This is a genomic window from Streptomyces sp. NPDC059828 (genome assembly GCF_042731955.1).
GTDB lineage: Bacteria > Actinomycetota > Actinomycetes > Streptomycetales > Streptomycetaceae > Streptomyces.
In genome coordinates, this window is the sequence record NZ_JBHWIW010000051.1 from 1 (window position 1) to 51,014 (window position 51,014).

Below are 51,014 nucleotides of genomic sequence, written 5' to 3' on the forward strand. Positions count from 1 at the left end.
CCCATCGGGCGCGAGCCGGAGACCCGCGGCTACCGCCGCTACGCCTGGACCGGCGCCGACGCCGACTGCCGGGCCTGGTTCCGGGAGCAGGCCGAGGCGCGCGGGCTGGTGCACGAGACCGACCGCAACGGCAACCAGTGGGCCTGGCAAGGCGATCCCATGGCCGGTGACGCCGTCGTGACCGGGTCCCATCTGGACTCGGTCCCCGACGGCGGCGCCTTCGACGGTCCGCTCGGGGTCGTCTCCGCCTTCGCCGCCCTCGACGAACTGCGCCGCAGAGGAACTGAGTTCACCAAGCCGTTCGCCATCACCAACTTCGGCGACGAGGAGGGCGCCCGGTTCGGCCTCGCCTGCGTCGGTTCCCGCCTCGCTGCCGGGCAGCTCACCAAGGAACAGGCGCACAAGCTGCGCGACGGCGACGGCGTGTCGCTGCCGCAGGCCATGGAAGCGGCGGGATACGACCCGGATGCCATCGGCCCCGACCCCGAGCGCCTCTCCCGTATCGGCGCGTTCGTCGAGCTGCACGTCGAACAGGGCCGCGCGCTCGACCTGTCCGGGGACCCCGTCGGCATCGCCAGCGCCATCTGGCCGCACGGCCGCTGGCGCTTCGACTTCCGGGGCGAGGCCAACCACGCGGGCACCACCCGGCTCGCCGACCGCCGCGACCCGATGCTCAGCTACGCCGAGACCGTGCTCGCCGCCCGCCGCGAGGCCGAACTCGCGGGCGCCGTCGCCACCTTCGGCAAGGTGGCCGTCGAACCCAACGGCGTCAACGCCATCCCCTCCCTCGTCCGCGGCTGGCTCGACTCACGCGCCGCCGACCAGGCCACCCTCGACAAGGTCGTCGCCGCCGTGGAACAGGCCGCGAAGGACCGCGCCCAGCGCGACGGCGTCGACCTCGCCGTCGTACGCGAGTCGTTCACCCCGGTCGTCGAGTTCGGCCATGCCCTGCGCGACGAGATCGGTGCGCTGCTCGGCGGCCGGGCCCCGCTGCTGGGCACGGGCGCGGGACACGACGCCGGAATCCTTTCCGGCTCCATCCCGACCGCCATGCTGTTCGTACGCAACCCGACGGGCGTCTCACACTCCCCGGCCGAACACGCGGCCGAGGACGACTGCGTCGCCGGGGTCCTCGCACTCGCCGACGTACTGGAGGGACTCGCGTGCAGGTGACGCAGACGTACTGGCTGGAGCACGCCTGGCTCGACACCAACGTCGAACCGGGCGTGGTCATCGAGGCCGTCGGCGGCCGGATCAAGGCCGTCACGACCGGGGTCGCGACCCCGCCCCCCGGGGCCGTCGTGCTGCGCGGCCTCACCCTCCCCGGCCTCGCGAACGCCCACTCCCACGCATTCCACCGGGCCCTGCGCGGACTGGTGCAGGTCGGCTCGGGCACCTTCTGGACCTGGCGCGAGTTCATGTACCAGGTCGCCTCGCGGCTGACCCCCGACTCGTACCACGCGCTGGCGCGCGCCGTGTACGCGGAGATGGCGCTCGCCGGGGTCACGGCCGTCGGCGAGTTCCACTACGTGCACCACGCTCCCGGTGGCGCCCCCTATGCCGACCCCAACGCGATGGGCGAGGCGCTGGTCGCGGCGGCGGCCGACGCGGGCATCCGGATCACGCTGCTCGACACCGCTTATCTGTCCTCCGGCTTCGGCAAGGCCCCGGACCAGCACCAGCTCCGCTTCTCCGACGGCACGGCCGACGCCTGGGCCGCACGGGTTTCGCAGCTGAAGGACGGCGAGCTGGTGCGCATCGGCGCGGCGATCCACTCCGTACGGGCCGTCCCCGCCGACCAGCTGTCGACGGTCGCCGCCTGGGCCGCCGACCGCGGCGCACCCCTGCACGTCCACCTCTCCGAACAGACGGCCGAGAACGACGCCTGCCTCGCCGCCCACGGCTGCACCCCGACCCGGCTGCTCGCCGACCACGGAGTGCTCGGTCCGCGCACGACCGGCGTCCACAACACCCACCTGACGGACGACGACATCAGCCTGCTCGGCTCGACCGGCACCGGCACCTGTATGTGCCCGACGACCGAACGGGACCTGGCCGACGGCATCGGCCCCGCCGTGGCCCTGGGCCGGGCCGGCAGCCCCCTGTCGCTCGGCAGCGACAGCCACGCCGTCATCGACCTGCTCGAAGAGGCCCGCGCGATGGAGCTCAACGAGCGCCTGCGCTCGCGCACCCGCGGCCACTGGACGGCAGCCGCCCTGCTGCGCGCCGCCACCGCCGACGGCCACGCGGCCCTCGGCTGGGAGGACGCGGGCAGCCTCGAAGCGGGCGCACTCGCCGACTTCACCACCATCGCCCTCGACTCCGTGCGCACGGCGGGTCCGGTGCCGAGGCTCGGCGCCGAGACCGCGGTCTTCGCGGCGACGGCGGCGGACGTCCGGCACACCGTCGTGGCGGGACGCCAGGTGGTACGGGACGGGGTGCACACCCTGGTACCGGATGTGGCGTCGGCGCTGGCGGAGACGATCGGGGCACTGCGGGGCTGAGCCGCCCGCCGTTTTGAACGCGGCAGGGTTTCCACGGGAGAAGCGTGCCCAGGCCGCTCGCGAACCTGTTGCTCAGCCGCCGAATCGGGCCACCCGCACGTGCCCTGGCGCTCGATGGGCGGCTGGTCTGCCCGTCGAGGATGCCGGCGTATGCCGTACGGACGCCGATCAGGGCACAGGCACACGGCGACCCCCTGAGCCGGCCCGGGAGTTGCTGATGGCACAGAAGGCACTGCAGCAGACGGCCCGTCGGACGACGACCGGTGCGCTCCGCTCAGCCGATGGTGACGACCTGCGCCCAGGGTGGCGGAGTGTCGGGGACGTAGTCGGGGTCGTCCTCGTCCTCGTCCTGGGCGGGACGCGGGAAGAGGCCGACGACCGTGCGGCAGGGCGGCGGCGCCGATGGCCATGGCGTCTGGCCGTCCGTCAGGGCGACGATCACGTCAGGACGCGGCCGGGCGCGGAGCGCGCGGGCGAAGCCGGAGCGCAGATCCGTACCGCCGCCGCCGATCAGCTCGATCTTCTCGGCGCGGCAGATCGGTACGGCGACCCCGGCCGCCGCGTCGCAGGAGATCACCGAGACCAGGTCGCGCCGCCCGCCCACCGCGCGCGAGATCGCCGCCACCTCCAGCAGCGCGCTGCCCAGCTCGGCGTCGCTCACCGAGCCGGAGGTGTCGATCACCACACAGACCCGGGGCGGCGTTCGGCGCAGGCTCGGCAGCACCACCCCGGGCACGGAGGCCGAGCGCCGGGACGGGCGGCGGTAGCTGTGGTTCCCGCCCGCTCCTGCCGCGCTCGCCGCCGACCGGATCGCAGCCCCCAGCAACTGCCGCCAGGGCTGCGGCGGATGAAACGCCTCGTCCGCCCATCGCCGCCAACCGTCCGGAGCGTCGCCCGGACGGCCCTTGATCCCCTCAGCGACCCGGAAGCGGACCGCGTCCCGCTGCTGCTTCGTGAGCCCGTGGGCCCCGTCGGGCCCCAGCTCCCAGGGTCGTTCCTGCCCGTCGGCACCACTGCCGCAGTCCAGCCAGGCCAGCTCCGCGACGAGCCCGCACATCGACGACCTCCGCAGGTACTCCTCCATCAGCAGCCCGTCATCCAGCCCCAGCAGCGATGGCAGCACCGCCCCGACGGGCCGGGGCAGGCCGTCGCCGTAGATGTCGTCGTTGATCTCGAAGTCCGCGGCGATGTTCCGACGCAGCCTCTCCCGGCCTTCGGCCCGGCGGACCCCCGTCCCGCTTCGCTCACCCGGCCCGTGTGCCCCGTGCTCCCGCGCGTAGCGTTCGCCGCGCCCGTGATGGTCCCGGAGCAGGTGGGAGACCTCGTGCACCCAGACGCCCGCCAGTTCCTCCACCGGCATGCGCGCCACGAAGGCGGGCGAGACGTAGCACCGCCAGTGCGCGTCCACCGCCATCGTCGGCACCGAACGGTCCTCGACCACGTGCAGCGCGAACAGCGCGGCGGCCAGGTAGGGACGGACCTTCACCGCGTGCAGCCGGGCGGCCAGCAGCTTCTCCATGTCCAGCCGGAGTACGGGCTCTTCGGCGGCCCGGCCTCCTTCCGCCCCGCCCGGGAAGCCGTCCGGCGCCGACGGCACGGCGGCCCGTACCGGACGCGGCGCCGGGGGCCGGGCCATCGGTCGCGGCAGCGGGCGCTTCGCCCTGGCTCCCGTCATCGGCCCGCACCCGCCGCGGCCACGGCAGTCGCTCCTGCCCTGGCCCGCCCCACCGACCGGTCCGCACGCCTGGCCAGACCGATCACCCCGGCCAGCCGCTCCACCGCCTCCGGCACCTCCCAGGCGTCGCGCCGCAGCGCGGCGAGCGTGGTGGCCGGGCCCACCAGCAGGTCCGGAGCCCCGGTCTCCAGCGCCCGGACCAGCACCGCCCAAGCCGCCTCCCAGCGCTCCCGTTCCGGCCTCGCCCCGACCGCGGCCACCACCCCCTCCAGCGCCGCCTGACGCAGGTCGCCCCGTACGGGCAGCTCGACGGAGCCCGGATCGGCCAGCAGCGACTCCGGGTCCGGCAGGTCCATCCGGTCCAGATGCGCGAGGAGTTCAAGCCCGGGCCCGTCCCCGACCGCGCCCCGCACCAGCAACGCCAGCACCTCCCGCGACACCGAGGCCGCCGTGCCGAACGCCAGCAGGGTCAGCGCGGCCTCCCAGCTGCGGGGCGAGGGCCAGGCGCCTCCGCGCCGCGTCTCGCTGTTCGGCAGCCGGTGGATCAGCGTGGGCCGGGCCTGGAGGAAGCCGCAGACCGCGCGCCGGGCGAAGGCCACCGCCTCCGGCAGCCGTTCTTGCACGAGCCGGGGCAGCTCCGCCCGGGGCCAGACCCCGCCGAGCCCGCGTACGACCACTTCCCGGTCGTGCACCCAGTACAGATGCACGAACCGGTTGGCCAGCGGCGGGCTGAGCTCCCACCCGTCCGCCGCTGAAGCGCGCGGATTCGCCGCTGCCACGATCCTCACCCCTGACGGGAGTTGCAGCGCACCGACCCTCCGCTCCAGGACGACCCGGAGCAGTGCGGCCTGGACAGCCGGGGTGGCGGTGGAGAGCTCGTCCAGGAACAGCAGCCCACGCCCGGCCCGTACCAGCTCCACAGCCCACTGCGGCGGCGCCATCGGCACCCCCTGCGTCTCAGGGGCGTCGCCCACGATGGGCAGCCCGGAGAAGTCGGACGGTTCATGGACGCTGGCGATCACGGTCGTCAGCGGCAGGCCGAGGGAGTCGGCGAGCTGGGTCAGGGCAGCGGTCTTGCCGATGCCCGGCTCGCCCCAGAGCAGCACGGGCAGGTCGGCCGACACGGCCAGGGTGAGGGCTTCGAGCTGTTCGTCGGGGCGGGGCTCCGTGGTGGTCGTCCGCAGGAGGGCGAGGAGGTCGTCGGCGAGGGAGAGACGGGCGGGAGCGGAGGTACGGGAAGTCATGGGCATCACCTCGAATGGGGTAGGGGAAGGCGCGAACGCACCGTGGGGAAAGGCACTTCGGTGAACTGGGCGGGGCGGCGGAAGTTCAGCCGGTCAGGGCGTAGCGGGGACGGGTCAGGCTGCCGCGCTTGCGCCGCATGGCGCGAGGCATACGGAGATCAGGGCGAGGGCGCCCCTGTGACGCCCTGTCCACACCGGCAGCCGGGTGCACGGCGACCAGCCCGGAGCGGAAGAGCCCGTGGTCGATGCGCCGGGTCACGGCCGACTCCAGTGCCTCCCGGAGCGGCCCGTCGCGCAGCACGGCACCGGGCCCGAGCAGCCCTTCGACCACCGCCAGCGCACCGGCCACATCGCCGTGCCCCAGGCGTTCCCGTACCGCGGGCAGTGCCTCAGGGCTGCGGTGCACCGCGTCGATCGCCCGCAGGCAGGGCAGCGGCGGCCCGCCGAGTGCCACCAGCAGCTCCTCGCGGCGCAGTTGGTCCGCGTCGTGATCGACGGCCGTCAGCACCCCGTCCCGCGGCGCGATGCGGTGCACCTCGCCCCGGCACTCCACCCGGTGCGGATCACGGGACCCGGGTTGGGCGCCGAGCGCCGGCGTCATCGTTCCGAACGGCGCCAGGGCCGGGGCGACCAGCGGATGCAACCGCCCGATCGTGATCAGCCCGGCGTCCAGGAGCTCCAGATCCGGCAGCACCCGGGCCGCAGCCTCCGGCAGCACCGGCAGCGCGGCGACCTCCCGCGGGGGCGGCGCCTCACGCAGCATCGGGGCGTGGCTGTCGTCGGGAGCCACGAGCTCGAGCACGGCGCTGCTTCGCGCCGCGAGCCGAACGGTGAACGCCCCACGAGGACTCTGCCCCTCGGCGCGCAACAGCAGCTCGGCTTCGGCGGCCCAACGCGCCACCGCCCAAGGGGAATCGTCCCCGGCGGCACACCGCGACCCCAGCTCACCGCTCCGTCCGGCATCCCAGAGATGCCGGTGCAGATCGAGCCGGAAACGCCGGTCGGGATGCGGGTGCGGGTGATGCCCGGGGTCGTCGTTCCCGGATCCGTCCCACAACGCCAGGGACATCCGCTGCCCGGCATCCGCCCAGGCCGGGGGTGTCCGCACCACCAACTGCAGCGGTGCATCGCCGGAACCGGAACCCGGGTACCGGGCCAGGCAGACGGTGAGTCCGGGACGGAGCAGCCCGTCAGGGGCACTACGGGGCATGTGCCAGCGCAGCAGATCCGGCGCCAGCAGGCGCAGATCCGCGCGAAGGCGGGTGACAAGACCGGTGCCGTGGCGACGGCCCACGGCGCGCAGATCGAGATCGACATCGATCCGGGCAGCGGCGCAGGCCCCCGCCCAGTCGCCGACCGCACGCCGTGCGGTCGCAGTCTCGATCATGGACGGTGGCACGGCGTACTCACGCACGCGCTGCCACATCAGCAGTCGGGACGGAAACTCGTTCGCGAAGTGATGTGCCATCAGCACTCACCCTGAGCGAACGATTCCCCCAATCCGAATGAGGAGAAGTTCATCATCGCGGGCATCGTAACCACACCGATGGTGATCTGTCAGTCCCCTTTGACTCGCGTGGACGCGGACGATCAGGTGCGAAGGGCCTCGTCGAGGTACTGCTGCACCGGCTCGAAGAGCCCGTACGGCACGTACCGCGGGATCTCGCCGAGCGCGACCCACGCGAGCTCGGCCAGCTCCTCGGCGTCCGCCACGTGGGCGGTGCCGCCCAGCACCTCGCAGGCCGTGTAGGACATCAGCCGTCCGGTGTTCGGGTGCACCCGCTCGCCGAGCTGTTCCACGGAGGCCACCTCCAGGCCGGTCTCCTCCCGGGTCTCCCGCACCGCAGCGGCTTCGCGTGCCTCACCGGGCTCGACCTCTCCGGCCGGGAACTGCCAGGAGAGCCGCCCCTCGCCGACCCGTCGGCGCACCAGCAGCACACGCCCCTCGTGCACGATGACGGCAGCGGCGATGCCCGGCCGTTCGGCCAGGTCCTGATGCGTCATGTCTGCTCCTTCGGGAGCAACGAGTGCCTTGAGGCAGGTCCGTTGGATGTCGTCATGAATCGTCCATCGGCGAGGTGCCGCTGCGGCAGGAGCGGCAGCGGCCTGGTCCCCGCGCGCGGAAGGCGCGGTCGCAGAGGTCGCAGTTCTGGAGCGGGTCGGGGCGTGGCGGTGGCGCCGTGCCGGTCGGCAGCAGGGGCGGCAGCAGCGCGGTGAGGCGGTGGGCGAGGAAGCCGGCCGGGTGGTGCAGGGTTCCGGGTGGCAGGCCGCTGGTGAGGGCCTGCCGTACGGCGTCGGGGGCCGTTCCGCGTTCCAGCCAGGCGGCGACGGCGGGGGCGAGCCGTCGTACGTCCCGTTGGCGAGGGTCAGTCGTGGTTCCTGTACGCGCAGGCCGCTGAGCAGGTCGGCGGCGATGCGGCGGAGGTCGGGGGCGTACGCCCTGGGGGTGGGGAGCGGGGGTCGTACCGGGGCCGACCGTGGTGCGGGTGCGGGTGCGGGTGCGGGTGCGGGTGCGGGTGCGGGCGGTTCGGCGGGCGGCTTCGGAGCCGGTTCCGGGCTCGCGACGTCCGCCGCCTCGGCCGCGGTCACCGCCTCACGCGCTCGCTGGGCGGCGATGGCCGCCGGATTGTTGTACGCATGAGTGACCGTCGTCCAGGTGCCGTCCGCCAACGGCTGTCGTACGCGCGCCAGGTACCCGTGCTTCTCCAGCTCCCGGAGCGCCTCGGCGAACCGGTCGCGTCCTTCAGGGAACCTGTCCGCCAGGCTGCGGATGTCCACCCGCGATCCGTCCCGCAGCGACAGGATGTGGACGGCGAGGCCGATCGCCATGCACGACAACTCGCGGTGCTGGGCGAGATGGTTGCCGACGACCGTGAAATCGGATGTGTGTGCGGCAATCACCTTGGTGACGCCGCGGCCCGGTCGGTGAACCTGCTCCTGAGCGTACTTGGGCGCGTTAAGCTGCGTATCAGCCATCGGGAAGGTGCTTCTTCCTGGGTGGTGAGGCCCTCGTTCGGGATGCCAGTCCCGGCCGGGGGCCGTCGCATATGCCGTGGTATATGCACGAGTTGGTCGGTGCCGACCTTGCCCTGAATGTCGCGCGGAAATCCAGCCAACCGGGTCAGGATCACCCGCGTGAGTGACCCAGGGGCTCGAGCTCACCACGGTGGGGTGGGGTGGGTTCTTTCTCCCGGTTCTTTGCTCTCTTGGCGCCTGCGCGACCGGATCCTGCGCCACCGGATCCTGGGTCGCCGGTGCGCAGGTCACCGATGCCTGGGTTTCCGGACTTCGGCGAGGGAGGTGCCGGCGATTTCCGCTTGCGGAGCCCGCTCACCTGGGCGAGCGTCGACTGACACCCGGACGAAGGCGGAGGGCATGACCAGGCCGACCACCCAGCATGTCGACCAAGATCTCATCGAGGCGGCAGCCCATGTCGCCCGCACGCGCTGCCGGGGCGACAACCACACCGTGGCCGCCGCGGGCCGCGCCCGGGACGGACGGATCGTCACAGCGGTGAACGCCTACCACTTCACGGGCGGCCCCTGCGCCGAACTGGTGCTCGTCGGTGCGGCAGCCGCCCAGGGTGTCCATGAGCTGGACACGGTCGTCGCCGTGGGCGACCGCGAGCGCGGGGTAATCCTCCGTGCGGACGGTGCCGTCAGGTCCTTCTCGACTATTTTCCCGCGCTCAAGGTCATCGTCGGCGAAGGCGACCGCATCCGGACCGTCCGTATCACCGAGTTGCTGCCGGAAAGCTATGTCTGGGCCGAACACCGGCGCGGGGACGGGTGATCACTGGCCCACCCGGCCGTCGATCCGCTCGCGCAGAAGGTCGGCGTGGCCGCAGTGCCGCGCGTACTCCGAGATCTGAGCCACCAGGATGTCGCGGAGCTGCACGTCCCCACCGGGTCGGGCGCCGAGGTCGGCGAAGCCGGCGATGAACCGGTCCGTCACCTCCATCTCGGCCCGCCACCGGCGCCAGGCGTCCTCCACGACCGCCGGGTCGGCGACCGCACCGTTCCAGTCGCCGTCGCGGTCCTCCGGGGTGCGGTAGATCCTGGGCAGGTCCTGACCGGCCTGCCGGCGAAAGTGCCGTTCGTCCTCGGCCATGTGCCGCACCAACCCGAGCAGGGACATGGTGGAGGGCGGTACGGAGCGCAAGGCCATCTGATCGGCGTCCAGCCCCGCACACTTCATCTCCACGGTGAGGCGGAAGTGGCGCAGCCCGTCGAGCAGCGTGCTCCGTTCGTCGACCGTCTCGGTGCTCGACTCGCGCGGATCGTCGTCCGGGTCGATCCACATGTCGGGGTGGACGGTGGACGGGGTCCAGCGGGATACCGCTGCCTCTGCGTCGTCGATGCGTTCACCTGAGTCCATCCGGGCATCCTCGTGCGCGTCAGCACAGGCCACCACCGAATATCGCGCTGGCGCCTATCGGCGTACGAGATCGATCTCGGCCCACACCGTCTTGCACGGCATCGGCCCGGGCCGGACGCCCCACCGGTCGGCGAGGGCACCGACGAGAAGCAGCCCCCGACCCGATTCCTCGTCGGGGGCGACCGGTTGGGGCGCGGGCAGACGATCACCGCGTGTGTCGGTCGCTTCGATACGGAGGGTGCTCGGCGTCACCTCCAGGTGCAGCCGGAAGTCCCGCCCCGAGATCCGTCCGTGTAGCGCGGCGTTCGCGGCCAGCTCGGCGATGACATGGACGGCGGCATCCGAGGCCAGGCCCCACGAACGCAGCTGCTCAACGGCGAGCAGCCGGGCGAGACCGCGCCCCGGCGGGTTGAGGACAGTCGGATGTTGAATTGCAAGGCAGTGGCGAGAGGTTGCCGAGTTCGCTGGTTCATGCGACTCAGCGTGGTGCCGCGAATCTACCCTGAACAGTGATGCAGTCGATACGTACCGTGACTGTCCCGGTGCTGTCCTGCTTTGTCTCGGCTGTATCGAGTGACGGGCGGGTATGCCGGGCGTTGGACACGATCAGCGCGTGGCGCGGTCGAAGGGTGGTGGGTGCGAGGTGAGCAGCGTGACGGACGTGGACGGTGGGGCGGACGAGCCCGGTTGGGACGTCGATCCGGAGGACGAGATCGCGCCGGTGGTCGAGATGGTGGGCAGCCAGCTCAAGATCTGGCGAGAGAGCGTGGGGCTGAGGGTCTCAGAGCTCGCACCGCGCATCGGATACGGCGAGGACCAGATTCGCAAGGTTGAACGTGGTGCCCGGATTCCGCGTCCGGAGTATCTGGACAGCATGGATCGGGAGCTGGGTGCGGGCGGGAAGATCACTGCGATGCAGGAGAAGCTGGCGGAGGCGCGGTACCCGAAGCCGGTCCGCGAGCTGGCAAAGCTGGAGGCGAAGGCAGTCGAGGTCGCGGCATACGGCAGTCACAACCTCCACGGTTTGCTTCAGACGAAGGAGTATGCGACGGCGCTGTTCGAGATGCGTCGGCCCGCTCATGTGCCCGACGAGGTCCAGCGGTTGGTCGAGGCGCGCATAGCGAGGCATTCGATCTTCGAGCGCGTGCCGGTGCCGTCCCTGAACTTCGTTCAGGAAGAGGTGACCCTGCGTCGCCCCATCGGGGGCACAGGGGTGCTGCGCCATCAGCTCGAACATCTGCTGGAGCTTGGCCGGTTGCGGCACGTCGAGATTCAGGTGATGCCGACAGACCGGGACGACCACGCGGGAATGGCCGGCGAGATGCAGGTGCTGAAGTTCAATGACGGAACGGCCGTGGGCCGGGCGGAAGGCGTGTTCAACGGCCGCCCGGTCTCCGAGCCCAAACAGCTCCGGATCATCGAGCTACGGTGTGGCATCATCCGGGCTCAGGCTCTCACCCCACGGGAGTCACTGGCCTTCATCGAGCAAGTGCTGGGAGAGATATGACCCTCAAGCCCTCCACTGGGGACGGCCTGCGACTGCGGTGGTTCAAGAGCAGCTACAGCGACAGCAGCAACAGCAACGAGTGCGTCGAGGTCGCCTGGCTCAACGGTGGCGAGGGAGACTGCGTCGAGGCGGCCTCCAACTCTTCCCGCCCCAGCGTCCACATCCGTGACTCCAAGAACCCGCGCGGCCCTCGGCTCAACTTCGGCTCCGCCGCATGGTCCGGCTTCGTCGCGTACGCCTCCGAGGCCCCCGGCGCCCTTCGTCACTAGAGCGCAGCGGCCCTTCGCCGGGACCTCTAACGTCCGGGTCGGCTGAGTGTGGCGGTCGGTGTGGCGGATATAGGTCGACCACACGTGAGCGGCAGCAGTGGGCAGCGTCCAGGCGAAGGCCGCCGCTCACCGACCGGCTGGCGCGGACTCCTTGAGCAGGCGGCGGGCGCGCAGCAGGCGGACCATGCCATAGACGCGTACGGCGGTGAACGCCAGCACCACGACACCGAGGCCGGCGAAAGTCAGGTCACTGTCCCGCGCGGACACGTAGAAGAGCATGCCGGCGAAGGCAGTGCCGAGGACGGTCAGCACGGGTTCGCGGACCCAATAGGGGAGAACGCGCAGAATCAGTCCGATCACGTGGGCACTTCATCAGCTCCGGGCTCGTGCGCGCTGTGATGGACCCCACGCTTCCGGTACCGGAGAGCACCGACGTGCCGGCGGCGGCCCTCTTGCGCGGGACACAGAGGCAGTGGGCCGAGCGTGATCACGTGCCGCCCCGAGCCCGGTACCGGCGCACCAGCGCGGGGACCCAGGGCGCGACGCCCACGGCGAGCAGCATCACCAGCAGCGGCAGCCGCCACCACCACGTCAGGCTCGGTGCAGGCGGCGCGGGGGCGTCGGACACCCAGGGGCGTGCGGTCTTCGACCAGGCGAGGAAGGCATCGCCGACGGGGACCAGGCCGAAGGCATAGCGCTTGGTCCACGGGGTGTCGACCGGTGCGCCCAGCAGCTCGCTGAAGCTGGTCAGGCCCTCGGCGAGCGGGGCGTCGCCGTGGACCTGGGCGGCGCCCGCCGTGACCACCGAGGCGGAGAGGCTCACGCCCAGAGGGAGGGGTCCTGAGTCCACGTCGGCGGGGCCGTCCAGACCGTCGGGGTACTCGCGGACCGCTGGGCCGAGGGCGAGCGGCCTGGTCACGTACCGGTCGCGGAAGCGGGCGTACTGCTGGTCCGCGAAGGACGGGTCGATGTCGACCAGGAAGCGCTGGATCATGCTCTGCGAGGTGGCCCGGGCCACCTCGGCCGGGGCGCCGGTCGCGAGGTCCACGCGGTGGGGCAGCAGACCGGTGCGCGGGTCGAGACGGTCGCGTACCGCCCGCAGCCAGCGGTCGGCGGTTCCCGCGAACCGGGGCGGCAGCAGCTTGTCGTGCAGCCGCAGTGAGGCCATCGCCACCGTCGAGTCCACCGGCCACGCCTGGCCGGGGTAGGCGGCGAGATACGGCGACGACTCCGAGGCGTCGAAGGCCGCGCCGAGCGCCGCCGAGTCGGCCGTGAACCGGCGTACCTCGGCCGGGTCGCGGCGTGCGGCCGGTTGCAGGCTCAGGACGCCGCCGCGCAGCCAGTTCGTCCAGCCCCGGTAGAAGACGCCGTACGACGGGACGAGATCCTCGCTGAACGGAGCGCGGCCCGGCGGCGAGTCCAGCCGTGCCAGCGCCCAGCGGGCCTCCCGCAGCGCTTCGGCCCGAGTCGTGTCGCCTTCCGGCTTCCGTATCCCGAGCTCGACCCAGGTCAGCCCGTAGAGCGCGTGCAGGAAGAAGTACCCCTCGGGAAAGAGCTGCTGGGCCTCGTCACCGGCCCCGTCGTCCAGGGCCGTCCGCAGGAACGCCAGCTGCCGCTGGACCCCGGGGGGCTCGCCGGTCGTGCCGCCCGTCGCGGGGGCGATCAGGCGGACCGTACCGAGCAGGGCGCAGAGGCTGACGGCACAGGCGATGACGCGGCGCGTCCACAGCAGTGCCGTCCGGTGCCGATGCCGTCGCGGTGATCGTTCCCCCGTCATGCGCCCCGAGCCTACATACGCCCTCGCGACAGGGGCCCGGACCCCTGTGGAAGCATGGGATGCATGACCAGCACCGTCATCACCAGCATCGGCGCCCTCGTCACCAACGACCCCGCCGCCGGCAACGGCCCCCTCGGGCTGATCGAGAACGCCGCCCTGGTCATCGAGGGTGACACCGTCGCCTGGACCGGCGCCGCCGCCGCCGCGCCCGCCGCCGACGAGGGGTACGACGCGGGCGGGCGGGCCGTGATCCCCGGGTTCGTGGACTCGCACTCGCACCTGGTCTTCGCGGGGGACCGGACCCAGGAGTTCAATGCCCGGATGTCCGGTCGGGCCTATTCCGCGGGCGGGATCCGCACCACGGTCGCCGCCACCCGTGCCGCCAGCGACGAGGAGCTGGAGGGCAACCTCACCCGGTATCTGGGAGAGGCGCTGCGGCAGGGGACCACGACCTTCGAGACCAAGAGCGGTTACGGGCTGACCACCCACGACGAGGAGCGGGCGCTCCGTATCGCCGCCCGGCACACCGACGAGGTCACCTACCTCGGCGCCCATGTCGTGTCCCCGGACTACGCCGACGACCCCGCCGGTTACGTCGCCCTTGTCACGGGCGAGATGCTGGACGCCTGCGCGCCGCACGCCCGCTGGGTGGACGTGTTCTGCGAGAAGGGCGCCTTCGACGGGGACCAGGCCCGTGCGGTGCTGACGGCGGGCATGGCCAAGGGGCTCGTCCCGCGTGTCCACGCCAACCAGCTCACCTACGGCCCGGGGGTCCAGCTCGCCGTCGAGCTCGGCGCGGCGTCCGCCGACCACTGCACGCACCTCACGGACGAGGACGTGGACGCGCTCGCGAACGGCGACACCGTGGCGACCCTGCTCCCGGGCGCCGAGTTCTCCACCCGTGCCGAGTGGCCGAATGCCCGCAGGCTGATCGACGCGGGGGTGACGGTCGCGCTGTCCACGGACTGCAACCCCGGCTCTTCCTTCACCTCCTCCGTGCCGTTCTGCATCGCCCTCGCCGTGCGCGACATGGGCATGACCCCGGATGAGGCCCTCTGGTCCGCCACGGCGGGCGGCGCCGCCGCCCTGCGCCGCACGGACATCGGGCGCCTCGCCCCGGGCTCCCGTGCGGACCTCGCCCTCCTCGACGCGCCGTCGCATGTGCACCTGGCGTACCGCCCGGGTGTGCCGCTGGTCGGCGAGGTGTGGCGGCGGGGTGCTCGCGTGGTCTGACCGCGCACGCCGGGTGGCTGCCCGGCAGTCAGGTGGTGCGGCCGGTGACAAGCCCGCTGAAGAGGGCAGTTGGTCGCCCGGCGCAGGTGGTCCAGCCGGCGGCGTTGGTGATCCGCGCGCACCGGCGCGTTGCGTGCCCTGTGAAAGACTCGCCACGTGATTATCGAACGTGCGTACGCACATGTGGCCGAGCAGGAAGACACGGCCTGGCCCTGGTCCGTGCCCTGCGTGCGGGCGCTGCTGGCGGACGGGCTGCGCTTCACCGCGCCGGTGACGTTCCTCGTCGGTGAGAACGGCTCGGGTAAGTCGACCCTCGTCGAGGCCCTCGCCGAGGGCTTCGGGCTGGACCCCTGGGGCGGCTCGCACGACTGGCGCTACGCCAGCCATCGCGCCAAGTCGGCGCTGGGCGAGCGGATGCGCTTCGACCCCGCGCCCCGTGGTCGGCGCATGCTGGGGAGTTGGTCGGCGCGGAAGGGGTTCTTCCTGCGGGCCGAGACGGCTCTGGACGCGCTGGACCGGGAGGGGTTCGCGCCGGATTCCGTCAGCCATGGTGAGGGCTTTCTCGCCGCGTTCCGGGGGAAGTTCCTCCAGCCGGGGCTGTATGTGATGGATGAGCCGGAGGCGGCGCTCTCCTTCACCTCCTGTCTGGAGCTCATCGGCTGTGTCGACCAGCTCGTGAAGACCGGGGGCCAGGTCATCTGCGCCACTCACTCCCCGCTGCTGACGGCGATGCCGGGTGCCGACATCATCGAGGTCGGTGAGCACGGCATGCGCCGGGTGGCCTGGGGCCGGCTGTCCCTGGTCGACCACTGGCGCCGCTATCTCGCCGACCCGCAGTCCTATCTGCGGCACATCCTCGACTGAGGAACGGGTGTCCCGCGGCGGCACCGCCCGGCAGACTCGACACGAGCGGCAGCGGCCGCACCGTCTGATTCGACCGCGGTGACAACAGGGGCACGGCTCCCAGGGGCGGCGACTTCGCGTACGGCCGCCACAAGGGGCGGTGCGCGGACGGCGAGTACGCGGCGGGGATCGCGTACACCGGACGGTTCGGCTCCGCGCGGACTCCGGACGCGCTGCACTGCCGGACGCTGACCGGCAACACCCGTCGCTGAACGACTCATTCGTAGCGCTGGTCACGGATTGACCGTCTCACCCTGTCCCGGGAGGTTTTCGGCCGGTACCGTCCTGTCCGGGGAAGCTCAGGGGGAGACCGGGGGGTCGAGTTGAGCGGTTCGAGCGGTCTGCACACGCGTGTCATCAAGCCGGGGGAGCTGGGCGGGACCGAATGCGAGTCCTGGCGTGAGCTGCGCGCCAAGTCCGGGGCTCCCGCCAATCCGTTCATGGAGCCCGAGTTCACCCTCGCCGTCGCGGCTGTGCGGCCGCGCGCGCGGGTCGCGGTGATCGAGGAGGGCGGGAGTCCGGCCGGCTTCTTCCCGTACGAGAAGGGGCCCTTCGGGCAGGGCCGTGCCATCGGGCTCGGGGTCTCCGACTGCCAGGGCCTGGTGCTGCGGCCCGGGGTGCGGCTGTCGGCGCGGGAGCTGCTGCGCGACTGCTCGCTGGCCACCTGGGAGTTCGACAACCTGGAGGCCGGGCAGACGGTGTTCCTCCCGGACAGCGGCGAGGAGTTCGGCTCACCCGTGATCGACATCGGCGGGGGTTTCGCCGCGTACGAGGAGCATCTGCGGCGGCACGCGCCCAAGTTCCACCGGACCACGACGGCCAAGCAGCGCAAGCTGGCCCGGCAGACGGGCGCCGGCGCGGTGCGGTTCGTCTTCGACGAGCGCGATCCGGCCGCGCTGCGCACCCTCATGGCGTGGAAGTCCGCGCAGTACCGCAGGACGGGCCGACGCGACCGCTTCGCCCAGGACTGGATCAGCGCGCTCGTGCGGCGGCTGCACGGGACCCGCACGCCGGGCTGTTCCGGGGTGCTGTCCGTGCTGTACGCGGCGGACCGGCCGGTCGCCGCGCACTTCGGGCTGCGTTCGCGCACGGTGTTGTCCTGCTGGTTTCCCGCGTACGACACCGACTTCGCCAAGTACTCGCCGGGGCTGATCCTTCATCTCCGGATGGCGGAGGCCGCGGCGTCCGAGGGCATCGGAATGCTCGACCTGGGGCGGGGCGCCGCCGAGTACAAGGACTCGCTCAAGACCGGCGAACTCCGCGTCCACGGCGGCTCGTCGACCCGGCCGGGGGCCCGGGCCGTGCTGCACCGGCTGAGCCGCGAGCCCGTCCGGCGCGCCCACAGCTATGTACGCGACAGGCCACGGCTGGCCCAGCACGCCAAGCAGGCACTGAAACAGCTCGGCCGGCTCCGGGGCCGGTGAGGGGGAAACGCATGTTCCAGGTCGCCGAACTCGATCTCGACGGTGCCCGCTTCGACCTGCGACCCGCGCCGGGAGCGCCCCCCGTCGTCGCCGGCGAGGTGTTCGTGCTCGTACGCCTGCGGGGGCGGCCCGTCGCCAGCCTCACCGGGACCGTGCCCGAAGGCGCCGACCCGGCCACCGTACTCGCCGGGCTGGCCCGGCAGCGGCTGGACGGAACCGCCGGCAGCACACCGCCCCCTCGGGCTCCCGGCCGTGAACCACCGCCCACCAGTGTGGTCGTCGCCACCCGCGAGCGGCCCGGCCGTCTCACGGCCGCCCTCGACTCGCTGCTCGCCCAGGACCACCCGGACTACGGGATCGTCGTCGTCGACAACGCACCCCTCACCGACGCCACCCGGGATCTCGTCACCCACAAGTACGCCGGCCGGGTTCACTACGTGCGCGAGCCCGTGCCCGGTCTCGCCGCCGCGCACAACAGGGGCGTCGCCGCAGCCGGCGGAGCCGTACTCGCCTTCACGGACGATGACGTGATCGCCGACCCGCACTGGCTCAGCGCGCTCAGCGCGCCGTTCGCCGGCGATCCCCGTATCGGCTGTGTGACCGGTCTGATCCTCCCGGCGCGGCTCACCACACCCGCGCAGATACTGCTCGAAAGCCACGGCGGCTTCGCCAAGGGCTTCACCGCCCGCACCTGGGACCCGGCCCGCCCGCCCGCCGGCACCGCCGAGCCGCTGTTCCCGTTCACGGCCGGGCGCTTCGGGTCCGGCGCCAGCATGGCCTTCCGCGCCGACGCGCTGCGCGCCGTCGGCGGGTTCGACCCGGCCACCGGAACCGGGACGCCCGCACGGGGCGGGGACGATCTCTACGCCTTCGTACGGATCCTGGCCGCCGGGCACCGGCTGCACTACACCCCGGACGCCGTCGTCTGGCACCACCACCGGGAGACCCCGCAGGACCTGCGCCATCAGGCGTACGGCTACGGCGCCGGGCTCACCGCCTACCTGACCGCCCTCGTGGCCCGCCGCCCCGCTCTGCTGCCCGCGCTGCTCGCGCGGCTGCCGCGCGGCCTCGCCCACGCCCGCGCGATGACCGCCCGGCGGGGAGACGGGCAGGGCGGGGTGCCGGGAGAGCACGACGCCCAGCAGCACGCGTGGCCCCGGGAGCTGTCCCGGCTGGAGCGCCGGGGCATGCTGTACGGACCCCTCGGATATCTGCGGGCCCGCCGGCGGGTACGGGGGCTGCCGCTGCCCTGGAGGACCGGGGAGGCGACGCGATGAACGGTGGAAGTGCGCCGGTGTCCGCCCGTGTTCCCGTGCTGCTCTACCACGCCGTGATGGAGGACCCGCCCGGCTGGATCGCCGAATTCAGTGTCACGCCAAGGGACTTCGCCGCCCAGCTCGATGCCGTCCGGGCCAGCGGGCGGACCCCGGTGACCATCAGCGCCCTTACCGACCACCTCCGCGGCCGGGGTGCGCCACTGCCGCCCCGGCCCGTGCTGCTGACCTTCGACGACGGCTTCGCCGATCTGCCGGGCCCCACGGCCGAGGCACTCGCCTCCCGCCACCTGCCCGCCACCGCCTACCTCACCACCGGCGCCATCACCCCGGGGCTGCGCAGCCTGCTGCCGCCCGCCCCGATGATGACGCTGGCCCAGGCGCCGCTGCTGGAGCAGTACGGCATGGAGGTCGGCGGGCACACCGCCACCCATCCGCAGCTCGACACCCTCGGGCCCCGGCGCCTGCGGCACGAACTGCGGTACTCCAAGGCGGTCCTGGAGGACACCCTGGGCCACGAGGTGCGGCACCTGGCCTATCCACACGGCTACAACAGCCGCGCCGTACGCCGAGCCGCCCGCGCCGCCGGATACGAGTCAGCCGTCGCCGTACGCCACGCGCTCAGCTCGGAGCGGGACGAGGCCTACCGCATCGCCCGGCTGATCGTGCGGCGCGGGCACACCGTGGCGGACGTCGAGGCGTGGATGGAGGGCACGGGAGCGCGGGTCGCGCCGTACCCGGACTCGCTGCCGACGATGGGGTGGCGGCTCTGGCGGCGGGCGCGGGCGGCGGTGAGAGGCCCGGAGTTCGCCGGATGAGCCATCGGCCCGGTGCCTGCGTGTCCGTTGCGCATGCGTGCGAGAGCGGTGCAAATGCGCACCAGATTCCTATAATTCACTCAAGGGGGCAGCGGCGTGACGAGCCGCGACCACATCCGTGGGGGGAGTCGCACCGTGCAGCAACGTGTGCCCACAGCGGTCACCGGTAGCCGCGCGCTGCCACCGCCCCCGGCCGCACGGCGGCGCGGCCTCGCCCGGCTGGTCGGCCGCCCGCAGACCCTGTTCAGCTGGCTGCCGCTGCTGGTGGCCGCGGGCCTCTGGCTGTACTCCGTGCCCCGCACCGACCTTCGCGACATCGGCGACTACGGTCTGCTCGACCGCTTCCCGCCCGCCTACTACGGCGCCCTGGCCGTGCTCACGGCAGGCTTCCTGGTCACACTGCGGCGCGCCGGGACCGCTCCCTGGTGGCCCGCCGGGTACAGCCTGGCGATGCTCGTCGCGCTGAAGGCGCCGCCCGCGCTGCTCTACGACTCCGTGCGCTATGCCTGGGCGTCCAAGCACGACGCCGTGATCACCCGCATCCTGACCGAGGGCGCGGTCCATCCCACCGCCGAGCTGTCGGGCGGGATGTCCGCGTACGACCAGTGGCCGGGGTTCTTCTCGCTCAACGCGGCGCTGGTGCGGGCCTTCGGCGTGGACGCCGCCGCCTCGTACATCAACTGGGCCCCCGTCGCGCTGGGCGTGCTCACCCTGCCGGTGCTCGTGCTGGTCTACCGCACCTTCAGCGACGACTGGCGGCTGGTGTGGACGGCGGTGTGGATCTTCCAGCTCGCCAACTGGGTGGGGCAGGACTACCTCTCTCCGCAGGGTTTCGCGTATCTGCTCTATCTCACCGTGCTCGCCGTCGTCGTACGGCACTTCGTGAAGCCGGGCTCGGCCGGGCGGCTGCGCGACCGGAGCAGGCTCGACCCGGCAGCCGCCGCCGTGCCGCCGCCCACCGGGGCCCGGCAGCGGGCGGTCGCCGTCGCGATCGTCGCTCCGCTGATCGCCGCGATCAACGCGTCCCACCAGCTCACCCCGGTGATGCTGTGCGCCACGCTGGCCGTGCTCTGCCTCACCCGCCGCTACCGCAACGGGGGACTGCTCGCCGTCGCCGTCCTGATCATGGTGGTCTGGGACCTCACCATGGGGCGGGTGCTGTTCCTGGACACGCTCGGCACCCTGCGCGACTCGGCCGGCGATCTGCTGTCCAACTCCCGCGCGGGATACGCGGGGGAGCCGACCGGTCCAGGGCCCGAGCTGGTCGGTGCCGCCAACATCGCCATGGTGGGCGTCCTGGCGGTGCTCGCCGGTGCGGCGGTGCTGATGCGCCGCAGGCTGACCCGCAGTGCGCTGCCGCTGCTGCTGGCCGCGGCGGCGCCGGTGCCGATGTTCGCCGTCAACGACTACGGCGGCGAAATGCTCTTCCGTGTCTACCTTTTCGGGCTGCCCGGCACGGCCTTCTTCGCCGCAGCCGCGCTCGTGCCGGCTGCGGCCGGTCGCAGCCAGGGCCACACCGCCGCCCGGCGTACCGCGCTGGCCGCCCTGCCGCTTGCGCTCACCGCCCTGCTGGCCGGCTTCCTGCCGTCGTACTACGGCAAGGAAGGCATGCACTACGCGCCGCCGGCCGAACTCGCCCTGACCAGAAGGGCCTACGACCGCGCGCCGGAGGGGGCGCTGATCCTCGCCACGACAGGTTCCTTCCCCGGCGCGTACTACCGCTACGACCACTACGAACGCTGGTTCTTCACCGAGCAGGACATCCCGGAGAACCTGCGGATGCTCAAGGATCCGGCGGGTTATCTGGCCCGGGGGATCCCCGAGGGACGGCCCGCCTATGTGATCCTCACGCCGACCCAGGAGAAGGCCGTCACGGGTGAGGGCTACCTGCCGCCCGGTGGCTTCGCCGAGTTGAAGGCCGCGCTCAGGGAATCCCCGCTCTTCCACGTGGTCGAGGAGGGCGAGCACGGCTTGGTTCTCGTGTACGGCACCCGCTGACAGGAAGAGCCGGGAAGCGCCCGCGAGAGCCCGGAGAAGCCAGGGAGAGCCAGGAGCATCCGATGACCGCGACAGGGAGATCACCATGCAGGCTGTGCACGCCTTGAAGCCGAACCACCTCGGGCTCAGAACGGCCCTGGCCGCCTCCGGCTGGATCGCCCTCGCCGCGACCGCGCTGCCCGGCGGTTCGCCGCTGCGCTGGATCCCGGTCCTGGCCTTCACCGTCATCGGACCGGGGCTCGCCCTGCTGTACCCGCAGCCGGACGGCGGGGGACTGCGGCCGGGGGCACGGCTCGAGGCACTGGCGCTCGCGGCCCCGGTCAGCCTCTCGCTGGGCGCGCTCACGGCCACCTCGCTGCTGCTCGTACGGGCCTTCTCCGCCACGGCCTTCCTGGTGTCGCTCGCCTGCTTCGCCACGCTCGCCGCCGCTCTGCCCGGGCTGCCGCTGCCCGCTGCCACCAGGGGAGCGGCCGAACGGACACGCGCAACACCGGACCCGGGACCCGGGAGCGGCGGATGACGGGGCCGCACCTCGCACGCTTGGGCGGCACGAGGAGTACGTACGCCGCCGTCGTCCTCGCCACCATCGGTGCGCTGCTCGCCGGTCTCGGGGTGTGGATCGCCCACGGTGACGGGAAGGAGGACGACCCCGGCTCCCCGGGGGGACATGCCCTGCCCGGCAACGCGGCATCCGGCGCGCTCCCCCAGGGCTCCTGCGCGCCCACGGCGCAGCTGGAGCCCCGCTGCGGGGCCTGGTGGGGCGCCTATGTCCCGTACGCGCCCAGCGGCTCGCTCACCGAAGCGGTGTACGCGTTCGAGGAGAAGATCGGCCGCAGGCTCGATCTCGTCTACAACTACCACGACATGTCCCGCACCCCGCTGGACGGCGAGCTGCTCACCCCCGACGAGCAGGAGCTGGGCCGGGACCGGCTGCTGATGCTGGCCTGGGAGTCCACCGTGTGGACCGAGCCGCACCACGCCAACTGGACGGAGACCCAGCTCGGCTGGAAGAACATCGCCTCCGGCGCGTATGACCGCGACATCATCGACCCGCAGGCACGGCGCCTGAAGGCGTACGGCAAGCGCCTGTTCCTCTCCTTCGACCAGGAGACCGACTTCCGCATCAGGGAAGGCGCGGGCACTCCGGAGGAGTTCGTCGCCGCCTACCGCCATCTCCACGACCGGTTCCGCGTCCTGGGTGTCGACAACGTGGTGTGGGTGTGGACCGTTTCCGGCTACCTCGGCAACGCCGAGCTGATGAAGCGGCTCTATCCGGGTGATGACTACGTGGACTGGATCGGCATGGATCAGTACAACTACTACCTCTGCCACAAGTCCCCGGACTGGCTGGACTTCGACCGCAGCCAGCGCCCCTCCTACGACTGGCTGCGCGAGCACGTCTCCGACCGCAAGCCGCTGATGCTCGCGGAGTTCGCCACCGCGCCCGATCCGGTGCGGCCCCAGCGCCAGCGCGACTGGTACACCCGTGTCCCCGAGGTCGCCCCGACGCTGCCCCGGGTGCGGGCGCTGGTGCACTGGAACCGCGCTGTGCCGGGCGCGGGCTGCGACCTCACCGTCAACGACGGCCCTGGGCTCGAGGGGTACCGGATCGCCGGGCGGGACGGCTACTTCAGACAGCCCGTCCCGACCCGCTGACGCCGCCCCTGAACGTGCGATGCACCAGCGAGGCCACGGTCACCGCGGCGCAGCCCAGGAACACCGGCAGCGGGGCCGCGGCGAAGGCGTCCTGAGCCGCCCAGCCCGCCACGGCGAGCACCCACAGCGCGCCTGCCGCGCATCGGGCGGGCACGGCGACGGCGGCCAGCGACAGGGCCACAAGTCCCAGGCACAGCAACTGGAGCACGAACGGCAGCACCGCGAGCACGTCGTCCCGGGGCAAGGACCCCGAGGAGTCGAAGGACTCCAGGAGACCCAAGGACTCCAGCCAGGGGCCATGCGCAGGCCGTGGCCGGACACCGAGCAGCGGCGGGGCCGTGTGGAGGGCGGCCACGGTGGTCAGCAGCGCCGCGGTGACCAGCTCCGGGCGCAGCCGCCACAACGACAGCGCCGCGCAGTACACCACGATCAGCAGCACACCCGCGCCGACGGTCACCGCAGGCAGCGCGTGGAGCAGCTCGGTCCCGGACAGCCGCCCGGCATCGACCGCGTCCGCCCGGGTGAGCGGTACCCAGAACAGCGCGGCGGCGAGCGCCAGCAGCAGCCACAGGCAGGCGGCGAGCCGGGACTCGGCGTCCCGGCCCGGTGCGGCCGCCTCGTGGGCAGCCCGCTGATCCGCGGCCTGACGCGCCCAGGCCGTCCCGTACTCGGGTACGCGCCGCCGCCGCGCGGCACGGCCCGCACGCGGTGTCCGTCCCGCCAGCGCAGCCCTGACCCCCGGTGCCGAGGCGAGGGCCATCACCGTCATGGACAGCAGCACCGCGAGCCCCGCGCCCGAGATCCCCACGGGCCCGAGCAGCACCGCCGTACTCCCCAGCACCAGCGCGCACATGACTCCCTGGAGCGCCGCCAGCACGCCCGTGCGTCCCTGGACCCGCAGCACGCCTATGTACAGCTCGACCACGACCCGGGGCAGCGCCGCCACGGCCAGCAGCCGCAGCACCGTGGTGCCGTGCTCGGCGTAGTCCGGTCCGAACGGGGCGAGGATCTGCGGCGCGAACACCACGAGGACGAGCACCACGGGCACCAGCAGCAGCGCCATCCTGCGCAGCGCCCCCCGTACGCCACCGGCCAGGCTCTCCGGGCTGTGCGAGGCGTGCGCGGTCAGCGATGCGGCCATGTTGATGGCCATGAACTCCATGGTGCCGCCGACGGTGTAGGCGATGTAGAAGAAGCCGTTGTGCGCGGCATCGAACCGCACGGCGACCATCACCGGCACCAGATTGATCATCGCCAGCGAGAACAGCGCACCGACCGAGTCCCCCGCCAGGAACCTCCCGATGGCCCGCAGCTCCAGCGGTTCGCGGTCGTGGTCGGCCGCCGCCTGGCGCGGGATCAACCTGTGGAACACCAGCCAGCCCAGCGGCAGCACGGACAGTGCGATGGCCGCCGCCCAGGAGACGAACACTCCCAGCACCGGCACGGCGGCGGCGAACACGACGAGCAGCAGCAGTTTGCCCAGCGAGAACACGGCGTTGCCGACCGGCACCCAGACCGCCTTGCGCAGCCCGGTCAGCACCCCGTCCTGGAGGGTCAGCAGCGCCCAGCCGACACAGGCGGCGGTGAAGACCAGTCCGGCGGTCGGACCGTGCAGGGGCGCGTAGGAGGGCCCCCACAGGTCGAGCGTGAGGAGGAAGCCCGCGCACACCAGGCACACGACGGCGGAACTGACCGCGTACGCACGCCACACCAGTCCTGCCGTGGCCCGGCCGGCCCTGGGCACGTACCGCACCACGGCACCGATCATCGTGGTTGCGGTGACCGATGCGAGCAGCCGCATCGCCGCGATCGCGGCGGAGCCCTGCCCGACCGACTCCTCGGTGTAGTACCGCGCGGCCACCAGCCAGAACCCCAGCCCCAGCGCCGCCGACACACCGGTCGACAGCATCAGCGCATAGGCGTTGCGGAACATGGAGTCCCCGCCGCCCCGCCGAGTGCCCGGTGCGGTCTTCCCGGCGGCCTCCGGCGCAACCGCGCCGCGTCCGCGTTCGCTTCCGCTCAGTCTCGCGGTTTCAGCCACCGGTCCCGTCCCGGTGCGGGCCGGTCTTCCCAGTGGCCTGCCCGGCGGGGGCCCCATCGGCAGGGCGAATGCCCTCCTCGCGCAGCACCGCCAGGATGCGTGCCGCCTTCAGCGGGTCGGCGGGCAGGGCATGGCGGGCGAACCAGCGGGCGGGACCGGGGTCCGGGGACGGGTCCGTGAACAGCTCGGAGGCGTAGTCGTCGAGCGGCGGGTCGTAGAGATAGCCGGTGGTGATACGACGGCGCGCCAAGGCCGCGATGGCCGCGTCCCGGTCGGCCACCAGGAGCGGTACACGGAACAGCGGTTGTACGGGGCCCGGCCCCTGCTTTCCCCAGGGGCTGTCCAACAGCCTTCGCGTGCCGTCCAGATGGGCCGTCAGGCGTTCGTCCAGACGGTCGAGGAGCCGGATGGTGCGCCGCAGCCGTGCTTGTCCCGGCGTGATCCGGTAGTCGTGCAGATCGACCCGCACCCAGGAGTGGAACGGTCCGAGCGCCGGGGCCGCGGCGACCGCTCGCTCCAGCTCAGCGGCCCGCAGCGGCATACGTATCTCCCGGCGCTCCTCCCTACCGAGCAGCCGCATCACCGCCCGCGCCGCGCGCACCAGCCGCAGTCCGCGCACCCCTGCCTCCGCGTAAGGCCGCAGGGCGTAGGCGAGTTCGGATGCCGCACGTGGCGGCAGCAGCAGATCGTCGCGGGCCTCTTCGAGCGCTGCGCGCCGTGCCGGGTCGGCGACGGTCAGGAAGCCGCCGGTCCCGGCCGCGGTGTGCTTGGAGAGCGAGAACACCGACGCGTCGCCGTAGTCGCCGACCGGCCGCCCGTCGGCCACCCGTGAGCCGATCGCGTGCGCCACGTCCTCGATCAGCGGGATGCCCAGCGCGTCACAGCGCGCGCGCAGCTCGGGCGCCGGGTCGGGGTTGCCGTAGAGATTCGTGGTGAGTACGGCGGAAAGGCTCCGCCACACCGGGTCGGGGACGGCCGCCGTGTCGATGGAGCCGTCCTGGGCGCGCAGTGGCGCCTGCACCGGCCGCAGTCCGGCCGCGAGCACCACGAAGAAGATGACGTCGTCGTTGACGGGCGACATCAGCACCCGTCCTCCGGGTCTGCACCAGTGACGCAGCGCCAGGTACAGCCCGAAGCGGCACGACGGCACGTACAGGCACTCCCTGCCGGTGCGGTCGCGCATCCACGCGTCCAGTGCCCCGTTGATCGCCATATGGCCCCCCTGCACCCCGGGCTCAATGTGGCGCATACCGGACCGCACCGTCAATAAGGCGGAAGGGCCCATCCCTTGACGGAATGGACCCTTCGGGAGCCTTCGGAAAGGCGCTTGGGGCGAGGTGTCACTCCTCGACCGTGAGGCCCCTTCTCAGCTTGTTCAGCGTGCGCGCGAGCAGCCGGGACACATGCATCTGCGAGATGCCCAGCTCTTCGCCGATCTCCGACTGGGTCATGCCGGCGACGAAGCGCAGCGAGAGGATCTTGCGGTCACGCGGCGGCAGTGAGGCGATGAGCGGCTTGAGCGACTCGATGTACTCGATGCCCTCCAGGCCGTGGTCCTCGTAGCCGATCCGATCGGCCAGCGCACCCTCCGAGTCGTCCTCCTCGGGCTGGGCGTCCAGCGAGCTCGCGGTGTACGCGTTGCTCGCGGCCATGCCCTCGACGACCTCGTCCTTGCTGATCCCGAGACGCTCGGCCAGCTCACCGACGGTCGGTGCGCGGTCCAGCTTCTGGGCGAGCTCGTCGCCGGCCTTCGCGAGGTCCAGGCGGAGCTCCTGGAGGCGGCGCGGTACGCGCACGGACCAGGAGGTGTCACGGAAGAACCGCTTGATCTCGCCGACGATGGTCGGCATCGCGAAGGTGGGGAACTCGACACCGCGGCTGAGCTGGAAGCGGTCGATCGCCTTGATGAGGCCGATCGTGCCGACCTGGATGATGTCCTCCATCGGCTCGCTGCGGGAGCGGAACCGGGAGGCGGCGAACTTGACCAGCGCCAGGTTCAGTTCGACGAGTGTGTTGCGGACGTACGCGTACTCGTGCGTGCCTTCCTCGAGTGCTTCGAGGCGGGCGAAGAGGGTCTTGGACAGCGCCCGGGCGTCCACGGCGCCCACTTCTTCGAAGGGCGGGATGTCCGGGAGGTCCAGCAGCTCTTCGAACTGCTGCTCGGGTCGCGTGGTGTGTCCGGTGCGCTCGGTGTGCGTGGGGTTGCCGAGTGGTGCGGTGTCGTCGAGGTGATCGTGCGGACGTGTCGACGTCGCGTGCGGGGTCCGCGTTTCGTCGAGCCGGGGTGACATGGTCTCCTCCATCGTTCTCGGCACAGGGCTGCCGACGCCTGATTGCTGCTCTGCGGTTTGCGGCGCCTCCGAAGCCGTCTCGTGTTGGTGATGTCCCTACTAGCCCTACCCGGTTTTTACTCGACATGGCAAGTGTCGTATGTCATATAAGTCCCTTTTGTGGGGGAGTTGGGGGGCTGTCGGGCCCCCGCTCGCGGCGCGAAAGGCGTAGTGTTCTGAGGGCGTCAAAGACGTCCAGTACATCGGCGATATCGGCGAAGAGGGTGGGCATGGACCGTGGGACGGTCAGTAACGCCAATCCGGTCCGGCTTCGGGTGGAAGTCCGGACCGAAGGTCGGAGTGAAATCGTCACGCCGGCAGGTGAGCTCGACCACCACACGGCCGATCTGTTGCGTGCGCCACTCGAGGACGCCGTGGAGCAAGGGCGTGCACGCTTGGTCGTGGACTGCTCACTCCTCGAGTTCTGCGACTCCACCGGCCTCAACGTGCTGCTCGGTGCGCGCCTGAAAGCCGAGGCCGCGGGGGGTGCGGTACATCTGGCCGGAATGCGCCCCATCGTCGCCAGAGTGTTCGAGATCACAGGGGCCGAGGCCGTGTTCACGGTCCATGACTCCCTGGCAGCGGCCCTCGCGGACTGACTGTCGAATTCCGGTCCGGCTGATCGGGTGTTGTCCCGATTCGGCCGGGCAGAAGACCCCCCGCAGACCCGCGTGTCTCCTCCACACGCTCTGTATTTACGTAATCGCGAACTGGTGAATCGGTGAGGTGAAGCGCTGATGAGCACCACCCGGCAGCATCCGCCGGGCGACCGCGGCCCGGAACCGGACGGCGCTCCAGCCGACGCCTCCGTGGCCTCCGGCCCCGCCTCCGCTGTCCATGACGGCATGGTGCGCACCCTCCTGCTCGGGAGCGCCAGCGGCATTGTTCCGCTAGCCCGTGACTTCACGCGGCAGGCGCTGTACGACTGGGGCTGGCTGCCCGCGCCGTCCGCGGACCGCCGCGCCGCGGCCGAGGACGTGCTCCTTGTCGTCTCGGAGCTGGTCACCAACGCCTGTCTGCATGCCGAGGGCCCGGAAGAGCTGCGCGTGTCCTACCAGGGGAAGGTGCTGCGCCTTGAGGTCGCCGACCGTGGCGCGGGTCACCCCGCCCCCCGCACCCCGCACCGGTCCGGGCGGCCCGGAGGGCACGGGATGTTCATCGTGCAGCGTCTCTGCCTGGACTGGGGCGTACGGCGGATTCCGGGGGCGCCCGGCAAGACCGTATGGGCGGAGCTTGCCGCACCTTCCTAGGTGACCGTGGTTCCGGTGAAACCCGGAACTGCGGGGTACCGGCTGCGCCGCCCGTCGTGACGGCCATTGTTTGAGCCGTTTTTGAAGCTGTTGTGGAGCACGGCGATCCGTCGTGCTCTTTGTCTTCCCTCCATCAGGGCCCAGGCGTACCTTGAGCGCCCGATCTGATGTGCCGTCAGTAACTTCTGGCGGCGTTCCGGCCTTGAGGGGGCTCGAGGTGTCATACCGGAAACGGACAGCTCTTACGCTCGCAGCGGCTCTGGCGGGCTCGGTGGTCCTGACGGCCGCCCCCGCCGCGCACGCCGATGTCGTCAATGTGGACTACCAGTGCCAGACCCCGATCGGCCCCAAGGGTGCCGTGTCGCCGATCGACATCAAGGCCGTCAAGAGCGGCGGTGGTTACCGGCTCACCATGTCGTTCGAGAAGGGCGTCTCGTCCAGCCCGGTCGAGCTGGGCAAGGGTGCGATGAACCCCAGCGCGCAGATCAAGCTGGGCGGGGCCGACAGCGGGTCGCTGACGGTGTCCGGCCCGGCGAACTCCGAGGCGATTCCGCCCAACACCCCCATCAAGATCAGTGACTTGTCGGGCACGTACACCCCGAAGAAGACCGGGAAGGTCACCTTCACGGCGGGCGTGCTCACCATCAAGGCCCTGGGGACCACCACCACGTGCACCCCGCGGAACAACCCGAAGCCCTCGCTCACCCTCGACGTGCGGGGGTCGGGCAGCGGGTCGGGCGATACGCGGACGAGCTCGGGTTCGGACTCGGGCACGGACAACTCATCGGGCACGAGGTCGGGTTCGGGCAGCGAGCTGCCCAGGACCGGACCGGTGGACTCCGCTCTCGCCCTCGGCACGCTGGGCGGCACGGTGCTGCTCACCGGAGCCGCGGGAGTGCTGTGGCTCACCCGCCGCGGCGCCCGGTCCACGAGCTGAACCGCCGTGTTCGCCGCCACCGCCGCGCTGCTCTGTGCGCTGTCCACGGCCGTGCCTGCCGCGCCCGCCCCCTCCGGTGGGTCCGCCGTGCCGTGGACGGCCCAGCCTGCGGCGGGCGGCAGGCCCTACGTCTATCTGGAGGGACCGCCGGGCACGGTGCTGGAGGACGCGCTGTCGGTGACCAATCGAGGCGACCGGCCGCTGACCGTGCGGCTGGCCGCCAAGGAGGGCAGGACCGCCGCCTGGATCGCGCTCGCATCCGACCGGCTGACCGTCCCGCCCCGCACCCGCGCCGACATTCCCTTCGCCGTCACCGTGCCGACCGCCGCGGTGCCAGGCGACCACTCCGCCGCACTGGTCGCGACCGTGGCGGGCAGACAGTCCGCCGTGCGCGTCCGGCTGCGGATCAGCGGTCCCAGCCTGGCCGCGCTCACCGTCGAGGACGTACGCCTGGACGGCGAGCGGATCCATTACGCCCTGGTCAACCGTGGTAACACCGTGCTGTCACCGCGGCTCGCGGTGCGTGCTCACGGCCTGACCGGGCAACTGCTGGCACGCCCCGCCCGCCCGCTGCCCGTGACCCTGCCCCCGGGCGGGCGCATCGAGCTCACCGAACCCTGGCCCGATCCGCCGGGGCTCGACTCCGTCGACGTGTCCCTCCGGGCGACCGCGGCAGGGGGCGCCCGCGCCGAGGGGACCGCCGAGGCGCTCTACGTCTCGCCGGGCGCCGCGGGGGCGGTCGGAGCACTCGGGCTCGGGATGGCGGCCGGGGGAGCGGCTCTGTGGCGGGTACGCCGTCGTGGCCGGCACCCGTACGACGACGACACGGCGACGGTGGGAGCGGTGCGGTGAGGACGACGATCCGGCCCGGGCTGCTGTTGCCTGTCGCGGCGCTGGGACTGCTGCTCGTCTGCGTGCTGGCGCTCGCTCCCGTACCGCCCGCAGCCGCCGCCTCCACCCCCTCGACCGCCTCCGCCGGTTCCGCCACCGACGACGGCAAGCCGGCCGTCCGGCTGTCGGCACAGCAGGCGGGCAAGGGCGGTGACATCACCGTCAGCGGCACCGACTGGCGGCCGAAGGCCCTGCTGATGCTGCTGATGTGCGGTCAGTCCACTCCCGGCCGGGGCGTGATCGGCGGCACCAACGCCTGCGCCAACGCCGAGGGCCGGGCCGTCACCACCGACGCCAAGGGCGCGTTCAGCATGAAACTGCCGGTCGCCGAGCCGCCGAAGCCATGCCCGTGCGTGGTGCATGTGGCCACCGTCACCGGCGAACAAGGCGCCGTGGACACCGTGTTCACCGTGGCGGGACACCCTAGTGCCCCACTGCCCCAGCCCGCCGGGGACGGCAGGCTCGCCGTACTCGCCACGCTCCAACTGCGCGGCTCCAGCGGTCTGCTGGTGTGGTTCGGTGCCCCGCCCGGCCGTGAACTGGTCTTCACCGTGGGCAATCTGGGCTCCACGCCCATCCGCGACCCGGTCTTCCAGGTCGGCACCGCCCACGGAGTGTTCGCCCCCCAGTGGGAGGAGCGGCAGTGGCGGGGCACCGTCGAGCCCGGCAGAAAGGCTCAGATCCGCCTCCCCGTCGAGCTTTCGGCCGGTGCGCACGGCGACTACCAGATCTCCGTTCGGTACGGCTCGAAGGTCATCGCCGAACAGCCGTGGGGTGTGGGCAGACCGTGGGGCGTGACGCTGTTCTGGGTGCTGCTCGCGGTGGTCGTACCGGCCGCGCTGTACCGGATCGGGATGGCGATCGTGGACCGCGCACGTCCCGGGACCCGGCCGTGGACGCGACCTCAGCGTGGGGGCGGCCGCCACCGCCCCGCCCGTACCCCCCGTACCGCCGACCACGGCTCGCCGGCCGCGGCGAACGGCAGGCCCGGCCCCGCCGCGCTGCCGTGGTTCACCCCCGACGCCACCCAGGACTCCGCACCGTCAGAGAACCGATCCACGACGAAGGGACACACGTGAGCTCGCAACGGAGGATGAGCGCGGCAGGGGTCGCGCTGATGCTCTGCGGCGCGGGGATCCTGCTGACCGCGGGACCGGCCCACGCCGCCGAAGTGTCGTATGCGACGGAGTGCATTCCCCCGCCGATCTCCGGGATGCCGCCCGTCCAGGGCACGACGAAGGTCCAGATCACCGCACCGGCCGAGGCGAAGGTCGGTGACGAGATCGAGGTGGTCTGGAAGACCGTCGCGGCCGCGTCGAAGAACCCGGATGTGCTCGACCTGGAGAAGGACACGGTCAAGCCGACCGGGACGGTCAAGGTGGCCGGGGCGCAGACTGCCGAGCTGGCGGTGGAGGGTCCGCGGCAGAATCCGCCGATCCCCAAGAACAGCCCGATGGTGCTGTCCGAGATGAAGGGGAAGCTCAAGCTGACGGCGGCCGGTGAGATCACGCTGACGCCGGACAAGTACGCCATCAATGTCTCCAAGCCGATCTCGACGGACACCAAGTGCTCCCCCAAGGAATCGGTACAGCCGGGCGCGACGGTCAAGGTGACGGACGGCGGCGGCAGTTCGGGCGGCACGACCACCTCCGGTGGTACGACCGCGTCGGGCGGGACCACGACAACGGGCGGGACGACCTCCGGCGGGTCCACGGCCTCGGGCGGCACGACGGCGTCCGGCGGGTCCACGGCCTCGGGCGGAGCCACCACGTCCGGCGGGACCAGCACCTCGGGCGGTACCACCGGCGGCGACGACGGAGGTCGGACCGACTTCGAGGGCAAGGAAGTCGAGGTCGCCTACTCCTGCAAGACCCCCATCGGCGACAAGGACGCGGTCTCCCCGGTGAAGATCAACGCCAGGAAGAACGGCGGCGACTTCGCCCTCACCGTGAAGTTCTCCAAGTCCGTGATGAACAGCCCCGCCGACATCCCGGCGAACTCCGTCACACCGTCGATGGAGGTCAGGCTCGGCGGCGCCGACAAGGGGTTCGTGCATGTGGCGGGCCCGGCGAACAAGGACCCGATCAAGTCCGGCGAACCGATCGCGATCCCCGACCTCACCGGTACGTACAAGCCGGGTGCGAGCGGCAAGTCGACGCTCAGCCCGGGCGTGCTCACGGTGATGGCGCTCGGTACCACCACGACCTGCACCCCGCCCGCCGGTGTCCAGGCCTCCCTGGAGCTCGACACCGCGGCCCAGCCGGGCGGTGCGGCGGGCGGCTCCGGTTCCGCGAGCGGCGGTTCGGCGGGCTCCGCCGGCTCCGCGGGCGGGGGTGACGCCTCCGGTGGCGGCCTCGCCGACACCGGAGCCGAGGAGGGCGGCGCCCTGAACGCCCTCGCCCTGGTGGCGGGCACGGTGATCCTGCTGGGCGGTGCGGTGTTCACGTTCACGCCGTGGCGACGGCTGAGGGGAACCCGCTGGACCCGTATCCGTAGGGGACGGACCTCAGTGGACGTTGCCCATGAGTTCCTGCACCTTCTGTCGGTACATGTAGATCGCGAGGCCCGCCGCGACCGCGAGGGCGGCCTGCATCGCGATGATGCTGGTGCCGTTGAGGTCGACGCCCGCGAGGGCCAGCAGACCGGTGGCGCAGTCGCCCGCGGTGACCGCGAGGAACCAGACGCCCATCATCTGGCTGGCGTACTTCTTCGGCGCCATCTTCGTGGTCACCGAGAGGCCGACCGGGGAAAGGCACAGCTCGGCGATGGTCTGGATCATGTAGATCGAGACCAGCCACATCGGGCTGACCTTGGTGCCGTCACCGGCCATCGCCATCGGCACGACGAACACGAAGAACGAGCCGCCCACGAGCACCAGGGCCATCGCGAACTTCACGATGGTGCTGGGCTCCTGGTTCCGGCGGGCCAGCCACAGCCACAGCCAGGCGAAGACCGGGGCGAGCGCCATCACGAACAGCGGGTTCAGCGACTGGTACCAGGTGGCCGGGAAGCCGATGCCGAGCAGGGTGTCCGCGGTCTTGCCGTCCGCGAAGAGCGACAGCGTGGAACCGCCCTGGTCGTAGATCATCCAGAACACGGCGGCGGCCACGAAGAACCAGATGTACGCGCTCATCTTCGACTGCTCGACACGGTCGAGGCCCTTGTCGCGCTTGATGCGGACCAGCACGGCGATCGGGATGATCAGACCGGCCAGGGTCAGCGGGACCAGCGCCCAGTTCAGGGTGTACATACCGGCCATGACCACGGCGCCGTAGAACACGGCGGTCGCGGCGGTGACGGCGGCGACCTTCAGCAGGATGCCGGAGCGCTCCGCGGGGGACAGCGGGTTCGGCACCACGTTGCTCTTGGGGCTCAGGCTCTTGCTGCCGATCAGGAACTGGACGAGCCCCAGGCCCATGCCGACCGCGGCGAGCGCGAAGCCGGCGTGCCAGTTGTAGGTCTCACCGACGGTGCCGATCACCAGCGGCGCGACGAAGGCACCGAGGTTGATGCCCATGTAGAAGACCGTGAAGCCACCGTCGCGGCGCGGGTCGTCCGGACCGTCGTAGAGGTGGCCCACCATCGTGGAGATGTTGGCCTTCAGCAGACCGGAGCCGACCGCGACGAGGACCAGACCGACGAAGAACATCGCCTGGCCCGGGACGGCGAGCGAGAGATGGCCCGCCATGATCACGAACGCGGCGATGGCGACGGTCTTGCGGGCGCCCCAGACGCGGTCGCCGAACCAGCCGCCGGGCATGGCCATCAGATAGACCATCGAGACGTACACGGCGTAGATCGCCGACGCCGTGGCCGCGGTCATCGCCAGGCCGCCACCCTGGCTGCCGGCCGCCGCATCGGCGCCACCGGAGACCAGGTAGAGCACGAGGAGGGCGCGCATGCCGTAGTAGCTGAAGCGCTCCCACATCTCGGTCATGAAGAGAGTGGCCAGGCCGCGGGGGTGGCCGAGGAAGGTGCGCTCGGGGGGAGTCCCGACCGAGTCCTGCGTCAGGCTGGACGCCATGTCGTTCCTTCTGCTCTGGACGCGGGGTGTCGCTTCGTGAGCGGAGTCCGCGCCCGGTGGGGGGATGCCGGCGAACCGGCGCGAGGGTCCGGTCCCACGCCCGAGGGGCCGGCCCTCTGGTCAGTCATGTCCGGGCACGACGGTGGCCGGTCCGGGCAGAAAAGAGACCCTTGGCGGCAGCAGGCGGCCAAAGGTCCCCGACGTGTACTTCAGGCGTTGGGTCACCATACGACAGGAAACAAGCGTATTAGGAGCACTTAAGCACGACTTGAGACCAGGATCACAGGCGTTCCAGGAACCGCCTGCCCAGATTCGAAGGCCGTAACCAGGAACGCATCCCATACTCACAGGCCTTGTGGATCATGCTCCGGCGAGTCCCCCTCGCGGACTACCATCAGGCCATGACCCGTGTACTGCTCGCCGAGGACGACGCATCCATCTCCGAGCCACTGGCGCGCGCTCTGCGCCGGGAGGGGTACGAGGTCGAGGTCCGCCAGGACGGCCCGACCGCCCTCGACGCGGGGCTCCAGGGTGGGGTCGATCTGGTCGTGCTGGACCTCGGGCTGCCCGGAATGGACGGCCTCGAGGTGGCCCGCCGGCTCCGCGCCGAAGGGCATGCCGTGCCGATCCTGGTGCTGACCGCCCGCGCCGACGAGGTGGACACGGTGGTCGGCCTGGACGCCGGCGCCGACGACTACGTCACCAAGCCCTTCCGCCTGGCCGAACTGCTCGCCCGCGTCCGGGCGCTGCTCCGGCGCGGCGCCACGGAACCGGCCGCCGCGCCCTCCACGCACGGCGTACGGATCGACGTGGAATCGCACCGCGCCTGGATGGGTGACGAGGAGCTCCAGCTCACGGCCAAGGAGTTCGACCTGCTCCGGGTGCTGGTGCGGGATGCCGGACGGGTCGTCACCCGTGACCAGCTGATGCGCGAGGTGTGGGACACCACCTGGTGGTCCTCCACAAAGACCCTGGACATGCACATCTCCTGGCTCCGCAAGAAGCTCGGCGACGACGCGGCGAACCCCCGGTACATCGCGACGGTCCGCGGCGTCGGCTTCCGTTTCGAGAAAAGCTGAAACGGGCTGCTGTACCCGGCTGAACCTGTAGAAGCCCGTAGAGAAGGGGCCCTGTGCGCCGCCGCCTCATCAGTTCCACGCTCGCAGTGGTGCTGGTCGTCATCGCCGTCTTCGGCATCTCCCTGGTCATCGTGGAGACGCGGACGATCAGCAACAGCGCGCAGGAGAGCGTGGAATCGGAGGCGCTGCGGCTGGTCAGCGTCATCGAGTCCAGGGTCGCCGGACACGAACAGGTCGACGCCGCCGCGCTCGCCCAGCAGATCGGTTCCGAGCGCTATGCGGAGATCGTGGTCCCCGGGAGCGCTCCCATCGAGATCGGTGAGCGCCCCTCCGGGGGTGTGATCCGGGGGACCGCCACGGGCGAGGAGGGGGAGCGGGTCACCGTCGAGGAGTCCCGCTCCACCGTCACCCGCGAGGTGGGGCGCACCCTGATGATCATCGCCGCCGTCGCCCTGCTCGCGGTGGTGGCCGCGGTGCTCCTCGCCGTACGGCAGGCGAACCGGCTCGCCTCACCGCTGACCGACCTCGCCGAGACCGCCGAGCGACTGGGCTCGGGTGACCCCCGCCCCCGCCACCGGCGCTACGGCGTCCCCGAGCTCGACCGCGTGGCCGACGTACTCGATGCCAGCGCGGAGCGGATCGCCCGCATGCTCACCGCCGAGCGCCGCCTCGCAGCCGACGCCTCCCACCAGCTCCGTACACCCCTGACCGCGCTGTCCATGCGGCTGGAGGAGATCTCCACCACGGACGACCCGGAGACGGTGAAGGAGGAGGCGATCGCCGCGCTCACCCAGGTCGAGCGGCTCACCGATGTCGTCGAGCGGCTGCTCACCAACGCCCGCGACCCGAGGTCCGGCTCCGCCGTCGCGTTCGACGTGGACGAGGTGGTGAAGCAGCAGATCGAGGAGTGGCGACCGGCCTACCGCAGCGCGGGCCGCGCGATCGTCTGCTCGGGCAAGCAGGACATGCGCGCGGTGGGCACTCCGGGAGCGGTCGCACAGGTGCTGGCCGCGCTGATCGAGAACTCCCTGATGCACGGCGGCGGCACGGTCGCCCTGCGCACCCGGGTCACCGGCAATCAGGCGGTCATCGAAGTGACGGACGAGGGCCACGGCGTCCCGGCCGACCTCGGCGCACGCATCTTCGAGCGCACGATCAGCGGGCGCAATTCGACGGGCATCGGGCTCGCGGTGGCGCGGGACCTCGCGGAGGCGGACGGGGGGCGTCTGGAGCTGCTCCAGCAGCAGCCGGCGGTCTTCGCGTTGTTCCTCAGCCGCGAGGCGACCGGCCTCGCGGAGCGGGTGGAGCGCGAGCGTCCCATCCGCTGACGCGGTCCGGTGCGGCACACCGGGTAGCCCGGGACCGGGTTCGTCAGCCCACCCGGTCCGGCGCCGCAGGCTCCCGCTGCTCCAGGAAGGACTCCGCGGTCTGCACGGCTTCGCGGGCGGGCAGCGCGCGGAACACCCAGGTCCGGTACGACCAGAAGCGGAACAGCGTCGCGACGCCGATCCCGAAGAACTTGAAGAAGTTGCTCTGGAGCTGACCGTCCCAGCCGAAGCCGTACGTCGCCGTGTACAGGATTCCGTTCTCGATCACCGCTCCGGCCGCACTGAACAGCAGGAACAGCGTCAGCTCCTTGGTGCGCCCGCTCTTCTCACGGTCCCGGTAGGTGAAGTACCTGAAGCCCACGTAGTTGAAGAGGATCGCGATGAACGTCGCCAGCAGGCTCGCCCGGACCACCGGGATCTCGGTGGTGTGGCGCAGCAGGTTGAAAACCGCCATGTTGACGAGCAGACCCATCGCGCCGACCGCGCCGAACTTGGCGACTTCGCGCGCGAGCCGGTCCAGTCGCACACGCAGTGCGGCTCGTTCGCTCATGGTGATCGGTGGCCCCGTCCGTCCGGTGTTTCGGTGTCGTCAACGCGACCACTCTAACCAGCGCCCCTATCACCTGCCTGTGGACAGCTGGGAAGGTGTCTGCCCTCACGCCGCGTATCTGTGTCATCGTACGAAAATGTGGGCGTGGCGGGACCGTATGGAGCTCCGGATACCCTGGGAGAGTGACGTTCCCGGTAGTCGGCATGGTCGGCGGTGGCCAGCTCGCTCGTATGACACACGAGGCGGGCATCCCGCTCGGCATCAGATTCAAGCTCCTCAGTGACACTCCCCAGGACTCGGCGGCCCAGGTGGTCAGCGAGGTCGTCATCGGCGACTATCGCGACCTGGACACGCTGCGTGACTTCGCTCGCGGCTGCGATGTGATCACCTTCGATCACGAGCACGTACCGACCGAGCACCTGCGGGCGCTGGAGGCGGACGGTATTCCCGTGCGCCCCGGCCCCGACGCCCTGGTGCACGCCCAGGACAAGGGGGTGATGCGAGCCCGCCTGGACGAGATCGGGGCCCCCAGCCCCCGCCACCGGATCGTGGCCGATCCGGCGGACGCGGCGGCGTTCGCCGCCGAGGTGGGGGGCTTCCCCGTGATCCTCAAGACCGTCCGCGGCGGATACGACGGCAAGGGCGTTTGGGTGGTCCGCGGCGAGGAGGACGCCGCCGAGCCGTTCCGCGCGGGCGTCCCGGTGCTCGCCGAGGAGAAGGTCGACTACCGGCGCGAGCTGGCGGCGAACATCGTGCGCTCCCCGCACGGCCAGGCCGTCGCCTATCCCGTCGTGGAGTCGCGTCAGGTCGACGGGGTGTGCGACACGGTGATCGCCCCCGCTCCCGGCCTGGACGACGAGCTGGCCGGGCAGGCCCAGCAGCTCGCGCTGCGGATCGCCAAGGAGCTCGGTGTCGTCGGGCACCTCGCGGTCGAACTGTTCGAGACCACGGACGGGCGAATCCTCGTCAACGAACTCGCCATGCGCCCGCACAACTCCGGGCACTGGACCCAGGACGGTGCGGTCACCTCCCAGTTCGCCAACCACGTACGGGCCGTACTGGACCTTCCGCTGGGCGATCCCCGGCCCCGCGCCCGATGGACGGTCATGGCGAACGTACTCGGCGGCGACTATCCCGACATGTACGCGGGCTACCTGCATTGCATGGCACGGGATCCCCGGTTGAAGATTCATATGTACGGCAAGGACGTGAAGCCCGGTCGCAAGGTGGGGCACGTCAACACCTACGGCGACGATCTCGACGACGTGCTGGAACGGGCGCGTCACGCCGCCGACTACCTCAGGGGAACGATCACCGAATGACCAACCCTTCCGGCCTTTCCGGCTCGGCGCTCGTCGGCATCGTCATGGGCTCGGACTCCGACTGGCCCGTCATGGAAGCCGCGGCGCAGGCACTGGACGAGTTCGAGATCCCGTACGAGGTCGATGTGGTCTCGGCACACCGGATGCCGCGCGAAATGATCGCGTACGGCGAGGCAGCCGAGGCCAGGGGCCTGAAGGCGATCATCGCTGGTGCGGGAGGGGCCGCCCATCTGCCGGGCATGCTGGCCTCGGTCACCCCCCTGCCGGTCATCGGTGTCCCTGTGCCGCTGAAGTACCTCGACGGGATGGACTCCCTGCTGTCGATCGTGCAGATGCCCGCGGGCGTGCCGGTGGCCACCGTGTCGGTGGGCGGGGCGCGCAACGCCGGACTGCTCGCTGCCCGTGTCCTCGCGACGCAGGACCGCGACCTGATGTCCCGGATGAGGGACTTCCAGCAGGAGCTGAACGAGCAGGCCACGGAGAAGGGCAAGCGGCTGCGGGCCAAGGTCGAGGGCTCTGCCGCCTTCGGCTTCGGAAAGTAGGGCGCGACCCGTGGATCTCGCTGTGGACAACCTCGCCGAAGCCCGGTCCCTGCTCGCGGACCACCCCGTGGTCGACGGCCACAACGACCTGCCGTGGGCCCTACGGGCCCAGGTCCGCTACGACCTGGACCGGCTCGACATCGCGGCCGACCAGACCGGCCGGCTGCACACCGACATCCCCCGGCTGCGCGCCGGCGGGGTCGGGGCGCAGTTCTGGTCCGTGTTCGTACGGAGCGACTACACCGGCGACGAGGCGGTCAGCGCCACGCTGGAGCAGATCGACGTGGTCGGGCAGCTGCTCGCCCGCTATCCGGGCGACCTGGTCCGCGCCCTGACCGCCGACGACATGGAGGCGGCACGGGCCGATGGCCGTATCGCCTCGCTCATGGGCGCGGAGGGCGGGCATTCCATCAACAACTCGCTCGCCACCCTGCGGGCCCTGTACGCACTGGGCGTGCGCTACATGACGCTCACGCACAACGACAACAACGACTGGGCGGACTCGGCGACCGACCAGCCGCGCGTCGGGGGCCTCTCCGCCTTCGGCCGCGAGGTGGTGCGGGAGATGAACCGCATCGGCATGCTCGTGGACCTCTCGCATGTGGCCGCGACGACGATGCGGGACGCCCTGGACACCTCCGTGGCGCCGGTGGTCTTCTCCCACTCGTCGGCCAGGGCGGTCTGTGACCATCCGAGGAACGTCCCGGACGACATCCTGGAGCGGCTGCCCGCGAACGGGGGCGTGGCGATGGCCACGTTCGTCCCGAAGTTCATCCTGCCCGCGGCGGTCGCCTGGACCGCCGCCGCGGACGAGAACATGAAGGCACACGGGCTGCACCCGCTGGACACCACCGAGGCGGGGATGAAGGTCCAGCGGGCGTTCGCCGCGGCCAACCCGCAGCCGATGGCCACGGCCTCGACGGTCGCCGACCATCTGGACCACATGCGCGAGGCGGCCGGTGTCGACCACATCGGCATCGGCGGCGACTTCGACGGCACGGCCTTCACCCCGGCCGGGCTCGATGACGTCGCGGGCTATCCGAACCTGGTCGCGGAGCTGCTGCGGCGCGGCTGGTCGAAGCCCGACCTGGCCAAGCTGACCTGGCAGAACGCGGTGCGGGTGCTACGGGACGCGGAGTCGGTCGCACGCGACCTCGGCTCGGTGCACGGGCCGTCGAACGCGACGCTTGAGTCGCTGGACGCGGTCTGACCCCGGTCCGTCAGCACGCCTCAGGCGCGAGGCCGTCCCATGGCCCGGTAGGTCCATCCGGCCTCGCGCCACTTGGCTCCGTCCAGCGCGTTGCGGCCGTCCAGCACGATGCGCCGGGACACCACGGCGCCCAGCTCAGCGGGGTCCAGCTCGCGGAACTCACGCCACTCGGTCAGATGCAGCACCACATCAGCGCCGCGCACCGCGTCCAGGGCGCTGTCCGCGTAGCCGAGCGTGGGGAAGAGCAGACGCGCGTTGCCCATGCCCTTCGGGTCGTACACGGTGACCTGGCCGCCCTGGAGATGGATCTGCCCAGCCACATTCAGCGCCGGTGAGTCGCGTACGTCGTCGGAGTCCGGCTTGAAGGCCGCGCCGAGCACCGCGACCCGCTTCCCGAGGAACGAGTCACCGCCCACGGCCTCCCGCGCCAGCTCCACCATGTGCCCGCGACGGCGCATGTTGATCGAGTCGACCTCGCGCAGGAAGGTCAGCGCCTGGTCGGCGCCCAGCTCGCCGGCGCGGGCCATGAAGGCCCTGATGTCCTTCGGCAGACAGCCCCCGCCGAAGCCGATGCCCGCCCGCAGGAACTTGGAGCCGATCCGCTCGTCGTGGCCGATCGCCTCCGCGAGCTTCGCCACATCGCCGCCCGCGGCCTCGCAGACCTCGGCCATGGCGTTGATGAACGAGATCTTGGTGGCGAGGAAGGAGTTCGCGGAGGTCTTCACCAGCTCAGCCGTGGGGAAGTCCGTCACCACGAAAGGCGTGCCCTCGCCGATCGGGGTGGCGTACACCTCGCGCAGCAGCTTCTCGGCGCGCTCGCCCCGCACACCCGCGACGATCCGGTCCGGGTGCAGGGTGTCCCGCACGGCGAAGCCCTCGCGCAGGAACTCCGGGTTCCACGCCAGCTCCACACCCTCCTGTGCCCGCTCGGCGAGCAGCCGGCCGAGCCGCTCCGCGGAGCCGACCGGCACGGTCGACTTGCCCACGACCAGCGAACCGCCCGTGACGCGCGGCGCGAGCGCGTTGAACGCGGCGTCGACGTACGACATGTCGCAGGCGTACTCACCGTGCTTCTGCGGAGTGTTCACGCAGACGAAGTGCACATCGCCGCGGAATTCCGCCAGCTCGTCCCAGGAGGTGGTGAAGCGCAGCCGTCCGGTCGATCCCTCGATGCCCTCGACATGCTTCGCCAGCAGTTCCTCGAGCCCCGGCTCGTACATGGGCACCCGGCCCGCCGCGAGCATCTCGATCTTCTGGGGCACGACATCGAGGCCGAGCACCTCGAATCCCAGTTCCGCCATGGCCGCCGCATGAGTGGCGCCGAGATATCCGGTGCCGATCACGGTGATCTTGAGGGCCATTCGGTGCTCCTGAAGGGTGCGGGGGGAGTGCCGGGCCGAGCATAGTCGGGCGGCGACGAGGGAATTTTCCCGCTGTCAGATAGCTCACGTACGCCTGGCCCGCACCGACCACTAGAATTTGTGTTACTTAACGGTAATTAGCAGCGGCTGGGGAGCGACAGACCTAGGCGCCTGAGGGAGACAAGCACCGTGCCTGACTTCGACCTGTACCGCCCGTCCGAGGAGCACGACATGCTCCGCGAGACGGTCCGTTCGCTCGCCGAGGCGAAGATCGCCCCCTTCGCGGCGGCGGTCGACGAGGAGGCCCGCTTCCCGCAGGAGGCCCTCGACGCTCTGGTCGCCTCCGACCTCCACGCCGTGCACGTCCCCGAGGAGTACGGCGGCGCGGGCGCCGACGCCCTCGCCACCGTGATCGTCATCGAGGAGATCGCCCGTGTGTGCGTCTCCTCGTCCCTGATCCCGGCCGTCAACAAGCTGGGCTCGCTGCCGGTGATCCTCTCCGGCTCCGAGGACCTGAAGAAGAAGTACATGGCCCCGCTCGCCAAGGGCGACGCGATGTTCTCGTACTGCCTCTCCGAGCCGGACGCGGGCTCCGACGCCGTCGGCATGAAGACGCGCGCCGTCCGCGACGGCGACCACTACATCCTCAACGGCGTGAAGCGCTGGATCACCAACGCCGGCGTCTCCGAGTACTACACGGTGATGGCCGTCACCGACCCGGAGAAGCGCTCCAAGGGCATCTCCGCCTTCGTGGTCGAGAAGAGCGACGAGGGCGTGTCGTTCGGCGCCCCGGAGAAGAAGCTCGGCATCAAGGGCTCCCCGACCCGCGAGGTCTACCTCGACAACGTGCGCATCCCCGCCGACCGCATGATCGGCGCGGAGGGCACCGGCTTCGCCACCGCCATGAAGACCCTGGACCACACCCGCATCACCATCGCGGCCCAGGCCCTCGGCGTCGCCCAGGGCGCCCTCGACTACGCCAAGGGCTACGTCCAGGAGCGCAAGCAGTTCGGCAAGCCGATCGCCGACTTCCAGGGCATCCAGTTCATGCTCGCCGACATGGCCATGAAGATCGAGGCCGCTCGCCAGCTCACCTATTCGGCCGCCGCCAAGTCCGAGCGCGTCGACGGCGACCTGACCTTCTTCGGTGCCGCGGCGAAGTGCTTCGCCTCCGACGTCGCCATGGAGGTCACCACGGACGCGGTCCAGCTCCTCGGCGGCTACGGCTACACCCGTGACTACCCGGTGGAGCGCATGATGCGCGACGCCAAGATCACCCAGATTTATGAAGGCACGAACCAGGTTCAGCGGATCGTGATGGCGCGCAACCTGCCGTAAGGCGGCGTCCGCCGACGACAAGCGGCCCCGGCCACCGGCCGGGGCCGTTCTGTGTCCGGAACGGGCAGGAACCTAGGGTGCTGACATGACGTCATCGCAGCCCTATCTCTCCCGGCTCTTCTCCCTGGACGGCCTGGTCGCCCTGGTGACCGGTGGCAGTTCCGGTATCGGCGGCGGTATCGCGGATGCCCTCGCGCGGGCGGGGGCGAGCGTGGTGATCGTGGCGCGCGGGGAGGAGCGACTCTCGGGCAGGGCCGGGGAGTTGGCGGCCGAGGGCTGCCGGGTGGGGTGGGTCGGCGCCGACCTGGGCACCCGCGACGGGACCCGGAAGTGCGCCGAGGAGGCGGCCGGTGTGTTCGGGGAGCCCGACATCCTCGTCAACGCCGCCGGAATCAACCTCAGGCCGCCCATGGGGGAGCTCGGCGAGGAGGTGTGGGACGCCACGATGGCGGTGAACCTGGAGGCGCCGTACCTGCTGGGGGAGCGGTTCGGGCCTCGGATGGCGGAGCGTGGGTACGGGCGGATCATCCACATCACCTCCCAGCAGGCGCACCGCGCCTTCGTGCACAGCGGCGCCTACGGAGTGTCCAAGGGGGCGCTGGAGTCGCTGGCGCGATCGCAGGCCGAGGCGTGGTCCCCGTACGGCGTCACCTGCAACACGCTCGTGCCCGGCTTCGTGATGACGCCGCTGAACGCCCGGCTGTCGTCCGAGCCCGAACGGGTGGCGGAACTGGCCGCGCGCACCATGGTCGGGCGCAACGGGGTGGCCGAGGACTTCGCGGGGGCCGCGGTGTTCCTGGCGAGCCGGGCGTCCGGCTATGTCACCGGGCAGTCGCTGTTCGTCGACGGCGGGTTCTCCGTCCACTGAGCGAGCCCGGTGGCAGCCCGCCGCTCGCCGTGAGGGCGCCGCCGCCCGGGTGCAGTTGTTGAGCCTTCCTGGGCAGTGGAGCGGCGCGCCTGTTTGAAGTGGATCTCCAGAGTCTACGGATCCCGGCGCGAGTCACGAGATCACGACTCGCCTACCTCGTCCGAAGGAGATCCCCACCATGTTCCGACACTCGCGCTGGCTCGTCGCCCTGGCGGCGGCCACCACCGTCGCCACCGCCGCCGCGCCGGCCGTGGCCACCGAGCAGATAGCCGCGACCGAAGCCACCGCCGCCGGCGAGGCGACGGCCGCCGCCGAGTCGATCACCTTGGCCGACATCCTGGCTGCCGTCGAGGAGACGCCCGCGTCCGAGCTGAACATGTCGTTCGGCGTCGCCGACCGCAGGCCGATGTCCGTCAGCGACACCTCCTTCTACAACGGGGAGACCGTCGAGTTCCGGGGAACGGGATACGACCCGGGAGAGACGGTCTACGTACGGCTGATCCCGACCGCGCCGTTCAGGCTCGACGGCGACCACGAGGATGACGAGGACAACCCGTTCGCCGACTTCGGGGATCCGCGCCGCGACCGCCATGTCGTGCTGCTCGGAATCTTCGCCGCCGACGAGGACGGCGTGGTGTCCGGTGAGGTCACCATCGAGGACCGATTCCGCAGAGACCACGAGGTCCTTCCGGGTGACTACCTCTTCCAGCTCGCGGGTGAGGAGTCCGGCCTCTGGCAGCAGGTGCGTGTGACGATCCTGCCGTCCCGGGACGGCCGTGGTGAGCACGGCCGTGGTGAGCACGGCCGTGGTGAGCACGGCCGCGGTGAGCGCGGTCGCGACGAGCAGAGCCGTGGCGAGCACAGCTGGCGCGAGCACGGTCGCGATGAGCACAAGAAGGAAGACGCGCAGAAGGAAGACGCGCACAAGAAAGAAGGCGCGCACAAGCAGGACGACGCGCACAAGAAGGAAGGCGCGCACAAGCAGGAAAAGGCCGAGCGTGGCCACGGCAAGCCGCGGGCCTGACCTGCCCTCAGCTTCGCGCGCCTAGGCGTTGCGGCGCCGTTCCCCCTCCTCTTCCCCCGCTGAAAGGATTCGCATGTCCAGATCCAAGGGCGCCGCACGAGTACTGGGCACCAGCGTGTGCCTGGGCTCGCTCCTGGCGCTGTCCGCGCCCGCGGCCTCCGCGTCGACCACCAATGTCAGCTGTACCGAGATCGAGTCCGGAGTGGTCTCCTGCCTGCTCCCCGATGGCCTGTCCGAGTTCAGTACGACCTCGTTGCTGAGCGCCGCACAGGACGCGACGGAGGCCCAGCTCACCACCGCCACCCCGATGGTCATCACCGCCTTCGGCGGAGCCGGCCGGTACGGCGACAACGGCGGCGGCCTCTACCAGGGCGGCAGCGGCGGTGCCGGTGGCATGGCCCAGACGGTCACCACCGTGAGCGAGTACCAGGAGAGCTACGGCTCTCCGGTTCTGTACTACTACGTAGGTGAGTTGGGCGGCACCTCCCCAGGTGGCCGCGGTGGCGCCTCGACGCTGGTCTCGAGTGTCGACCTCACCGAGCAGGCCCCATGCATCGACGACTTCGGAGACTGCACGGACACGACACTGCTGGCCGACGCCGCCGGTGGCGGCGGTGGCGGGCAGGGCAACGCCAACGGTGATGGCGGCGCCGGCGGTGACGGCGGTGTCGCCGTGTCCGGTCGGACCGTCCACGCCGGTGCCGACGGCCAGGACGGCCTCGCCATCAGAGGCACGCTCACCCGTACCGGCCGTGGCGGGGAGGGCGCGTCCGATGGCGACGGAGGCGACGGAGGCCGTGGTGGCGGCGGCACCCGCAGCAAGGACGGCACGGATGGCCAGGACGGCATCGGCGGTCTCGGCGGCCCGGTGCACACCTCCAACGGTCCCAACGCGGGTGCGTCCTGGATCACCGCCTCCCAGCTGTTCTTCGGCCCCGCCGGACAGGGTGGCGAGGGTCAGTGGCGTGTCAACTCCGTCAATTACGGCAGTGGCGGTGGCGGCGGCGGTGGCTGGGGCGGTGGCGGCGGTGGCGGCGGTGGCGGCGAGGCCGTCAGCGGTGGCGGCGGTGGCGGCGGTGGAAGCTGGGCTGCCCCGAACACCGCGTCCATCTCGGACGTCCCGGTCATCTCCAACCCGAACATCGCTGGGGACGGCTCCGTCCATGTGACGTTCGTGGGCGGACCCGCGGCCGCCGACGCGCCTGGGGACGACGCCGACGACGACTCCGACGACAACGGTGGCAACACCGACGAGGGCCGCGACAAGGACGAGGCTCGTGACGACGAGGCCCGTGACGACGACCAGGGCCGTGAGCACCACGGGGCCCGCGAACCGCGCGAAAGCAGCGGGCACGACGAGAGTGGAAGCGAGAACGGCCGCAAGAGCTGATACCGGCTGACCCGCGCAGAAGACGTCAGAGGGCCCCGCCGACGGCGGGGCCCTCCGACGTCTGCGTCTCAGCGGTCCGAGGTGACCGTGACCCGCTCGTCGTTCTTGATCTGCTGCACGAGCTGCTTGACCTTGTCCTTGTCCCAGACCAGGTTGCCGCCGCGGCTGCCGGAGATCGGTATGTTCATGGACTTCCCGTCGCCGCCGTTGACGCTCTTCATCGCGAAGAACATCTCGCCGAGGTCGAACAGCGACATGTCCTTGTCGACGAGAAGGGTGTCCAGGCCCGCGCCCAGCGTCGGGTACAGCTGGAACGGGTTGAGGACGGTGCCCGGCGTCGCCGCCTGGTTGGCGAGGGCGGACAGGAACTTCTGCTGGTTCTTGGTCCGGTCCAGGTCGCTGCCCGCGAAGGCGTAGCGGGTGCGGACGAAGGCGAGGGCCTGCTCGCCGTTCAGGGTCTGCTTGCCCGCCTGGAAGTCGGCGCCGGAGTTCTTGTCCTTGAAGGCCTTCGGGATGTCCATCTCGACACCGCCGAGGGCGTCGACGATGTTCGCGAAACCGGCGAAGCCGATCTCGGCGTAGTGGTCGATCCGCAGGCCCGTGTTGTACTCCACGGTGCGGACCAGCAGCTCGGGTCCGTCCTCCGCGTACGCCGCGTTGAGCTTCACATGGCGGCCGGTGCCCTTGTACGTCTTGCCCGACTCGGAGCCGACGAAGCTCGGTATCTCCACATCCGAGTCCCGGGGCAGCGAGACCATCGTGTTCCCGCTGCCGCACGCCGCCAGGATCATCATCGAGTCGGTGCGCTTGCCCTCGGCGGAGCCGGTGTGCAGCTTCTTCTTGTCCGCGTCGCTCAGCCCCTCACGGCTGTCCGAGCCGACGATCAGGTACGTCGTGCAGTCGCCTTCCTCCGGCCGCTCGATGACCTTGGAGAGGTCCACCTCACGGCGCATCTTGGAGTCGGCCCAGAAATAGGTGCCTATGGAGACGCCGAGCACGATGACGAGCACGCATATGAACCCGACCTTGAAGCGCCGGCGCCAGTCCGGCGCGGGGCGGCCGGGCGCGTACCCGTCCCCGGGCCCGTACCCTCCGTCACCGTAGCCGTCGCCACCGTAACCGCCGCCCTGGGCGCCGTGGCCCGCTCGGTGGCCGGAAGGGTTCCCGTAGACCTGGCCCGTGTTGTAGCCGCTGTCGTAGGGGGTGCCGTAGCTGTCCTCGTACCCCTGCGACTGCTGCTGCGGGACCGGCGGTCGCTGCACATGGCGCATCGCGCGGGGCCCCTCGGGCTCCGCGCCCCGGCTGCCGCGTCCGTATCCATCGGGCCAATCATTCATGCGGAACAGTGTGCAGTCCGGTTCCGGCCTGCCAACAGGGTGGGTGACGAATCGCACCGCCCCTGTAGCGAAGCTGATGCAATGCGAAGGGCCGCAGGTCGTCGCACAGGGTGGGCATAAGGTGGACGCCATGACACAGCAGGCCCAGGACCCGGAGGGCACCATTTCGGGTAAGCCCACCTCAGCTTCGCGCACCACTCTCAGCCACATCATGACGGCCATGGACACCAACCTCCTCGGGACCGTGCACGGTGGTGTGATCATGAAGCTGGTGGACGACGCGGCCGGCGCGGTCGCCGGCCGTCACTCCGGTGGAGCCGCCGTCACGGCGTCGATGGACGAGATGGTGTTCCTCGAGCCCGTACGGGTCGGAGACCTTGTGCATGTCAAAGCCCAGGTCAACTGGACCGGCCGGTCGTCGATGGAGGTCGGGGTACGGGTACTGGCCGAGCGCTGGAACGAGTCGGACCCGGCGACCCACGTGGGCTCCGCGTACCTGGTGTTCGCGGCCGTCGACGAGGACGGCAAGCCGCGCACGGTGCCCCCCGTGATGCCCGAGACCGAGCGCGACGAGCGGCGCTACCAGGAGGCCCAGATCCGCCGCACCCACCGGCTGGCCCGCCGCCGCGCGATCAAGGAGCTGCGTGAGAAGCGGGTCACGGAGGGCTACCAGGACGAGGGCTGATCCTGCGGGCTCTCCTGAGTGCACGAGCCGCTCAGGGGCACACGGCCTCGTCCCCCGTCGTCGTGCGGAAGGCCCCGCGCCCCGCCAGGAGCGCCTCCGCCCGCACAGGGGTGACCCTGGTGAAGTCCGTGCCTGCCAGTACCCGCAGTGTGGGTCCCTGCTTCTTGACCGGGCGCAGCTCGCTCCCCGGCAGCGCGGCGGCAAGCGAGCGGGCCGAACGGTCCCAACGAGGGTCGTACGTCACGACCGTGCGGCGTAGGTTCCGCTGGTCGCCGTTGCGTGGTCGGCCGCTGGTGACGAAGCCGGTCGCACGCAGTCCCGAGTCGACCCGCGCGCCGAGTCCGTCGATGCCGGTCCCGTTGTAGACCTCCACCCTGACCTGCGAGGGCGGCACGTCGACCAGCACCTTCGGCGCACCCCGGCGCTTGCCGGCGGATCCGGGTGGTGACAGCGGCTTGTCCTCGCGCAGCGCTTTGAACAGCGCCCCCGCCTTCACCGAGTCCCACTGCACCGTCGAGCCGATGCCCCTGATCGGATGGCTGGAGTTCCGGACCGGCACCGAGGTGAACTCGGACGAGGCGGGGGTGAAGTCCCGCATCGCGCCGCCAAGGGCCAGCAGCTGATCGGTGCCGAAGGCCCGGTCGGCCCGCACCGAGTGCAGCATCGCCTGGCTGACCTGGCGGAACTTCACCGGGTTCAGCAGCACCCCGCTGTGGGTCGCCTGCTGGATCAGCGCCGCCATGAAGCGCTGCTGGCGCTCCATCCGGCCCAGGTCCGCAGCCCCGTCGACATGCCGTGAGCGCACGTACTGGAGCGCCTCACCGCCGTCCAGCTCATGGGTGCCGGCGGGCAGGTTCAGACCGGTGTACGTGTCCTTCATCGGACGGGCCGTGCAGATCCGCACCCCGCCGAGCGCGTCCACCGTCTTCATGAAGCTGGTGAAGTCGATCTCCAGATAGTGGTCGACCTTCAGTTTGGTGAGGCGTTCGACGGTCCGGACCGTGAGCGAGGGGCCGCCCTCCGCGTAGGCGGCGTTCAGTTTCACGGGATGGGTGCCGTGGGGCTGCCCGGTGGTCATGTCCGTGTGTGCGGGAAGCGTCACATAGGTGTCCCTCGGCAGGCTCACCACGCTCGCCCGCTCCTGGTCTTCCGACACATGGACCAGCATGATCGTGTCGGTGCAGTGGCAGGGGGCGCCGCCGAGCCGGTACTTGCGGCGTTCGACCGGGGTGATCCGGTCCCGCCCGTCGGTGCCCACCAGCAGGATGTTCGTGCCGAGCCCCGACTCCGGGCGGTTCTTCATGTCCTTGAAGGGGTCGACGCGGCCGATTCCGCCGTCCACGCCCGAGACGAGCGCGTGCCCGATCCCGCCCACCCCGAGCACTAGCATCGACAGACCCGTGACCGCACGCATCCGCCAGCCGGGCGGACGGGCCCCGGCCCCGGCCCGCGTCACAGTCCCTGCCTGGGGGCCGCGACCCTGTGAACCGCGACCCTGCGAACCGCGTTCCTGTGGTCTGCGCCGCGGTGGCTGCGCCGGGGCCACGGGCCTCGGGCGGGACGAGCGGGGCGGTGTGGGCACGAGGGGCACCTCGCTGGGGCCGGGGGCGGGGGCGTTCGGGGGATCCTCAGAACCGTAGGCCCATACGATCTGCGCCAGCGGGAGGCGGACCGGGCGGCGCGCACCGGTGTCGCCCGTTCGCGGTAACGTGGCGTGCGAAGCCGAAGTCTCCCGGGGACAATCCCCGGACCCCCGAGGAAGCCATGTCCACCGCTGCACCCGCCGTCTCCGTGATCATGCCGGTCCTCAATGAGGAGCGGCATCTGCGTGATTCCGTCCATCACATCCTTCAGCAGGAGTATGAGGGTGAGATGGAGGTGGTGATCGCGCTCGGCCCGTCCGGCGACCGCACCGACGAGATCGCCGCAGAGCTGGTGCGCGAGGACTCCCGCGTGCACACGGTGCCGAATCCCACCGGTCGTACGCCTGCCGCGCTCAACGCCGCCATCAAGGCCTCACGTCACCCGATCGTGGTACGGGTCGACGGCCACGGAATGCTGTCCCCCGACTACATCGCGACCGCCGTACGTCTGCTGGAGGAGACCGGCGCTCAGAACGTCGGCGGCATCATGCACGCCGAGGGTGAGAACGACTGGGAGCGCGCCGTCGCCGCCGCGATGACCTCGAAGATCGGTGTCGGCAACGCGGTCTTCCACACCGGCGGTGAGGCCGGCCCCGCCGAGACCGTCTACCTGGGGGTCTTCCGGCGCGCCGCCCTGGAGCAGCAGGGCGGCTACAACGAGGAGTTCATCCGCGCCCAGGACTGGGAGCTGAACTTCCGCATCCGTGAGGCCGGTGGGCTGATCTGGTTCTCGCCCGAGCTGAAGGTGCAGTACCGCCCGCGGCCGAGCGTCAGGGCACTGGCCAAGCAGTACAAGGACTACGGCCGCTGGCGGCATGTCGTCGCCCGCTACCACCAGGGCTCGATCAACCTCCGCTATCTCGCCCCGCCGACCGCGCTGTGCGCGATCGCCGCGGGCACCGTGGTGGGCGCCGCCCTCACCCCGCTGGGCTTCGTCATCCCGGGCGGCTACCTGGCGGCGATAGCCGCCGGATCGGTGCCGGCCGGGCGCGGACTGCCGCTGAAGGCCCGGCTTCAGATCCCCGTCGCGCTGGCCACCATGCACATGTCGTGGGGCTTCGGCTTCCTGACCAGCCCGCGCTCGCTCGCGAAGAAGGTCATCGCCAGCCGCAGGCCCGCGGTGCGCGCCTCGTCGCCCGACACCCCACTCGACGTCTGAGCACACCACAGACGATGACGGCGGCCCGGATGTGTACGCATCCGGGC

General features: G+C 71.3%; 43 protein-coding genes and 4 pseudogenes. 31 read left to right on the plus strand and 16 right to left on the minus strand.

Annotated features, from left to right (window positions below; genetic code table 11):
* On the plus strand, nt 1–1,173 hold a 1,173-nt coding region (locus ACFV6V_RS25765), incomplete at its 5' end, for an allantoate amidohydrolase (RefSeq protein ID WP_385569303.1).
* The gene (locus ACFV6V_RS25770; RefSeq protein WP_385569305.1) at nt 1,164–2,504 is read left to right on the plus strand and encodes a formimidoylglutamate deiminase; all 1,341 of its coding nucleotides are present in this window, start codon (nt 1,164–1,166) and stop codon (nt 2,502–2,504) included. The genes ACFV6V_RS25765 and ACFV6V_RS25770, both read left to right, overlap by 10 nt.
* Before the next feature lie 274 nt (nt 2,505–2,778).
* Here the strand turns inward: ACFV6V_RS25770 and ACFV6V_RS25775 are convergent, their stop codons facing one another.
* The 4 genes from ACFV6V_RS25775 to ACFV6V_RS25790 all read right to left on the minus strand — a co-directional run bounded on the left by ACFV6V_RS25775 (nt 2,779) and on the right by ACFV6V_RS25790 (nt 7,427).
* Nucleotides 2,779–4,023, minus strand: coding sequence for a VWA-like domain-containing protein (locus ACFV6V_RS25775; RefSeq protein ID WP_385569400.1), 1,245 nt, complete (start codon nt 4,021–4,023; stop codon nt 2,779–2,781).
* 152 nt (nt 4,024–4,175) lie between these two features.
* On the minus strand, nt 4,176–5,423 hold the full coding sequence (locus ACFV6V_RS25780; protein WP_385569307.1) for an AAA family ATPase: 1,248 nt from the start codon (nt 5,421–5,423) through the stop codon (nt 4,176–4,178).
* 85 nt (nt 5,424–5,508) lie between these two features.
* A complete protein-coding gene (locus ACFV6V_RS25785; protein WP_385569309.1) occupies nt 5,509–6,891 on the minus strand; it encodes a hypothetical protein in 1,383 nt (460 codons plus the stop codon).
* A 122-nt stretch (nt 6,892–7,013) separates the two neighbouring features.
* Nucleotides 7,014–7,427 (minus strand): NUDIX hydrolase, encoded by a 414-nt coding sequence (locus ACFV6V_RS25790; RefSeq protein WP_385569402.1) that lies wholly within the window; start codon nt 7,425–7,427, stop codon nt 7,014–7,016.
* Nucleotides 7,428–8,798: 1,371 nt separating this feature from the next.
* Here ACFV6V_RS25790 and ACFV6V_RS25795 point away from each other — a divergent pair.
* Nucleotides 8,799–9,214 (plus strand): annotated as a pseudogene (locus ACFV6V_RS25795) (cytidine deaminase family protein).
* On the opposite strand, the gene ACFV6V_RS25800 reads toward ACFV6V_RS25795, so the two are convergent.
* Nucleotides 9,215–9,799: a DinB family protein gene (locus ACFV6V_RS25800; protein ID WP_385569311.1), complete on the minus strand. Its 585-nt coding sequence runs from the start codon at nt 9,797–9,799 to the stop codon at nt 9,215–9,217.
* A 54-nt stretch (nt 9,800–9,853) separates the two neighbouring features.
* A pseudogene (locus ACFV6V_RS25805) lies at nt 9,854–10,272 on the minus strand (ATP-binding protein).
* Between the two features lie 170 nt (nt 10,273–10,442).
* Here ACFV6V_RS25805 and ACFV6V_RS25810 point away from each other — a divergent pair.
* Nucleotides 10,443–11,306 (plus strand): helix-turn-helix transcriptional regulator, encoded by an 864-nt coding sequence (locus ACFV6V_RS25810; protein WP_385569314.1) that lies wholly within the window; start codon nt 10,443–10,445, stop codon nt 11,304–11,306.
* Nucleotides 11,303–11,575: a DUF397 domain-containing protein gene (locus ACFV6V_RS25815; RefSeq protein ID WP_385569317.1), complete on the plus strand. Its 273-nt coding sequence runs from the start codon at nt 11,303–11,305 to the stop codon at nt 11,573–11,575. Before ACFV6V_RS25810 ends, ACFV6V_RS25815 begins: the two co-directional genes overlap by 4 nt.
* Before the next feature lie 126 nt (nt 11,576–11,701).
* On the opposite strand, the gene ACFV6V_RS25820 is transcribed toward ACFV6V_RS25815, so the two are convergent.
* On the minus strand, nt 11,702–11,935 hold the full coding sequence (locus tag ACFV6V_RS25820; RefSeq protein WP_385569319.1) for a hypothetical protein: 234 nt from the start codon (nt 11,933–11,935) through the stop codon (nt 11,702–11,704).
* 127 nt (nt 11,936–12,062) lie between these two features.
* A complete protein-coding gene (locus ACFV6V_RS25825) occupies nt 12,063–13,352 on the minus strand; it encodes a hypothetical protein (protein WP_385569321.1) in 1,290 nt (429 codons plus the stop codon).
* Nucleotides 13,353–13,415: 63 nt separating this feature from the next.
* Between ACFV6V_RS25825 and hutI the strand changes: the two genes are divergently transcribed.
* The 9 genes and pseudogenes from hutI (at nt 13,416) to ACFV6V_RS25870 (ending at nt 22,658) form a co-directional block, all read left to right on the plus strand.
* A complete protein-coding gene (hutI, locus tag ACFV6V_RS25830; protein WP_385569324.1) occupies nt 13,416–14,585 on the plus strand; it encodes an imidazolonepropionase in 1,170 nt (389 codons plus the stop codon).
* Between the two features lie 156 nt (nt 14,586–14,741).
* Nucleotides 14,742–15,449 carry an AAA family ATPase gene (locus ACFV6V_RS25835; RefSeq protein ID WP_385569327.1) on the plus strand — a complete coding sequence of 236 codons (708 nt, stop codon included), beginning with the start codon at nt 14,742–14,744 and terminating at the stop codon, nt 15,447–15,449.
* Nucleotides 15,386–15,700, plus strand: a pseudogene (locus ACFV6V_RS25840) (hypothetical protein); the annotation flags it as partial. The gene ACFV6V_RS25835 and the pseudogene ACFV6V_RS25840, both read left to right, overlap by 64 nt.
* A gap of 111 nt (nt 15,701–15,811) precedes the next feature.
* Nucleotides 15,812–16,912: a GNAT family N-acetyltransferase gene (locus tag ACFV6V_RS25845; protein WP_385569329.1), complete on the plus strand. Its 1,101-nt coding sequence runs from the start codon at nt 15,812–15,814 to the stop codon at nt 16,910–16,912.
* Between the two features lie 11 nt (nt 16,913–16,923).
* The gene (locus ACFV6V_RS25850; protein ID WP_385569332.1) at nt 16,924–18,189 is read left to right on the plus strand and encodes a glycosyltransferase family 2 protein; all 1,266 of its coding nucleotides are present in this window, start codon (nt 16,924–16,926) and stop codon (nt 18,187–18,189) included.
* Nucleotides 18,186–19,004, plus strand: a complete 819-nt coding sequence (locus ACFV6V_RS25855; RefSeq protein WP_385569334.1) for a polysaccharide deacetylase family protein — start codon at nt 18,186–18,188, stop codon at nt 19,002–19,004. Before ACFV6V_RS25850 ends, ACFV6V_RS25855 begins: the two co-directional genes overlap by 4 nt.
* 135 nt (nt 19,005–19,139) lie before the next feature.
* Nucleotides 19,140–21,002, plus strand: coding sequence for a hypothetical protein (locus tag ACFV6V_RS25860; protein ID WP_385569337.1), 1,863 nt, complete (start codon nt 19,140–19,142; stop codon nt 21,000–21,002).
* An 85-nt stretch (nt 21,003–21,087) separates the two neighbouring features.
* Complete coding sequence (locus ACFV6V_RS25865) at nt 21,088–21,522, plus strand: hypothetical protein (protein ID WP_385569338.1); 435 nt, start codon at nt 21,088–21,090, stop codon at nt 21,520–21,522.
* Complete coding sequence (locus ACFV6V_RS25870) at nt 21,519–22,658, plus strand: glycoside hydrolase family 26 protein (protein ID WP_385569340.1); 1,140 nt, start codon at nt 21,519–21,521, stop codon at nt 22,656–22,658. The genes ACFV6V_RS25865 and ACFV6V_RS25870 overlap by 4 nt, the downstream gene beginning before the upstream one ends.
* Here ACFV6V_RS25870 and ACFV6V_RS25875 read toward each other — a convergent pair.
* From ACFV6V_RS25875 to ACFV6V_RS25885, 3 genes are all read right to left on the minus strand, one after another.
* A complete protein-coding gene (locus tag ACFV6V_RS25875) occupies nt 22,633–24,699 on the minus strand; it encodes a lipopolysaccharide biosynthesis protein (protein ID WP_385569342.1) in 2,067 nt (688 codons plus the stop codon). The two genes, ACFV6V_RS25870 and ACFV6V_RS25875, sit on opposite strands and share 26 nt — an antisense overlap.
* Complete coding sequence (locus ACFV6V_RS25880; RefSeq protein WP_385569405.1) at nt 24,692–25,882, minus strand: DegT/DnrJ/EryC1/StrS family aminotransferase; 1,191 nt, start codon at nt 25,880–25,882, stop codon at nt 24,692–24,694. Before ACFV6V_RS25880 ends, ACFV6V_RS25875 begins: the two co-directional genes overlap by 8 nt.
* Before the next feature lie 157 nt (nt 25,883–26,039).
* Nucleotides 26,040–27,002: an RNA polymerase sigma factor SigF gene (locus tag ACFV6V_RS25885; RefSeq protein WP_385569344.1), complete on the minus strand. Its 963-nt coding sequence runs from the start codon at nt 27,000–27,002 to the stop codon at nt 26,040–26,042.
* Between the two features lie 257 nt (nt 27,003–27,259).
* Here ACFV6V_RS25885 and ACFV6V_RS25890 point away from each other — a divergent pair, with 257 nt between their 5' ends.
* The 6 genes and pseudogenes from ACFV6V_RS25890 to ACFV6V_RS25915 form a co-directional block, all read left to right on the plus strand.
* Nucleotides 27,260–27,628 carry an STAS domain-containing protein gene (locus ACFV6V_RS25890; RefSeq protein ID WP_385569346.1) on the plus strand — a complete coding sequence of 123 codons (369 nt, stop codon included), beginning with the start codon at nt 27,260–27,262 and terminating at the stop codon, nt 27,626–27,628.
* A 138-nt stretch (nt 27,629–27,766) separates the two neighbouring features.
* Complete coding sequence (locus tag ACFV6V_RS25895; protein WP_385569349.1) at nt 27,767–28,279, plus strand: ATP-binding protein; 513 nt, start codon at nt 27,767–27,769, stop codon at nt 28,277–28,279.
* 217 nt (nt 28,280–28,496) lie between these two features.
* The gene (locus ACFV6V_RS25900; protein WP_385569351.1) at nt 28,497–29,216 is read left to right on the plus strand and encodes a peptidase; all 720 of its coding nucleotides are present in this window, start codon (nt 28,497–28,499) and stop codon (nt 29,214–29,216) included.
* A gap of 6 nt (nt 29,217–29,222) precedes the next feature.
* On the plus strand, nt 29,223–30,068 hold the full coding sequence (locus ACFV6V_RS25905; protein WP_385569353.1) for a hypothetical protein: 846 nt from the start codon (nt 29,223–29,225) through the stop codon (nt 30,066–30,068).
* Nucleotides 30,065–31,186, plus strand: coding sequence for a hypothetical protein (locus ACFV6V_RS25910; RefSeq protein WP_385569356.1), 1,122 nt, complete (start codon nt 30,065–30,067; stop codon nt 31,184–31,186). Before ACFV6V_RS25905 ends, ACFV6V_RS25910 begins: the two co-directional genes overlap by 4 nt.
* A gap of 14 nt (nt 31,187–31,200) precedes the next feature.
* Nucleotides 31,201–32,586, plus strand: a pseudogene (locus tag ACFV6V_RS25915) (hypothetical protein); the annotation flags it as partial.
* Between the two features lie 27 nt (nt 32,587–32,613).
* Here the strand turns inward: ACFV6V_RS25915 and ACFV6V_RS25920 are convergent.
* On the minus strand, nt 32,614–34,131 hold the full coding sequence (locus tag ACFV6V_RS25920) for a peptide MFS transporter (protein WP_385569358.1): 1,518 nt from the start codon (nt 34,129–34,131) through the stop codon (nt 32,614–32,616).
* A gap of 401 nt (nt 34,132–34,532) precedes the next feature.
* Here ACFV6V_RS25920 and ACFV6V_RS25925 point away from each other — a divergent pair, with 401 nt between their 5' ends.
* A complete protein-coding gene (locus tag ACFV6V_RS25925) occupies nt 34,533–35,210 on the plus strand; it encodes a response regulator transcription factor (protein ID WP_385569361.1) in 678 nt (225 codons plus the stop codon).
* Between the two features lie 53 nt (nt 35,211–35,263).
* Nucleotides 35,264–36,538, plus strand: coding sequence for an ATP-binding protein (locus ACFV6V_RS25930; RefSeq protein ID WP_385569364.1), 1,275 nt, complete (start codon nt 35,264–35,266; stop codon nt 36,536–36,538).
* 43 nt (nt 36,539–36,581) lie between these two features.
* On the opposite strand, the gene ACFV6V_RS25935 is transcribed toward ACFV6V_RS25930, so the two are convergent.
* Entirely contained in the window at nt 36,582–37,088 is a 507-nt protein-coding gene (locus ACFV6V_RS25935; RefSeq protein WP_385569367.1) for a GtrA family protein, read from the minus strand.
* A 182-nt stretch (nt 37,089–37,270) separates the two neighbouring features.
* Here ACFV6V_RS25935 and ACFV6V_RS25940 point away from each other — a divergent pair, with 182 nt between their 5' ends.
* From ACFV6V_RS25940 to ACFV6V_RS25950, 3 genes are read left to right on the plus strand one after another with little or no spacing between them, the layout of a single operon-like run.
* On the plus strand, nt 37,271–38,410 hold the full coding sequence (locus ACFV6V_RS25940) for a 5-(carboxyamino)imidazole ribonucleotide synthase (RefSeq protein ID WP_385569370.1): 1,140 nt from the start codon (nt 37,271–37,273) through the stop codon (nt 38,408–38,410).
* The gene (purE, locus tag ACFV6V_RS25945; RefSeq protein ID WP_385569373.1) at nt 38,407–38,952 is read left to right on the plus strand and encodes a 5-(carboxyamino)imidazole ribonucleotide mutase; all 546 of its coding nucleotides are present in this window, start codon (nt 38,407–38,409) and stop codon (nt 38,950–38,952) included. The genes ACFV6V_RS25940 and purE overlap by 4 nt, the downstream gene beginning before the upstream one ends.
* Nucleotides 38,953–38,962: 10 nt before the next feature.
* The gene (locus tag ACFV6V_RS25950; RefSeq protein ID WP_385569376.1) at nt 38,963–40,162 is read left to right on the plus strand and encodes a dipeptidase; all 1,200 of its coding nucleotides are present in this window, start codon (nt 38,963–38,965) and stop codon (nt 40,160–40,162) included.
* A gap of 20 nt (nt 40,163–40,182) precedes the next feature.
* Here the strand turns inward: ACFV6V_RS25950 and ACFV6V_RS25955 are convergent, their stop codons facing one another.
* Nucleotides 40,183–41,523, minus strand: coding sequence for a UDP-glucose dehydrogenase family protein (locus ACFV6V_RS25955; protein ID WP_385569379.1), 1,341 nt, complete (start codon nt 41,521–41,523; stop codon nt 40,183–40,185).
* A 189-nt stretch (nt 41,524–41,712) separates the two neighbouring features.
* Between ACFV6V_RS25955 and ACFV6V_RS25960 the strand changes: the two genes are divergently transcribed.
* The 4 genes from ACFV6V_RS25960 (at nt 41,713) to ACFV6V_RS25975 (ending at nt 46,143) form a co-directional block, all read left to right on the plus strand.
* Nucleotides 41,713–42,861, plus strand: a complete 1,149-nt coding sequence (locus ACFV6V_RS25960) for an acyl-CoA dehydrogenase (protein ID WP_385569381.1) — start codon at nt 41,713–41,715, stop codon at nt 42,859–42,861.
* Nucleotides 42,862–42,946: 85 nt separating this feature from the next.
* On the plus strand, nt 42,947–43,729 hold the full coding sequence (locus tag ACFV6V_RS25965) for an SDR family NAD(P)-dependent oxidoreductase (RefSeq protein ID WP_385569383.1): 783 nt from the start codon (nt 42,947–42,949) through the stop codon (nt 43,727–43,729).
* A gap of 178 nt (nt 43,730–43,907) precedes the next feature.
* Nucleotides 43,908–44,753: a hypothetical protein gene (locus ACFV6V_RS25970; RefSeq protein WP_385569386.1), complete on the plus strand. Its 846-nt coding sequence runs from the start codon at nt 43,908–43,910 to the stop codon at nt 44,751–44,753.
* 73 nt (nt 44,754–44,826) lie between these two features.
* A complete protein-coding gene (locus ACFV6V_RS25975) occupies nt 44,827–46,143 on the plus strand; it encodes a hypothetical protein (RefSeq protein ID WP_385569389.1) in 1,317 nt (438 codons plus the stop codon).
* A gap of 68 nt (nt 46,144–46,211) precedes the next feature.
* On the opposite strand, the gene ACFV6V_RS25980 is transcribed toward ACFV6V_RS25975, so the two are convergent.
* Nucleotides 46,212–47,480: an LCP family protein gene (locus tag ACFV6V_RS25980; protein ID WP_385569392.1), complete on the minus strand. Its 1,269-nt coding sequence runs from the start codon at nt 47,478–47,480 to the stop codon at nt 46,212–46,214.
* A gap of 130 nt (nt 47,481–47,610) precedes the next feature.
* On the opposite strand from ACFV6V_RS25980, the gene ACFV6V_RS25985 reads away from it, so the two are divergent.
* Nucleotides 47,611–48,165 (plus strand): acyl-CoA thioesterase, encoded by a 555-nt coding sequence (locus tag ACFV6V_RS25985; RefSeq protein WP_385569394.1) that lies wholly within the window; start codon nt 47,611–47,613, stop codon nt 48,163–48,165.
* 31 nt (nt 48,166–48,196) lie between these two features.
* Here ACFV6V_RS25985 and ACFV6V_RS25990 read toward each other — a convergent pair whose 3' ends face one another.
* A complete protein-coding gene (locus tag ACFV6V_RS25990) occupies nt 48,197–49,579 on the minus strand; it encodes an LCP family protein (RefSeq protein WP_385569407.1) in 1,383 nt (460 codons plus the stop codon).
* A 350-nt stretch (nt 49,580–49,929) separates the two neighbouring features.
* Here ACFV6V_RS25990 and ACFV6V_RS25995 point away from each other — a divergent pair, with 350 nt between their 5' ends.
* A complete protein-coding gene (locus ACFV6V_RS25995; RefSeq protein WP_385569397.1) occupies nt 49,930–50,967 on the plus strand; it encodes a glycosyltransferase family 2 protein in 1,038 nt (345 codons plus the stop codon).
* The last annotated feature ends 47 nt before the right edge of the window (nt 50,968–51,014 follow it).

Bases quoted from the DNA above. Each gene is read 5' to 3' on its own strand.
- ACFV6V_RS25775 (WP_385569400.1), bottom strand. From the start codon at position 4,023: ATGGAGAAGCTGCTGGCCGCCCGGCTGCACGCGGTGAAGGTCCGTCCC.
- ACFV6V_RS25780 (WP_385569307.1), bottom strand. From the start codon at position 5,423: ATGACTTCCCGTACCTCCGCTCCCGCCCGTCTCTCCCTCGCCGACGAC.
- ACFV6V_RS25785 (WP_385569309.1), bottom strand. From the start codon at position 6,891: ATGGCACATCACTTCGCGAACGAGTTTCCGTCCCGACTGCTGATGTGG.
- ACFV6V_RS25790 (WP_385569402.1), bottom strand. From the start codon at position 7,427: ATGACGCATCAGGACCTGGCCGAACGGCCGGGCATCGCCGCTGCCGTC.
- ACFV6V_RS25800 (WP_385569311.1), bottom strand. From the start codon at position 9,799: ATGGACTCAGGTGAACGCATCGACGACGCAGAGGCAGCGGTATCCCGC.
- ACFV6V_RS25815 (WP_385569317.1), top strand. From the start codon at position 11,303: ATGACCCTCAAGCCCTCCACTGGGGACGGCCTGCGACTGCGGTGGTTC.
- ACFV6V_RS25825 (WP_385569321.1), bottom strand. From the start codon at position 13,352: ATGACGGGGGAACGATCACCGCGACGGCATCGGCACCGGACGGCACTG.
- hutI (WP_385569324.1), top strand. From the start codon at position 13,416: ATGACCAGCACCGTCATCACCAGCATCGGCGCCCTCGTCACCAACGAC.
- ACFV6V_RS25850 (WP_385569332.1), top strand. From the start codon at position 16,924: ATGTTCCAGGTCGCCGAACTCGATCTCGACGGTGCCCGCTTCGACCTG.
- ACFV6V_RS25855 (WP_385569334.1), top strand. From the start codon at position 18,186: ATGAACGGTGGAAGTGCGCCGGTGTCCGCCCGTGTTCCCGTGCTGCTC.
- ACFV6V_RS25865 (WP_385569338.1), top strand. From the start codon at position 21,088: ATGCAGGCTGTGCACGCCTTGAAGCCGAACCACCTCGGGCTCAGAACG.
- ACFV6V_RS25870 (WP_385569340.1), top strand. From the start codon at position 21,519: ATGACGGGGCCGCACCTCGCACGCTTGGGCGGCACGAGGAGTACGTAC.
- ACFV6V_RS25880 (WP_385569405.1), bottom strand. From the start codon at position 25,882: ATGCGCGACCGCACCGGCAGGGAGTGCCTGTACGTGCCGTCGTGCCGC.
- ACFV6V_RS25885 (WP_385569344.1), bottom strand. From the start codon at position 27,002: ATGGAGGAGACCATGTCACCCCGGCTCGACGAAACGCGGACCCCGCAC.
- ACFV6V_RS25890 (WP_385569346.1), top strand. From the start codon at position 27,260: ATGGACCGTGGGACGGTCAGTAACGCCAATCCGGTCCGGCTTCGGGTG.
- ACFV6V_RS25895 (WP_385569349.1), top strand. From the start codon at position 27,767: ATGAGCACCACCCGGCAGCATCCGCCGGGCGACCGCGGCCCGGAACCG.
- ACFV6V_RS25920 (WP_385569358.1), bottom strand. From the start codon at position 34,131: ATGGCGTCCAGCCTGACGCAGGACTCGGTCGGGACTCCCCCCGAGCGC.
- ACFV6V_RS25925 (WP_385569361.1), top strand. From the start codon at position 34,533: ATGACCCGTGTACTGCTCGCCGAGGACGACGCATCCATCTCCGAGCCA.
- ACFV6V_RS25935 (WP_385569367.1), bottom strand. From the start codon at position 37,088: ATGAGCGAACGAGCCGCACTGCGTGTGCGACTGGACCGGCTCGCGCGC.
- purE (WP_385569373.1), top strand. From the start codon at position 38,407: ATGACCAACCCTTCCGGCCTTTCCGGCTCGGCGCTCGTCGGCATCGTC.
- ACFV6V_RS25955 (WP_385569379.1), bottom strand. From the start codon at position 41,523: ATGGCCCTCAAGATCACCGTGATCGGCACCGGATATCTCGGCGCCACT.
- ACFV6V_RS25965 (WP_385569383.1), top strand. From the start codon at position 42,947: ATGACGTCATCGCAGCCCTATCTCTCCCGGCTCTTCTCCCTGGACGGC.
- ACFV6V_RS25970 (WP_385569386.1), top strand. From the start codon at position 43,908: ATGTTCCGACACTCGCGCTGGCTCGTCGCCCTGGCGGCGGCCACCACC.
- ACFV6V_RS25975 (WP_385569389.1), top strand. From the start codon at position 44,827: ATGTCCAGATCCAAGGGCGCCGCACGAGTACTGGGCACCAGCGTGTGC.
- ACFV6V_RS25980 (WP_385569392.1), bottom strand. From the start codon at position 47,480: ATGAATGATTGGCCCGATGGATACGGACGCGGCAGCCGGGGCGCGGAG.
- ACFV6V_RS25985 (WP_385569394.1), top strand. From the start codon at position 47,611: ATGACACAGCAGGCCCAGGACCCGGAGGGCACCATTTCGGGTAAGCCC.
- ACFV6V_RS25990 (WP_385569407.1), bottom strand. From the start codon at position 49,579: ATGCGTGCGGTCACGGGTCTGTCGATGCTAGTGCTCGGGGTGGGCGGG.
- ACFV6V_RS25995 (WP_385569397.1), top strand. From the start codon at position 49,930: ATGTCCACCGCTGCACCCGCCGTCTCCGTGATCATGCCGGTCCTCAAT.